Genomic DNA, 56,924 nt, shown 5'->3' with positions numbered 1-56,924 from the left:
ACATCTGTATTTATTTGTTCGCGTAAACTCATGATATATTATCCTTATATGTGGAACTGAAATTGCTAGAATTATACACAAATATAGATATTAAAGAGATTTAATGCAAAAAAAATTAACTATTCCCTTATCTGTTGTAGTGATGGCTTACTTTTTTTCCGGATGTACAGCAAAACTAACAGACCCTGAGATCAATTTTGAACCACCGGCTTATGTTGAGCAGATGCCAGCACGTGAAGAGAAACAGGATTTTGCTTCAACAGGCAGTCTTTTTGGAAAAGGGGATAATCCTCTTTTTTCAGATCATAAAGCAATGCATGTTAATGATATTGTTACCGTTGTTATCTCAGAGACTGCAAAAAGTTCGAACACGGGTACAAAGCAGTTAAGTGAGAGTGATGAGTCAAATCTTGGTGGAGGTATCTTCTCCTCTGCCGGTGCTGCAAACGGAAATGTCAATGATGCCATAACAAAAGTCAATGGCTACAGTGATATCGGTTTTAAAACAAAATCTGACAATACCTATAAAGGGCAGGGTAGTGCTACAAAAGATGCTAGCTTTACGACAACAATTTCTGCTAGAATAGTAAAAGTACTTCAAAATGGAAACTATTTTATATCTGGTACACGTGAGATACTTGTGGATGATCAAAAACAGATCATCCAAATAAGTGGGGTTATCCGTCCGTATGATATCGACCAGTATAATAAAATAAACTCTACACAGATAAGTGATGCGAAGATTCTTTATAAAACTGAGGGAGATATGGACCGTGCAACAAAACAGGGATGGGGAACGAAACTTATTCAATCCGTTTGGCCTTTTTAGCCTTTTTATTTTACTCTGGGCAAATGGTCTCTTTGCCGAGAGTTTTGCTGACTTTAAAAGAGTACAGTCAGCTGCATACACAGAGTATAAAGATGAAAGGGACAATGCTTTTAATGCTTACTTAAAAGCACAGTGGAAAGAGTATAAGGCATACATCACACCTCCGATGTATACAGAGCCAAAACCAAAATCAATAAGGCCGAAAGAGGAACAAAAAGCTCCAGAAGTTGGACCTGCAGTCAAGATTCAGTTGCCAGAAAAAGAAAAGATAAAAAAAGCGACGCAGCCAAAAAAAGAGATAAAAAAAGATATCAATTTTTACTTTTTTGGTTCTGAAGTCGCTTTTAGTTTTGACAAAAACATCAAAAAAGCAAAGTTTTATCCACAAAATCAGGCAGGGATATCGAACTTTTTTAGTATATTGGCCTCTAGTAACTACAATACAACACTTAGCGAGATAGAAAACTACAGAGACACACTGCAACTAAATGACTGGGCCCTGTACCTTTTAATCTCAAAACTTTCACAACATATTTACACAGAACAAAATGAGGCAAAGATTTACAAATGGTTTTTACTTAACAAGCTTTCATATAATGTAAAGATAGCTCTGAGTGAAAGTCAAAGTATATACCTGCTGCACTACTCCAAAGATACAATCTATGCAACACCTCGTTACAGTTTTGATGATAAGTACTATTACATCATCTCAAAGTACAATCAACAAAATATCGAGCGTATCTATACCTATGAACAGGAGTATCCTCAAGCTGACAAACCGATAGATTTTAGGCTCAAAACACTCCCTCTTTTTAAAAAACAAAATGTTTCTAAACGTATCTCTTTTCAAGATTATGGTAAAGTTTACGAAGCATCATATAAGTACAATGAAAACATTTTAGACTTTATGAATACATACCCACAGGTGGATTACAGAGTCTACTTTAATGCACCGATGGAGCATGAAACCTACAGAGATTTGGCAGAAGATATCAAAAAATATACAGATGGTAAAAAGATAAGTGAGGCGATGAACATTGTGCTTCGTTTTGTACAAAAAGCTTTTAAGTATGAGCGAGATAATGAACAGTTTGGACATGAAAAAGTGATGTTTGCAGAGGAGACACTTGTCTATAATGCATCAGATTGTGAAGACAGAGCTATACTTTTTTCTTACTTGATAAGAAAACTTTTTGGTGTGAGAGTTATTGGTGTAAAATATAGCGACCATATGAGTACAGCACTCTATATCCCCTTAGAAGGGGACTCCGTAAGGTATAACAGACGTAGGTATGTATTGGCTGATCCAACGTACGTAAATGCTAATATCGGTCAGGAGATGCCAAAGTATAAAAATATAGAACCGGAGTCTTTTATCAAATTAAGAACCTATAAATAAAAATAAGATATAATATTTATTATTTTATTTTATATTATTAGGATAGATATGGAATTTACTTTAGAGAAAAAAGAGTGGGACTATTATACAGACCAGTTAAGTGGTTTGCCTAACCGTTTTGCACTTTTAGAGTATATCAAACTGCACAGCCGACTTAATATCTTTGTTGTAAATATAGATAACTTTAACAACATAAACAATGCCTACGGATATGTCGTAGGGGATGAGATACTTACTGAACTTGCAAAAAGATTACAGCTTCTAAAACCAAAGAATGCAAAACTTTTCCGTTTCGATGGAGATAATTTGTATTTATTGTCAATGATTTTTTTAACTTTCGTGAGTTAAAAGATTTTTCTGAATCCATCATTTCATTTTTCAATCAAACAGAAATCGAACTTGAACACGATAATATCATCGTAAAAATTTCTGTAACCATCGGTGTTGCGATGGGTAATGGTATCATCACACTCAATCATGCAGCCGCTGCAGTACATGAAGCACGTCTTTATAAAAAAAGCTCTTACAAAATCTTTGAAACCAAATCAGAATATGCAAAGAAACAACAAGAGAACATCTACTGGATCAATAAGATACGCAGTGCGATAGAAGAAGAGAAACTACTTGGTTTTTTTCAACCTATAAAAAATCTACACAGTGGAGAGATAGAAAAATTTGAGTGTTTAGCAAGAATAGATGATGACGGAGGTTTGGTATCGCCTATCCGTTTTATGGAAGCGTGTAAGATGACCGGGACACTCTCTTTGATTACACGGCGAATAGTAACAAATGCTTTTCGTGTTTTTAGTGATACAGACTATGAGTTTTCCATTAACATCACATCAAATGATATCAACTTGGGGTATTTGGAAGAGTTTTTACTCCTTAATGTAAAAAAGTATAATATTGACCCTTCTCGTGTTGTACTGGAGCTACTTGAAGATATTGTGACACTTACAGAGTCTAATATGCTTGAACAGATCAACTCTTTAAGAAAAAAAGGCTTTAAGATCGCACTTGATGATTTTGGAGTTGAAAACTCTAACTTCTCACGTCTGTTAGAACTCAATCCTGATTATTTGAAAATTGATGGGATATTTATTAAAGATATTATTGAAAATGAAAAGAGTGAGCTGATTGTTGAGACAATAGTGCACTTTTGTAAACGAAGAGGCATTAAAATCATTGCTGAGTATATTCATAATGAAGTAGTGCTCAATAAAGTAAAAGAGATGGGTATTGACTATGCCCAAGGCTACTTTATAGGAGAGCCAAAAGAGAGTATAAAGTAAAAGATACTACTTTTTACTCTCAAGGAGGAGTTCTTTGAGCTCTTTTATCTCATTGTGTAACTCTTTTATCTCATCTTTTGCAACTACCTCTACTTGTGCTTCCTGATTCTCACTGAGATGATTCATAGCATCAACAACTACGGCAACAATCAAGTTAATCATGATAAATGTAACTATAAAGATAAATGGAACAAAAAAGAGCCATGCGTGAGGATATATCTCCATAATAGGACGTGCAATACCCATAGACCATGATTCTAATGTCATAATTTGAAAGAGTGTATAGAGTGAGCTTCCAAGAGAGCCAAACCAGTCAGGGAAACGATCTCCAAAGAGTTGTGTCGACATAACAGCTGCAATATAAAAGAGTATGGACATCAGTCCTGCAATAGAGGCCATACCGGGGATAACACTTGCAAGCGCCATAACAATTTTTCGCATTTGGGGAACGATTGTAATAACACGCAAAAGTCTGAAAATTCTTAAGATCCTAAAAATCTCAAAAACAGAATTTGCTGGGAACATTGAAACAAGGACAATACTTAGATCAAAGAGGCTCCAACCGTCCTTAAAAAACGAGACTCTGTGTGCATAGATGCGTAAGCCTATCTCTATGATAAAAATAGTGATGACAACAGTATCAAAAAGATAGAGTTCATCTTTAATATGTTCGTGGATGCTGGGATAGGTTTCTATTCCCATCGTTATACCATTTAAAAGGATAACTAAGAGAATAAAGTTTTTAAATTTTGGTGACTCGACTAAGTTGTATACTTTTTTATGCATGACTCCCTCCTAATAGTTAAATGCAACCTTGTATGTTGGATCATCCTCTTCATAGGTACAGTGTGGTCCTGCTTTTTTCATGATAGCTTTACAATCTCTGCTTAAGTGGCGCAACAGAAGGTTTTTCCCTGTATCTTCATATTTTTTTACAAGGGCATCAATCGCTTCAACGCCTGAAAAGTCTAGAACACGAGCATTTTTAAAATCAATAACCACTTTAGGAGGGTCATTTTTAATGTCAAAATTATCTGAAAATGTTGTAGCGCTTCCAAAAAAGAGCGGACCTTCTAGCTCATAAACCTTTGTTCCGTCTGCTTCTACGTGAGTCTTTGCCCAGATACGTGCATGTCTCCAAGCAAAAACAAGAGCAGAGATGATAACTCCGGCAATCACAGCTACCGCCAAATCTTCAACAACGGTAATGATGGTCACAACTACCATGACAAAAACGTCAGCACGTGGCATATGCTTGAGATGTGAAAAACTCGACCACTCAAATGTCCCGATACTCACCATAAACATGATTCCAACAAGAACACCTACAGGAATGGCATTGAGAACATCTGTAAGTGAGACTACCAAAATGAGAAGACCGACCGCTGCAGTAAATGAAGAGAGACGTCCAAGTCCACCAGAAGTGTAATTGATGATAGATTGTCCAATCATTGCACAACCTGCCATACCACCGAAGAAACCACTTGCGATATTTCCACATCCAAGAGCGATACACTCTTGGTTCCCACTGCCCCGTGTACCGCTCATCTCATCAAGAACAGCCAAAGTAAGCAGGGACTCAATAAGCCCGACAAGCGCCATAATAACAGCATATGGGAGCACCATAATGATAGCATCAAGACTAAAGAGAGTATCTGGAATGATGAGGTGCGGCAGCTGTCCTTTAAACTGACTCAGATCTGCCAAATCACCAACTGTAAGCGTATCAATACCTGCAAAATATACTACAAGGGAGATAAGTACAATGGCAACAAGACCAGATGGTACTGCTTTTGTGAATTTTGGAAGTATATACATGATGAGCATAGTAATAATTACTATGGCATACATTATCCAGCTTTGTCCCTCAAAAAATTTAAACTGTGCCATGGCAATAACAATAGCCAGTCCGTTCACAAAACCATAAAGTGCCGGTTGCGGTACAAGACGAATGAATTTTCCAAGTTTGAAAACTCCAAAAAGTACTTGAATAAGACCTGCAATGATAGTAGCAAGCAGGACATAATTGAGTATATGTATATAGAGTTCATCTCCGGTGTAGCCTTGGCCTTTTAGAAGGTTGTTTGCTTCAATAACAAGACCAATGATAACAACAGCAACACTTCCCGTCGCACCACTAATCATACCCGGTTTTCCACCGATCAGTGCAGTGATAAGACCTAAGATAAAAGCAGTATAAAGCCCGACAATAGGGCTTACTTCTGCGATGAAACTAAAAGCAATAGCTTCTGGTACAAGTGCAACGGCAACGACAAGCCCAGAGAGAATATCATTTTTGATATTTGGTGATGTATATTTTCTTATATCAAACAAATTATGCCTTTAGAGAGCTAAGCTGCTCTAAAACTTTTTCTCTTTTCGCTTGGGCTTCTGCAAGTGCTTCACGATTTTTCTCGAGTACATCTGCAGGAGCATTGGCTACGAAACGCTCATTATTAAGCATGCCATTTAGTTTTCCTATCTCTTTTTGGAGTTTTTCAGCCTGTTTTGTAAGTTTGTTGATGATAGGTGTCAGATCAATTGAGTCAGTAGGGATGAAAGTCTCACATTTGTCTGCGATGTCACTGACCGCATTTTCGATTTTTTCTTCTGTAAACTCCAGGTTTTCTACTTTTGCAAGTTTTGCGATAAACGGTGTCATCATTGCTTTATCTTTGTCAGATATACCATCAATCTTCACAAAAGCTTTCTCGATTTTTTGGTTTGCCATATCAACAAGTACTTTTGCACGGCGGATTGAGACAATAGCATCCATGATAATTTCAAATTTTGCTTCTTCTTTACGCTGTTTTGTTTTATGAGGGAATTTTTGAATCATAATGGACTCACCATCTTCAAGGCTAGTTCCACTGAGTTGATGGTAAAGATGCTCTGTGATAAACGGCATAAAAGGGTGGAGTAGTTTCATTGCTTCTTTAAAGATAGCACCAAGTTCTACTACAGCACCTTTGTCTGCTTTAGAGAGTTCGATTCCCCAGTCACAAAACTCGTTCCATAAAAATCTGTACATCGTAAGGGCTGCATCATTGAATTTATACTCATCAAGATAGGCACGTACCTCTTTTGTTGCTAGGTTCAAGCGGCTCATCATATAGCGACCTAAATCACTCTCAACACAAAATCCTGCCATATCAGGGAAAGTCTCTACATTCATCTGCAGATATTTTGCTGCATTGTAGAGCTTGTTCGTAAAGTTACGGTTGAGTTGGAGTTTCTCCTCGCTCATTCTGATATCACGCCCTTGTGCAGCAGAGATTGCCAGAGTAAAGCGTAAAATATCTGCAGAGTATTTATTAACCATATCAAGTGGATCGATAACGTTACCTTTTGACTTACTCATCTTTTGACCATGCTCATCACGTACAAGTGCGTGCAGATAGATATCTTTAAACGGTAGTTCACCAATGAAGTGCTCACCCATCATCATCATACGTGCTACCCAGAAGAAAAGAATGTCAAAACCGGTAATAAGAAGTGCATTCGGATAGAACTCTTTCATATCTTCTGATTTGAAAAGTTTGTCCATCTCGACATCACCATTCCCCCAACCAAGAGTTGAAAATGGCCAGAGTGCAGAGCTAAACCAAGTATCAAGTACATCAGGGTCCTGATGGAAATTTTTAGAGGCACATTTTGGACAAGCTGCCGGGTGTTCTTCAGTAGAAGCAAACTCATGTCCACAATCATCGCAGTAAAATACAGGAATCTGATGTCCCCACCAAAGTTGGCGTGAGATACACCAGTCACGAAGTTCACCCATCCAAGAGTTGTAAGAGTTTATCCAGTGTGGTGGGAAGAATTTTGCTTCACCTGCATTTGTTTTTTCGATGGACTTATCTGCTACCTCTTTACGTACGAACCACTGTTTTGAGATGTAAGGCTCAACTACGTTTTTACATCTGTAACAGTGTCCTACCTGGTGTTTATGGTCTTCGATTTTTACAATAAAACCTTCTTCTTCAAGGCGTTTTACGATAATATCACGCGCTTCTAAACGCTCTAAACCTTTAAACTCTCCTGCATAATCGTTAAGAATTCCTTTTTCATCAAAAACAGTGATAAACTCAAGGTCATGACGTTTTCCAACTTCGTAGTCATTCTGGTCATGAGCAGGTGTTACTTTTACCACACCTGTTCCGAACTCCATATCTACGTGAGTATCGGCGATGATTTTTACTTTTCTCTCTAAAAGTGGAAGTTTTATCTCTTTTCCGATGATATCAATGTAGCGCTCATCATCAGGATGAACCATAACAGCAGTATCTCCAAAATATGTCTCTGGACGAGTTGTTGCGACTTCAACAAAACCGCTTCCATCAGCAAATGGGTACTTGATGTGGTAAAACTTTCCATCTTCTTCTTCGTGTTCTACCTCGATATCAGAGAGTGCACCATCATGTGTACACCAGTTGACCATGTAGTTTCCACGAACGATCAAACCTTCATTGTAAAGATGAACGAATGCCTCACGCACAGACTTTTGCAGTCCTTCATCCATTGTAAAGCGCTCTCTTTCCCATGCAGGAGATACACCCATTTTACGGAGCTGTTCTGTCATGATACCGGCAGATTCTGCTTTCCATTTCCAAGCACGTTCTAAGAAAGCTTCACGGCCTATCTCCTCTTTTGTTGTTCCTTCTGCTAGGAGCTGTTTTTCAACTACGTTTTGTGTTGCGATTCCGGCATGGTCAGTTCCTGGTTGCCAGAGTGTCTTGAATCCATCCATACGTTTGTAACGAGTGATGATATCTTGGAGTGTAAATGTGAGTGCATGACCGATATGAAGGCGCCCTGTCACATTTGGAGGTGGCATCATAATTGCGAAGTGTTTATCTTCTTCTTGGATGTTTTTGTTGCCATCTACTTCAAAGTATTTGCGCTCTTCCCAAATCTTGTAGTATTTGTATTCTGTCTCTTGTGGATTGTACTTGTTTTCTGACATAATATTATCGCCTTAAAATCTATTAAATTTCGCGATTATATCCAAATATAGGTGAGGATTTGCTTATGTATTCAGAGGTTGTCTATATACCTGTAATTCTACTTTTGATCTTTACTTTATCATTGTACATATTTTTATCTGCATTTTCGATGATTTCTGCTAAGGAGTCGTTTTGCTGAAAGCTTGCTAGACCGAAAGAAAAGCTCAGTGTAAACATCTCTTCATGTGCTTTTAATTTTTTGGCAAGAATACTCTCTCTTGTCTTATGCAGACGTTTTGTTGCAAGATTTTCATGAGTACTTTCTGGAAATAAGATGATAAATTCATCTCCTCCGTAACGAACGATATCTCTTTCAATACTTTTTAAGTGGTTTGCCATAAAGATGAGAACTTTATCACCTATGATATGGCCATAGGTATCATTGATGAGTTTAAAGTAGTTTAGATCTATAATAGCAAGCAGACCGTTTTTTGTAAATCTTTTCTCATCATCTATATAGTTGTCATGAAGCCATTTTCGATTATAAGTATGTGTCAGTTCATCTCGATATACAGACTCTTTAAGTTTTTCTACTTCTTGACGAAGTGCCTCTGTCTCTTTGAGGACATCTTGAAGCAGTGTTTCATTTTTGTCTCGCATAGCAGTGATGGCTTTGGTTGTCGTTTCACTGAGTATGTTGGCATTTTTACTTGTTTGTGATTGTAATTCTGTTAAAAAGGAACACTCTTTTTGTAAAATTTCGCGTGAAATCTCATCTTCATTTTCTAAGGACAGATCATGATCATCTGCATACTTTGAAAATACGGAAGCATAGATACTTGGTGTGACAATATCCATATTTAAGATACTGTCTCTAGTATCATTTGTTACAATCTGCAAGAGATTTTCACTGTTTTGCATTTTCACAAGTACTCCAAATAATATTTGAGGACATTCTAACATCTTTACTATTAAATGGATGTTATATTGGTTGTTAATAAATATAATTAGCACACTTTAATAGTTACAAGGTATAATTCCGCCATGCCATTATCGCGTTTAAATGAAGAGCAGTATGCAGCTGCTACTTCCTCGTCCAATCAAAACCTTATTATCGCTTCTGCCGGAACTGGAAAGACTTCTACCATAGTAGGTAGGATAGCCTATCTTTTAAACTCCGGTATAGCCCCGCAAGAGATACTTCTGCTGACCTTTACCAACAAGGCTGCCGCTGAAATGGTTGCTCGTGTAGCAGAGTATTTTGGTGCAGATGTAGCTAAGAGAATAGATGCGGGAACTTTTCATGCTGTAAGTTACCGATGGCTTAAAAAACGCGATAAACGAGTTGTACTCAAACAGCAACGTGAACTTAAAACGCTCTTTCGTTCTGTATTTGAAAAGCGATCTTTTATGCACATAGATGCAGATGTTCAGCCCTATGGAGGTAACTATCTGTATGATCTTTACTCCTACTATCAAAACACAGAGTTAGAGAAACATTTTGAGTCTTGGCTTGTTGAAAACTATCCTGAGCATGAGCTCTTTGCAATGATATATGCCGATGTGGTCGATGAGTTTGAAGCTTTAAAAAAAGAGTATGGTTTTTTAAACTTCAATGACCTGCTTTTGGAGTTTCGAAAGATGGCCAAAGAGGCAGAACTCGGCTACAAAGAGGTACTTGTTGATGAGTACCAAGATACCAATGCGCTCCAAGGCACACTTATCGATGCGATGAATCCACCATCACTTTTTTGTGTTGGAGATTATGACCAGAGTATCTATGCTTTTAATGGTGCAGATATCACGATCATTGGTTCATTTACGAAAAAATATCCTGATGCAGTTGTTCATACTTTGACAAAGAACTACCGTTCAACGATGCCAATTTTGTCTCTGGCAAATAAGGTTATAGAGATAAATGAGAGAATTTATCCGAAAAAACTAGAAGTTACTAGAAACTATGATGCCGAGCTTCCAAAACTTCTGGCATTCGATGAGCTTTTTGACCAGTATCACGGTGTAGCGGACAAGATCTCACAAACTGCTACACCACGTGAGGAGATAGCTGTTATTTTTCGTAATAACTCCTCTGCGGATGGTATAGAAGTAGGACTGCGTGAGCTTGGTATCAACTGTAAGCGCAAAGGTGGAACGAGCTTTTTTGATTCACGTGAGGTAAAAGCTGTCCTTGATCTGTATACACTGCTTGTCAATGAGTCTGATATGATGGCTTTCATTCATCTTTTTGAATTTGCACGTGGCATTGGGTCTGCGATGGCAAAAGAGCTTTACATCGCTCTGAAATCTTTAGGGCACGGCAGTATGTTTTATGGCTTGTATGCACCTGATGAATCACAGAAAAATCCTTTTGAGAAGCGTAAGCTCAACCATCAGCTCGGTCTCTTTGATGACTTTTTAGAACTCGGTGCAGTAGGGAAGTATGCAAAGCTTGGATTTGAATCAAAATTTATGAAAAATCCAATCCTCAAGCATCCGAAGCTCACAAAAGAGTCAGCAACTTTTTTACATAATTTCTATCTGCTTTTTCGTGATTTAAAGGGCATTAAACAGCCCCGAACAATCGTACGTAAGATTGCAGATTCTGAGCTTTTTAAATACATCAGTGAGTATCTCTCCACAAAAAGAGCAACTCTTAAAGACGGAAGTATTGATGAGAAGCAAAAAGAGGAGTCGATGGTACGTATCTCACGTAAGATGCTTCTACTGCAGGACTTGGCGAAACCTTACTCTGAGCATGACAGGTTTTTAAATGCGATGATACTGGGCTCATCTGACCTCACGCAGGGTGAAGGAGTGAACCTTTTAAGCGTGCATGCAAGTAAAGGTTTGGAGTATAAAGAGGTCTATGTAGTGGATTTAATGGATGGTCGTTTTCCAAATAGGAAGCTGATGCAGCGAGGTGGCAGTCTTGATGAAGAGAGACGTCTCTTTTATGTAGCAGTTACGCGTGCAAAAGATATACTTTATCTAAGCTATGCAAAGTATGACAAAATTAAAAAACAGAACTTTCTACCAAGTCAGTTTCTTTATGAAGCCGGCTTGGTTGCAAAAGATGAAAACTATCGAGCGCTTGTTATGAAGGAAGAGAAAGAGGAGGACTAAGCCTCATTTCTTAACTGTCTCACTGTTATAAAGTAACTGTGTCCGAGATAGATAACATAAAAAACCGAAGCAAAAAATATAACGAACGGGATAAGTGAGAGCAGATAGAGCCCCAAAGTTTTAAGTCTGAGTGTACTTTCATAAAAAAAGCGAATCTTCATGTCTTCCTCTTTTGTACAGATACTAGAACTTACATCATAAGTCATCATCTTATGGAAGAAGTAGTAAAGTGGTAGATTAAAGGCGATAACATTGATGAAGGGAATGAAGTAGAGCGGTATCATCACTAAAAAGAGAATGATCATTACAAAAATCCATTTCATTGCTAAAAAGAGACCCTCAATGGCATTGGAGTGTCCTATCATTTCTACATCCTGATAATGACGCATCTGAATCTCTTTTAAGATCATATGCGTTAAAAATCCGATAACAATCACTGCAACAAAGATGGAGAGATAAAGTGTCATAAAGCCACCAATGGTATAGACTAAAAATGTAGCTATCCATGAGGTAAGTGCAGAGCTCATTAAAAATTTGATAATAGCCGTACCTTCAAGTGTGGCTGTAAAACTATCTGTGTGAGGGATGCCATTTTCAATGGTAGTTTGTGTAGAGTTTACTTCCAATGTTCCAAGTTGCTCAAGCCCGATACCCGCTACTATGAAAAAGAGGATATAAAGTACTATCATACTGATAACAAAAGGGAGTATAGAGTACTGCAACATCTTTGCAGTAAAAAGATCTTGAATACTTTTTTTTAAAATTCCTGTTTCATCATTCATCTATAGGTTTTCCTCAATGAGAGTAAATGCTTTTTGTATATCATCTTCGCTCATTTTACCAGATTTATAAAAAAGGAGTTTTCCGTTTTTATCAAAAATGAGGACATTGGAAGCATCATCACCAAGTTCCCACTCTCCAACTAAGACTTTGTTTTTATCTTTTACATAGATAGTGTCAGGAAACTCTTCTTGTTTACCTTTGAGTATAGACTCGATAACAAAGTTTGGTTTCCATGTTGCAGCTAAGTTGATAATAGCGATACTTCCGTATGCACCTTTTTTTCTATACTCTTTTTTCTTCAACGCCTGCGTGAAATGTTCATTTACATCTTTTTCATCAGGATCAACATAAAACATTACATAGACATTCTCTTTAAGCATAGATGAACTCCAAGCAGCACCATCTTTAACGAGTCCACCATTCTCACCTGAAATGCTTACTTCTTTAGGTTTTTCACCAACCGTAACTGCAAAAAGATTCAGTGTAGCTAAGAGCGCTACTATTCCCATTTTTATTTTCATACTTTACTCCATAGTTTTTGATTGAGTTTTAACTCTTCAACGATTCCAATCACGAGATGCAGTGTTGAAACATACTCCATTGCTATTTTATAGTTTAATAGTGAATGAAAAACAGATGGCTCAAACATATCATCATTATACTCTATGGCCATGTAGATTTTTCCACCTACAAAAGAGACATATATTGGCTGTTTTGTTTTCTTTTTATAATTGAGAAGTTTTTGCATAAGCGTATGCGTGAGGATATATCTGGCTTCTACCTGATCTGTTCCATAGACAACGAACTCTTTTTCAAAATCAACATTGTCCATTTTAATGAGCTCATCGCGTGAGAAGTTATTTGCCTGTAGCCAGCCGCCGATGAGGTCTCCCAAGAGAGACTGTGCACTATCAGGGAGTATAACGGTCTGTCCATGAAATTTTTTATGAAAATCAGAGACGATAAAAAGCCCTTTAAATATTTTCTCCCATGATTCTCTGCCTTTTGAACCTTTATGCTTTTTTTCTGCATGAAAATCTGAAAAAGCGATATCGATGTTGTCGATTTTTCCTCGTACATAATCATTTCCACTCACTCTGTCTGGGCGGCTTGTAAAGAGTTTTGAACGGTTGAAGTTTGAAAGAGGAATATGAAGGTCCGGAAGATAGTCTAAGTTTTCATCTATCTCTTTGATAAGTGGAGCGATGATCTTTTGTTTAAAGTCACTTGCATAATCACTTATAAGAAACTTGTATATCCATGCCCATCCTGCAATATAAAAGATAGCTATATAGACAAAAGCTTCAAACTCCAGATATTTAAAGATAGAAAAGACGATACCAAAAACAATGAGTGTATAAAAGATTCCTATCTTTATCACTTTGCTTTTAACGGCTTCTCTCTCTTTCTCTAGCTCCTCTAAGACAGGGTAGAGTGTTTTATAGTAAAAGTCTGTAAGCTCACTGATAGTTTTCATAAAAATTATTTAGCAAAAAGTTCACTTACATTTACATTTTTTCGTTCATTTTTACTGATAACAAAGACATCTTTTGCTTTGTAGCCCATTATTGAAGCCATAAAATTTGTTGGTATCATCTCCAAAGCATTGTTGTAATCTGTCACAGCCTGATTGTAAGCACGACGAGCTGCAGCGATCTGCTCTTCTACTTCATTTAAAGAGCGTTGCAGATGCATCACGTTTTCATTTGCTTTTAAATCAGGATAGTTCTCTACTGCTATCATTATAGAGCCCAGTGTTTTTGTGGTCTTAGCATCAAGGTCAATTTTTTGTTTATCAGAGAGATTTGGTTTATTTGCTTCACTTCTAAGCTTTGTAACCTCTTCTAAAAGAGATTTTTCATGCTCCATATACTTTGATACCGAAGCAACAAGATTTGGGATGAGGTTATAACGCTTCTTTAACTGTGTATCGACACTTGCAAAAATATTATCTACCTGATTTTTCTTTGCAACTAAAGAGTTGTACATCAAAACAAGGATGATCGCTATTACAATTACTATGATCAAGGATGTTGACATATTGTGCCTTTTATCTGTTTTTATTAGACTTCTAGCATAACTCCTATATGTCTCAACACTTTATAGGAGTTATGCAAGAAGTCTATTATAGCAGAAGCAGATTAGTTTTTTATAATATCCTGTGCAGCCAAATAAGCAGAACTCCAGGCAAAGGCAAAGTTATAGCCTCCACGTCGTCCGACAATGTCTAAAACCTCTCCCGTAAAGTAGAGGTTTTTTTGCTTAAGTGACTCATATGTTTTTGGATTTATCTCACTGACATCTATGCCACCACCGCTTACTTCTGCATGACGAAAGCCGTGGGTATCTTCTACTTCAAAGCGCCAGTTTAGTATGGTGTTTGCTATTTTTTTAGCAAGTTTTGGTGTAAGTTCTGCTCCTTTTATTGCGTGAGAAAGTTGTAAGTAATCAAGCAGATTTGTCACTATTTTTATTGGAAGCAGGCCTGTTAAGATATCTAAGAGCCTAAAAGCAGGATGTTTTTTTGCTACATTTATGATGTGTGCAGAGAGTTTTTGCATAGTAAAGTTTGGCAGGAGGTTTAGTGCTATACTTACATGCGAAAACTCTAAAAGTGCTTCACTCGCACCTTGTGAGATGTCAAGTATGGCAAAACCTGATACGCCGTAGTTTGTAAAAAGAATATCACCACTTGTTGTTAGCTCTTTTTGGTGGTTTATAAAGAGTGTCACTTCACCATCTACTTTTGCTCCTGCCATTTTATGTACTATTTTGGAGTCTATTTCTAACTGAACCAAAGATGGATAGGCCGGAATGATGTTGTGTCCAAACTCTTGAGCGAATGCTTCTCCGTCACTGCACCCTCCAAGGTGACTTGCAGCTCGTGAGCCGGTAGCTACAACTACTGCATCATATTTGTTAAGAAACTCTTTTACAGAGTTGATCTTTGCATTGAGGTGAATGATAACGCCCAGCTCACGAGTACGCTCTTCAAAGATACGTGCTACACTCTTTGCTTCATTACTCAGTGGGTAGACTCTTCCATCAGTTTTGCTATCTAAAAGCAGTCCCATCGATTCTATATATTTTTTAAAATGGTTAAATCCAAAAGAGTTGAGTGCATAATTGACAAAGTCAGGATTTTGTCCAAAGTAGTCTGCAGCTGAGAGATTTTGATTGCTTATATTACAGCGGCCGTTCCCTGAGACTAAAATCTTTTTGGCAAGTTTGTTGTTTTGTTCAAACAGACTTACTTCACATCCTGCTTCTGCACAAAGAATTGCACAAAAAAGACCGCTCGCCCCTCCACCGATTATTGCTACTTTTTGTGCCATCAGAAGAGCCCCCATGGTTTTTGATATTTTTCCTGGAGTATCTCACGCAGATCATTCGTGCAAAATCGTTCTCCCTCACGTGGAGCTACAATATAACTATACTCTTTATTCTCAAAAGTAAAATGCAATCCATAGGCATGTAGATAGCCACGTTCTTCTTTTTTTGCAACAGTAGCATCTGCGTAGCGGATATCTCCTGCAACTGGAGCACCGATACTTTTAAGTGCCACACGAATTTGATGTGTTTTACCTGTATGTGGCTTAATAAGAAAAAGACGTTCATTTGGACGGGTGGAAGTCGAGAGAAACTGTGTTATGGCAGGATTGTTCTTTGTCTGTAACAGTTTATAACTTCCTCTGCGTGAGGGTACCATATCAGCTTTTATCCATCCCTGCTTTTTCTTTGGTTTACGCGTAGAAATGGCAAGATAAAACTTTTCTATCTTTCGCTCTTCAAACATTGTGGCAAATTTGTTGGCAGACTCACTTGATTTAGTAAGTAAAATAAGTCCTGAGGTCATTTTATCTAGTCTATGCACGCTGTAAAGCTCATTTGTGCTCAAAAGTTCTTGGGCTAAAACAACAAAACCTTGCTCACCGTCTTCACAGTGAAAGTTCATACCTGCAGGCTTGTAAAAAAGTACAAAATCTTTTTCATCGGCAATGATATCTGCCTGTGTGAGAACTTTTTGCATCACTAGAGATGTACCACTTTTGCACCAAATCCACCCATATGTTGCGGTGCATCTTCAAAGCTTTTGACGCGAGGATGCTGTTTTAGAAACTCTTTGACAGCATAGGAGAGTTTACCTGTACCTATACCATGATAGATAAGCACTTCATCCCAACCGTTGATAAGTGCATCATTTAAGAACTTATCAAGTGTTTCTGTTGCTTCCTCAGCTCGCATTCCATGCAAGTCGCATTTGAGACCTGCTTTTTTCGTGACATTAAGATTGACATCGGTACGTGGCTTTTGTTTGATGATTTTAGTTGGTTTGAGATGTTTTGTTTGAACACGAACTTTCATACCGTTTACTTCAACGATAGCCTCATTTTTGCCTTTCATAGCGACAATGACACCACTTTGTGAGTGGTATTTTACTTCATCGCCGACTTTAAAGGAAACATCCCGTTTGATGAGTTCTTTTTCCTCTTTTGGAAGCTGTTTTTTTGCTTTGTTCATGGCACGGTGAATGGCTTTTGTATCACCCTCACGTGCTGCTTTTTTCGCTTCATTGATAGCAAGTTCATACTCTTGTTTGAGTTGTGCTTTTTGTTTTTGCAGCTCTTGGTTCAATTGCTCTTTTTGCTCTTTTAAAGATTGCTCTTTTTTACGAAGCTCTTCTAGTTTTTTATCTGCTTCTTGATGTTTATGTTTTAGCTCGCGCTCTAGCTGACTTCCTCGTTCTATAAGCATGGAGAGCTTTTGGGAGTTATCACCATAGACTTTTTTTGCTTCATTGACAAGATTGTTTGCTATTCCATAGCGTGAGGCTGTTTCAAAAGCATAACTCTTACCGATGATACCTTGCATAAACTCATAGGTAGGACGGCGATTTTCTTCATCATAGATGGCCGCCATCAGTTCCACATCGTCACGGTCAGCCATAAGTGCGGCAAGACGTTTGTGGTGGGTTGTAACTACGACTTTGTGTCCCCGTTTTATCAAATCATCCAAGATGACCTTAAAAAGAGCCGCAGCTTCGTCAGAATCAGTCCCGAGTTCTATCTCATCGACACCGATAAGTGCATTTTTATAGCTAAAGAGATGAGCGAACTGCTGCATACGTCCCGCAAATGTAGAGATGTCATTTTTGACATTTTGCGGATCATCGATGATGGCTTCAATCGCTTTGAAGTTTCCGATGTGAGATTTTGCTGCATTGAGTTTCATCGGTATGATGTACTTTGCCATAAATGCAGCTGCTAGAATGGATTTTAGAAGCATTGTCTTACCACCGGCATTGACACCTGTTATCATTAGTATATTTTTTGAAAAATCAACACTGATGGGTTTTGCATGGTGTAGAGCAGGGTGAATGAATTCCTGCAAGAGTATTTTGGAATCTTTTTGACTCTTTAAGAGTTCAAGGTTTTTACTCTTAGCAAACAGTACACGTGCCTGATAGTTGTCAAACTTGGTAAACTCTTTGTCTATAAAATTTATAAAAGGAAGCAACTCTGTAAGTTTTTGTGAGAACTCTTTTGCATAGGTGTAAAATATTGCCTCACGCTCTTGTTCTATGTAGCGGATCTTCTCTTTTGTTTTTAAGATATTATCCGGTGCCACGTAGAAAAAGCCTCCGCTTGAACGCCCAATAACAGCACCTTTGAGTACATGATTAAAACCACCTCGAACAAGCAGACACTCTTCATTGTTGATGTAGTGAATCTGTGTATCGACGAGATAGCCGACAAGTTTGGAGCTGTTCATCATACGTTTGAGTGCTCCACTCATCTCATTTTTGTACTCTTTTATTCGCTGTGAGAGTCCAAAGAGTGTCTCATCAAGATTCTCTTCAAATTTTCCTTCGGTTGTGAAGTACTTCTCTATCTCAAAAAAGCTTGCAGGTACGACAAACTTCTTCATCCACTCACCGATAAGTCCGTCAAGCTCACGTTTTTGAAAGTAGCGAAAATATCTGACAATTTTGACTATCTCAAATATCTGATCAAAGTTCAACACACCATGCTTTTTAAGATGGAGTTTTATCTCTGTAAAGTCAGCAATTTTTGGCGGTGCTTTAAATTCAAGCTTGTCAAGTGCTGTAATGTAGCGAAAGTGAAGTTCTTGATCGCCTTCAATGTAGAGGGTATGTTTGCGTGAGAAAAAACTCTCAAACTCTGCAATGTGGTTTTGCAGGTCAAGCTGATGGATCAACTTTGTTATTTTATTGGACTTTGTATCTACTGACATGTGAAAGCATCAATCATCTCTGCATAGTGCGGAGTATTTTTCTTTCCTATAAAAGTGTAGGTGCCAATGCTAAGAGAGTAAGTTGAGCTGTTTATATCCCTATTGCCGCAATGGATGGTCTTTCCCTGTTCATATTTTACAACGACTTCAAGCATTTTCTCTCGCTGTTTCTTTTTGTAGTTGTTATAAGCAATAGCTGCCATGATTGTCAGAGTAAAAGTAAGTGCCACAGAGAGCTTCTGTCTTGTAGTGAGTTCTGTAAAGTAGTGCATTGCAAGGAAGAATATCCCTACAATGATGAGTCCGTAAATATAGCCCACTTAATTGACACCTCTGATCTGATAGGTTATATCACCCGCACCAAAACCGATGATAAGACCTTTATCAAGCGTTTCAAGCTCTTTTTTGTCTTTTACCACGGTAATAGTATTGTTGGCTCGTTTGATAGAGTCTGCCATTGTTAGATTGTAGTTTTTAAATTTCTTTTCAAAGTCAATCTCACGTGGAGCTTCACTCGCTGCCCAGACAGGGAGGATGATAAGCTCATCAGCACCCTCAAAACATTTGATAAACTCATCAAGATTATCAATCGTACGTGAGTACTTATGCGGCTGCCAGATAGCAGTGATCTTGTCAAAACCTTTAAGCTGTGCATACTCTTTTACTGATTCAAAAGTAGCTTTAATCTCAGTAGGGTGATGTCCGTAATCATCGATGATAACACTCTTGTCTTCTAGTCCCACAATATCAAAACGCTTTTTAATTCCTTTAAATGTAAGGAGTTTTCTGCGAATATCTTCAATATCCATAGAATCTGATGCTGCAAGGATTGCCAAAGCTGCATCTAATGCGATATGCTTTCCAAATCCCCAAACATCAAAGCTTCCAAGGTCACGAAACTTAAAGCGAGTGTGTGGCTCGTTGTTGATGAGTACATACTCAATGTCATAAATATCTTTTGAGGGGTAGAGCCACTTAGCATCCACTTCATCGATGAGTGTTGCTAAGAATGGATCTTCAGCATTGAGCACACGACATTTTGCTGATTTTATAAATGTTTTGTATGAGTCATAAAAACGCTCATAGTTATAGTCATAGTACTCCATATGTTCAGGCTCTGCATTGATGACAATGGCACAGTATGGGTTAGAGTTTAAAAAACTTCCGTCACTCTCATCGGCTTCAAATATCATGACATCTGTTGTATCATCATAATGAACATTGGAGCCAAATGCTTTGGACTCTGCTCCGATGATGGCTGAACCATTCATAATGGAAGCAAGAATTGCTGTTGTTGTACTTTTTCCGTGTGCACCGGCAATAGAATAAACCTTTTGGTCATCTAAGATTTTTAGCAGAGCTTCACGGCGAGCTAAGACTTCGATGCCTTTTTCTTTTGCTGCAACTATTTCAGGATTGTCAGGGCGTATGATGGCAGAGTGAACGACCAGATCCTGGTTTGTTATTGCAGAGCTTGCGTGAGGGATGGTTATATCAATATCAAGTGCACGAAGTTTTTTGGTGATAAGTGTATCTTTAATGTCAGAACCACTTACTTGATGCCCTTTGTGTTGCATATACTGTGCAAGTCCTGAAATACCTATACCACCGATGCCGATAAAATGAATCTTCATACTGTTCATCCCTCTTTGCTTTTGTTATTGTCTAGCAATTCTTGTGCCTTTTTTGTAAAGTAACTGACATAAAATGTTCCGGCTTTTTCAGTTGCCGGTAAGTCAGCTATCTTCTCTAGAAAATCGTCCAAAGAGAGATTCTCTGAAGCCGCTCTCTGATGGAGTTTCATAGCGTTTGAGAATTTTTCATCACGACTAAGTCCGCCAAGTACTTCAAAGAGTGCTGCCGCATCACTTGCTTTTCCTACACTATAGTGCTCCATTGCATACTCATAGAGCGCACGAAGGGTTGCGAAATCCTGAACATCACTCATATCCATCACGCGGTGAGATTCAAGTGTATCTGTCAGCTTTTCCAACGCTAAGTCCAAGATGTTTGCATAGTATCCGTGAAGTGTCTCTTCATCAAAAAGTTCATGCACTTCTTGCTCTAGTATGTACAAAGAGGCGATGTCTGCTGATTTTTGTGCCTCTAAGATTTTCTTTTTCAATGTCTCTTTACTCACCTAAACACTCCTTGATGTGCATTAATGCTTCTTTTGTTTTCTCTGAAGACTCTACAAGAGCGATACGGATGTATCCAACTCCGGGATTTTGACCTTTTGCATCTTCACGTGCCAAAAACTCTCCTGGTAGCACTTTCACATTGTACTTCTCATAGAGCTTTTGTGTAAATGCAAGTGCATCACCGACATCTATCCAGAGATAAAATGTAGCCTCTGGAATCTCTGTTCCCAAAATCTCTTTTGCAATAGCAAAATTTTGACGATAGACCTCACGTGAGCTCTCTACGTGAGACTCTTCATCCCATGCAAGAGCTGCTGCATGTTGCAGAGGCAGAGGTGAAGCACACCCTACGTAAGTACGATACTTCATATACTCTTTTAGTATCTCTTGGTCACCTGCGATGAAGCCCGAACGAAGTCCCGGTGCAGATGAGCGTTTTGAGATGGAGTTGATAACAAGAATGTTTTTAAAGTTTTCATTGCCAACAGCTTTTGCAGCTTCAAGCAGTGAAGGAATAGAGCTTTGTGTATAGATCTCGCTGTAGCACTCATCATTAAGCAGTACAAAATCATGTTTGAGAGCAAGTTTTACCCACGCACCCAACTCTTCGAGTGAGAGTGTTGCAGTTGTAGGATTGTTTGGAAAGTTTAAGATAACAAGGTCACAGCGTGCCAAATCTGCTTCATTGATTTGCGGTTTGAAGTCATTCTCTTGTGTGAGGTTGAGATGAATCACCTCAGAACGTGTTGCAATGGCAGCACCCTCATAGATCTGATAAAAAGGGTTTGTATAGGCCATCACGCTTTTTTCTTTGTCAAAAAGCAGGAATTGAGGGAAGTTGAAAAGTACCTCACGTGTACCGAACGTCGGAATTATCTCAGCATCACTGAGTGTGACATTGAATCTTCTTTTTACAAAGTTACGCATTGCCTCACGCAGCTCTATCTCACCTGTTGTCTTTGGGTATTTTTTTAGAAGTGGAGAGGCTGTTTGTAGCGCTTTTTGGATAAATTCCGGAGTTTCAAACTGTGGTTCACCGATTGTTAAAACAGAGGGTGCATAGTTTTTATTTGGTATAATGTTTTTTAGTAGTTCATTTAGTTTTTCAAATGGATATGGTTCAAAATGCATAGTTTTCTCTTATTTATTTCATGCAATTATATCGAAAAACTATTTATTAACCATTAGGAGTTTTTATGAAAGTTTGGCTGACACTTATAATCGCAGCTCTTTTTGTTTTCAATCTATTCTTAGAGATCGACAAAGAAGCGATGCAGATTTTGGATGCTTCGTTTGAGAGAGCAATGGTAGCTTTTGGTCTGGCAAAAGCACTCAATGCCGTTATCTCCCTGATTCAGGGTACCGAACTCTCTTTGACTCCTGTAGGTATTGGGTTTAATTTCAGTGTGGGAGAGGTGCTTGATCCTTTTAATGATATGGTCGAACGTTTTTCATGGGTGATGCTTTTTTCTTCCATATCTTTGGGAGTGCAAAAACTTCTTTTGACACTGAGTGGAAAAGTTTTTCTACAGTTTGCTTTGGGTGTGAGTGCTCTTGTCAGTATTGGAATTTTATGGATGAAACAGCTGCAAAACAGACTCTTTTTCAGTATAAGCTTAAAGTTTTTCGCACTTTTGATAATACTGCGTTTTAGTGCAATTATCTTCGTTTACAGTTCACAGTTGATGTATGATGCTTTGCTTGATGAGCAGTATCAAGAAGCGACACAGGTCATTACAACGACCAAAGAAGAGCTTGAAGATATTCAGACGAGAAACAAAGCAATTTTGCAAACGGAAAAAGAGAGTGGATTTTTTCATTCACTTGACAACAAATATAACAATATCGTTGATAGTCTCAATATCTCAAAACAACTTGATGCTCTGCAACAAAGCATTGATGATGCAACACATAACATCATTACGCTCATCACTGTTTTTGTATTTCAAACACTGCTTTTTCCTCTTTTTTATCTCTGGATATTGCTATGGCTGATACGATGGATATTTGCTTATGAAAATGATAAACTAAAATTATTGTACAATAACTAAAATCGATAAGGAGAAAAAATGAAAATAATTTTATCTGTAGCAGTAGCACTTTTTTTACTGGGATGTAGTGATAATAAATCAAACACGCAAGAGAGTAAAAGTGTAGCACCTGCACAAACAGAGGTCGTTGAAAAAGTTACTGCTGTTGAAAAAAAAACAGCGCCAACAGAAGAAAAAGTAGTTGTAGCAGAAGAGAAAACAACTCCTACTGAGACACAAGAGAGTGTTGTTGAAGAAGTTGTGTCTACTGCAACAACAGAAGCTCCTAAAGTTGAAACAGCAACTCCGGCAGTAGATGGAGCAAAACTTTTTACAGTATGTTCGAGTTGTCATGGAGCTCACGGTGAGAAAAAAGCACTTGGAAAATCACAGATTATTCAAGGTTGGCAGACTTCTCAGGTTGTTACTGCATTAAAAGGCTACCAGGATGGTACATACGGTGGTGCTATGAAAGGAGTGATGAAAGGTCAGGCTGCAAAACTCAGTGATGCTGAGATCAATGCTTTAGCAGAGTATATCTCAAAGCTCTAAGAGGCTGAGACAACTCTGTACCCAACTCCATAGACACTTTCTATGGAGTCTTGAGGAACTTTTTTACGAAGTTTCGAGACAAGTTTTCTAATGTTTTGAGCGTCAATGTTCTCATTTTGTTGGAGATAATAATTGACAATCTCTTCATTTGAAAATATCTTTCCTACCTGACCTGTTAAAAGATCAAGAAAAATAATCTCATATTTTGTTAAGTAGACATTTTCTCTACTATTCATAAGGAGTTTGTTTTCTCTGTCATAACTAAAGTTAGCATTTAAAGCGATAAGAGTGAGATTATTCTGTATATTTTCTGGCTCTTCTTTGTTTATTATCGATTTTGAAACCTTTAAAAGGGCATCAAGAAGCTCTTGGTAATCAATGGGTTTTTTTATGAACTTTGCGACACTCATATTGATAAGTGGAATAAGATACTTAGACTCATCATGAGCAGATAATATGATGATTTTTTGTGCTGGATTTAGCTCATAAATCTTCTTTGTAAGTTCGATACCATCCATCAGGGGCATTCTTATGTCAGATAAAACGATATCATATTGATTTTTCTGGTAAAGCTCAAGAGCTTCCTTTCCTTCAGATACGGCATCAACATGATGAAAAAAATTATTAAGTATCTCTGTTGTATTTTCTCGCAGCTCTGTATGGTCTTCTGCAAATAAAAGGCTAAGCTCTTTTGTATAGTGGAGTAACTCTTTTGAATGTATCATCTTTAATGTTTCTTTAGTTTTTTGGTAAGTATATCAACTATTGATTATATATTCAAGAAACAGTGATACAATTTTAAAAATTAATCAACAGGTTTTTAAATGAAAGTAATAATCAACGGTGAAACAAGAGAATTTACACAAGATATAACACTCCAAGAGATACTTAAACAGTTGTCTCTGGAGGGTAAAGTTATGGCTGCGGCCGTCAATATGAACATCGTAAAACAGGATGTGTGGGAGAGTTATGTTGTCCAGGAGGGAGATAAGCTAGAACTCCTTGATTTTGTCGGCGGAGGATGAAGATTCGACAGTAACAACAGCAATAGCATACTCTCCATCATGGGTGATAGAGAGTGCAACATCTCTAATATGAAATTTTTCAATAACTTTGCGTGAGAGGGCTATTTTTGGAGCACCTTTTTCATCTTTATAGATTTTAATGTCATGAAAGGAACACTCTTTTCCGATGCCACTTCCAATAGCTTTTGCAAGTGCCTCTTTTGCAGCCCAGTATCCTGCAGCATTTTTAGCATTTTTGACAAGAACTCTCTCATCTTTGGAAAGAAATCTATGGAGACCTTTCTCTCCAAAGCGCTCCATAAGGCTTTGCATTCGAGAGGTTTTGATTATGTCAATTCCTATCATCAAAGCGATTGTTTACTGAATAACAAACTCAGTAAAGTAGATACCTTTTATTCTACCATCTGTAAGCATGGCATTGAGCGTATCCATAATCTGTTCAGAGACTTTCTTCTTTCCTTTTTTTGAAGATATCTCTTCGAGTGTTTTTGAAGATAGTATACGGATAATTCTATCACGGAGAACCGGTGCTTTTGCATCAAGTTCTAAACTCAATTCTTCACCTTCAAGTTCAAGTGACATTGTAGCCTTAAGATATCTTCTTCCAGAATCACTCTTTAGATTTACTGTAAATGTGTCTAATGGATAGAGTATACCTATTTCATCAAGTTTTCTTACCTCGTTAAAACTACTGCTTGAACTTCGTGTCGTAGATTTTGACACTGTTCTCTCTTTTGCCTGTGGTGCAGCAGTCGCATCAACTGCCTCATCATCACCGCTCATTAGTAAAACAGCTACAACAGCTCCGATTATAATGATAAGAATTAACACAACGATGATAATTATCATCAGTAAATTACTTGATTTTTTCTCTTTGGGTGCAGATTCTTCTTCTGTTGTCTCTTCTTCAGCCATATTTCTTCCTTGAATTGTATAGTTTTGTTAGTATATCGAAAATTATGAAAAATAATTTAGGCTAATCTTGTAAAACTAGCTCTTTTAATGGTAAAAACTCATAAGTATCTGCATTATAGTACTCTATTTTACCTGTTTCGATGTCATAGCACCATCCATGAATGTGCAGTGAGCCATCTTCAAAACGTGTTTTTACACTTGGGTAACTTAAAATATTGTCTATCTGATTGATTACCGAGAGCTTTTCTGTTAGACGCAGTAGCGCCTCTTTATCAGCATCAGCTCCAAGACTTAAAATTGCTGATTTTTTTGCATTTTCACCAAGTTCCAGCCATTTTTTTGTATGAATGAGTGATGCATCTTCGATAGGCTCATAAAGGGCTTTGCATGCTCCACAGTGAGTATGCCCGCAGATGATTATCTCTTGAACCTTTAGAACGCTTACTGCATACTCTATTCCTGATGCTGTGGCATGAAAATCTTCATCGGGCTTGTATGGTGGCACAAAATTACCAACATTTCTAAGAACGAAAAGATCTCCCGGATTTGTCTGGAGCATCAGGTCAGGGATAACACGAGAGTCTGAACAGCCGATAAAAAGAGCTTTTGGGGATTGTCCACTCTTTACAAGTTCAAGAAGAGACTCTTTGTTTTTTTTAAAGTATGTTCTAAAGAGTTCGTTTCCTGCTGCATATTTTTGTAGATTCACTTTAGGACCTTTATGAACAACACGTAATATCTAAAGATTTCATGATATCTTCAAAGATATCACCAGCTTCACGACCACAATCATCATGATACTCAATAACTAATACTTCTTTGCCATTAGAGACCTTTGTTGTATACATCTCTTCAGGTTTACGGACATATTTTGCAAGGATAGAGTCAACGTGCTCATTTACACACTCTTTTTCTTCAGCTGTATCATAAGCAATAGACAACCTTGTAAATCTCTCTTCACTTCTAAATTCAGTATCAATCATTTTTTACCTTCAAAAATTTTTATTGCTTCATTATACAACTAATATAGATAAATTCAACTTACTATTGATTAAATTAATACCATTCTAAGAGTTTTGTTACTTCATCGACTATATATGTTTTAATTGTGCTTTTCTCCAGTGGTTTTTTAGCAACTAGTGCCTTTGTGATATTTTGCATTTTAGCCTCTTTGAGTCTTGCATCAAGAGCATAGACCTCACGTACATCACCAACAAGTGAGACTTCTCCGATAAAGACAGTCTCTTTTGAAATTGCACGGTCACGAAAGCTTGAAATGATTGCTGCAAGAATGGCTAGATCTGCCGCTGTTTCAGTGATTTTGATGCCTCCTGTGATGTTGATAAAGACATCATACCCCGAGAGAGGAATCTCTAGTTTTCTCTCTAAAAGGGCTAGGAGCATATTGAGACGATTATTATCAAATCCGGTAGCCTGTCGTTTTGAGTTTGGTGTGTGTGATTCAGAGACAAGGGCTTGGACTTCGAGTATGATAGGGCGGCTTCCCTCCATAATGACAGTAAGAGCTGAGCCACTCTGCTGCGAGTTTCGGTTAAAAAAACGTGATTCAATGTCTGTAGCACTCACAAGTCCCTCTTGTTTCATCTCAAAGACACCTATCTCACTTGTTGCTCCAAAACGGTTCTTAAAGCCTCTAAGAATTCGGAGCTCCTGAGATGAGTCTCCTTCAAAATAAAGAACTGTGTCAACCATATGTTCAAGCACTCTCGGTCCGGCAATCGAACCTTCTTTGGTAATATGTCCGATGATAAAGATGGCTAAATCTTTCTCTTTGGCAATACGCATCAACTCAAAGGTGATTTGGCGTACCTGTGTGACAGAGCCCGGAGCAGAAGTAATGTTCTCTGAGTAGATGGTTTGAATGGAGTCGATGATTAAAAAGTCATATTTTCTATGTTCAAGTTCTACCAAAATCTGCTCAAGACGTATCTCGCTTAAAAGATAGAGTGAGTCATGGTTGGACTTGAGACGATTTGCACGCAGTTTTATCTGAGAAGTGGACTCTTCACCGGTAACATAGAGGACATCTTTACCGCTTAAAGCGATATTTGATCCGACCTTTAGAAGCAGGGTGGACTTTCCAACGCCGGGACTTCCGCCGATAAGTGTCAGACTTCCCGGAACGATACCACCACCCAAAACATTGTCAAGTTCTGCGTCAAGACTGGAGAAGCGAAAAACTTCTTCTTCTATGACTTCATTGATACTTATCGCTTTTGCAGAAGTGGCTGATGTTGATTTGGTCTGTTTGACGACCTCTTGTTGATGTTCATTAAGCTCTATAAAACTGTCCCATGCACCGCAGTTAGTACATTTTCCCATCCATTTAGGAGTAGTGAGCCCGCAGTGTTGACACTCGAAGAGTATTTTTTTCTTTGCCATGATATTTTCTTTTTGTCTATTTTTTTAAATATGTTATAATTTGAGTCAGTTGGGACAGATGAGGAGCGCGAACTCCTCATAAGCTTTTTAATACAACCTTACTTCCAAGAGAAGCAAGATTATAACAATTACGAGGGTAAGTCGCATTGTTACTCCTTTGTGTTAAAGGCTGACCCTGTCCCACCTTTCACCTCACAATACAACTTTTTACCACATAATCGCCAACTGACAGTAACATAGTATAAAATCTTTCATTACTCTTTGTAAAATATTGCATTTTGTCATATTATTTTTCAGTCAATTTTTAAAACTTGAACATATAATAATAGATATTTTTAAGAGGGCTGAGTGATGGCAGATGAGTTCCTAAACAGGAGTTTGGGAATTAGAGAAAAAGTAATTTACTTCTCTTCCTCTACAAAAAGTGCATCCAAAAGTTCGTCAACAAATTCAAACTTATTAAACGGTGTAAGATTTTCCGGTTGTTCTCCTGTTCCCACGTAGAGTATTGGAAGTTCTAAAGCATAGGCGATAGAGAAGATGCTTCCACCTTTTGCTGTGCCGTCGAGTTTTGTGATGATGATACCGTCTATGCCTATCATCTCATTAAAGGCTTTTGCCTGTGTGATAGCAGAGTTTCCTTGAGTACCGTCAATGATGAGTAGTGTTCTGTGCGGTGCGCCTGCGTGCGCTTTATCACAGATACGTTTTATTTTTTTAAGCTCATTTGCAAGGTTTGTCTGCGTATGGAGACGTCCTGCTGTGTCGATGATGACATGTTTAATGCCTTTTGCTTTGGCAGAGTCTATGGCATCATAAGCAACTGCCGAGCTGTCATGTCCCTGTTTTGAAGCAACTATTGGGATGTCAAGCTTATTTGCCCAGAGTGTAAGCTGCTCAATTGCTGCGGCACGGAAGGTGTCTCCCGCACCAAGAAGAACACTTTTACCTTCTTGTTTGTACTTATAAGCGAGTTTTGAGATGGTTGTAGTTTTACCTGCACCGTTAACACCTATGACAAGCTCAACAAAAGGCGGTGTGAACTCCGGCTCTTGATAGTCGGCATAGCGCAGGGTTGCCAAGAGTTTTGAACGTAGTATCTCACGTGTTACCTCTTCTTGGTATATCTCACGCAGGATGATCTCAACAAGCTCGTACTCTACATCAGCCTCAAGCAAAATATCTTCGAGTTCATCTTTTGTAAAGGTGATTTTCTTTTTTGGTGCAACTGTTTTGATAGCCTCAACAGTTTTGCCAAGTGATTTTTTTATAAATCCAAACATTATATTTCCAACGCTCTTTTGATGTCACTCTCGATGAACTCCTCTTCAACAGCCCCCTGATAGTAGTGTACAAGTTTACCATCTTTATAGATAACAAGCAGAGGAATTCCGAAGTTGCTTCCAAGTTGCAGTTTCTCGGCGATCTCATCGACTAAACGTCTATTCTCTGGAGCGTTAACCAATGTATAGTTAGCATCATAATCTCTTTTAAAGCTCTCAAGTTTTGTATTTTGAATGTTGTCTTCGATGGTTACACCAATGATCTTGATCTTATTTTTGTACTTCTTTTGCAGTGAAGTAAGGTGTGATGCCTCAGCCTGACATGGCGGACACCATGTTGCAAAGATGTCTAAGATAAGAATCTTTGCATCTGAGTTGTCAAGTTTGAAGCCTTCATTGACTTTTTTGAGTACATATTGGCTATTGTCTGTTGCTGTAAGAACGATTTCATTTTTAGCCAGTAGAGCATTTGCTTCTGCTGCTTTGTCTTCATCAGACGAACAGGCTTGAAAGAGAAGAGAAAATGCAAGTAAAGATGATAGAAGTGTAATTTTTAACATGAAAATTTAACCTTAATTTGTGTAAAATGTTTGAAATTATATCCATAAAGTTTTAATATGACTCTTACAAAAAGCGAATTTAGAAAAAATTGTCTTAAAAAAATAAAAAATATACCCAGTCACAATAAAATATACAGAGACTACCTTTTAAACAAAAAGTTGCAGAGTATTTTAAAGGATGATAAAAGAGCTGATATTCTTCTCTATTATCCATTGAAAGGTGAAGCAAATATTATAAAAACATTGAAAAAATTAAGAAAAAAACATAATATTTTCATACCGTTTATGGTTGGCAAAAGTTTTAAAATGGTACCATTTAGATTACCGCTTAAGAAAAAAAAGTTTGGTGTTTTTGAAGCGGGAAATACATTAAAAGATATTAAAAAAATTGATATTGCCATAGTGCCTGTTGTTGGGGTGGATGGTAGCATGCAAAGAATTGGTTTTGGAAAAGGAATGTATGACCGTTTCTTTGAAAAATTACAAAAGAGACCTTATACTGTTTTTATACAGCCACAACTTTGCCATACAAAAGAAAAAATTTGTGATGTTTATGATGTCACCGGTGATCTGCTCATTACACCAACAAAGATGATAAAAAACAGGGCTATGCAAAAAAAGAGGAAATAAAAGATGTTAAATGAGATACTACTAGGCGGTGGCATTGCCACTGTCAGTGGAGTAGTAGGCTTTTTCATCTCTAAAAAAATTACGGGTGCTAATTTTGACATTTATGTTGAACAGGCTCAGGCAAAAGCAAAAGCGATCGAGAATGAGGCACAAACGCTACTGGAGCGTGCACATCTGAAGTCTCGTGAGATAGAGCTTGAGGCAAAGAAAGAGTTTGACACTGCAAAAGCCAGAGCAAAAGCGGATCTGCATCAAAGAGAAGATGAGCTGATTCGAAAAGAGCAGAGCTTTTTGCGTTATAAACAAGATGAAGAAAAAAAGATTCAGTTAGAACTCAAAGCTCTAAAAGCCCAAAAAATAAATTTAGAGAGAAATGAAAAGTCCCTTGCTTCACTGAAAAAAAAATATGAACAAAAGATAGACGAAGCACTCCATGCAGTAGAGCATTGTGCAGGAATGACGCAAGATGAAGCAAAAAAGATGCTGCTTGATACGATAGAAGAGAAATCACGTGCGGAGATAGCACATATCGTACGACGTTATGAAAATGAGGCAAAAGAGCAGGCTGAGAGAAAAGCAAACTACATATTAGCTCAGGCAACAAGCCGTTATGCAGGAGAGTTTGCAGCAGAGAGACTGACAAACTTAGTGCACCTTGACAATGATGAGTTAAAAGGTCGTATCATCGGTAAAGAGGGGCGCAATATCAAAGCGCTTGAGACACTTTTAGGTGTTGATATTATCATCGATGATACGCCAAATGCAATTCTTGTGAGTAGTTTTAATCTCTATCGTCGTGCAATAGCGACAAAAACACTGCAACTGCTTATAGAAGATGGAAGAATTCAGCCGGCCCGTATTGAGGAGATATTTAAGAAGGTCTCAGATGAGTTTGAGTCAAAGATTCTCTCAGAGGGTGAAGAGCTAGTTGCAGAGCTAAATATCGGAGTGATGCATCCAGAACTTATGAAGCTCATTGGTCGTCTGCGTTATCGTGCTTCTTATGGACAAAACGCACTGGCACATACACTTGAAGTGGCTCACTTGGCTGGTATTATGGCTGCTGAAATGGGCGGTGATCCGATTTTGGCAAAACGTGCGGGACTTCTGCATGATATTGGTAAGGCACTTACCCATGATGTCGATGGAAATCATGTAGATTTGGGTGCAGAGATATGCCGTCGCTACAATGAAGATGAAGTCGTCATTAATGCAATCTATGCGCACCATGGACAGCAAGAGATTCACTCAGTTGAGTGTGGTGCAGTGTGTGCAGCAGATGCTCTCTCTGCGGCACGTCCGGGAGCACGCCGTGAGGTGCTAGAGAGCTTCTTAAAACGTGTTACAGAAATTGAAGATATCGCTTCTGCACATGTCGGTGTTCGTCAGGCCTATGCCATCAATGCAGGACGTGAGGTACGCGTCTTTGTCAATGCAACACTTGTCAATGATGATGAGTCGGTTTTAATGGCTAAAGAGATAGCAAAAGAGATAGAACAAAAAGTTCAATACCCGGGTGAAATTAAAGTAAATGTAATTCGGGAGAGCAGAGCAGTAGAGTTTGCAAAATAAACGAGGAGTTCTCCTCGTTTGGCTTATTTTTTAATAGTGACTACAACAGCCCCACGCAGGTCACCCATTTTATAGTGTGTTGCTTTGTCCATTGGGTAACGCTCTTCAATCGCACGTTTTAATGCAACATTTTGAATATCACCATGACATTTCAGACATACTTTTTTATTGATAACCAAAGGTTTGTAGTATTTGTATGTATCTGCACTTACTTTTTGGACTACCTGTTTAGGCAGAATGACATTGGCATTTTTTAATTTTGCAAGTGCTTCTAAAACAGCTGCTTCATCTGCTTCAGGTTTGTTTGCAGGATTTCTGTACTTCATACTGATACGTTTTACTGTAACACCTTTTGGAAGCTCTTTGTTTACTTTCTCTGTCAGGTTGTAAGCTTCTTGTGAACAAAAATCCAAAGCTTTCATTGGACCGCCGGCTTTCATATTTTTTTTCATATTGGACCCAAGTGTCTTTAACAGAAGCTTTGAACTTTGCTTTCCTGTGTTTACTACACTCTGTAGCGCTTCATCTTTTTTCTTACCTTGCCCTTGGGCAATAAGCAGTGATGCCGTTAAACTCACTAGTGCAATAGATTTTATTAGTTTCATACTCTTTCTCCAATTTCTGATTTTTATTACTAATTATAGCAAGACTTATAATATTTTAATGCAACTTTGAATATAATTCCGTAATTTTTAAAGACAAGGGAGCAAGCCTATGGGTGAAATGTTTACTTTTTTCGGACTGATTTCAGAAAATCATGATTTTCTTTTTCTGACACATATGGTTCTAGCAGCATTAATTGCAATCGTATTAGCAAGAGTTGCTATGTCAAACTTACAACTTGTACCAAAAGGTACACAAAACCTTATGGAAGCATACATTGGTGGTGTTTTACAAATGGGTACAGATGTAATGGGTAAACTACATGCTCGTAAATACCTTGCATTAGTTGCAACAATCGGGCTTTTTGTTGGTTTTGCAAACTTAATCGGTATCGTTCCAGGTTTTGAAGCACCGTCTTCAAACTTAAATATGACACTTACTTTAGCACTTTCTGTATTTGTTTATTATAACTTTGTTGGTATCAAAACACACGGTATTATCAACTATTTAAAACACTTTACAGGGCCTGTATGGTGGTTAGCATGGTTAATGTTCCCTGTTGAAATCGTTTCACACTTTTCACGTATTATCTCTCTTAGCTTCCGTCTTTTTGGTAATATCAAAGGTGATGATATGTTCTTGGCAGTAATCTTAATGCTTGTTCCATGGGTGATGCCGTTAATCCCATTTGCTCTTTTAACATTTGGTGCATTCTTACAGGCATTTATCTTTATGATGCTTACTTATGTTTATCTTGCTGGTGCAATCATCGTAGAAGAGCACTAAACCTCCCTTTATGCAAAAAGATATATATGAGAGAATCATAAGCTTTTTGCTTGGAGCATCATGGGCGATAGTGCTCTTTGGTGCTCTTATCACTTTCAAATTTTTTATCATGCTAGGCACTGTTTTGGCAATTTTTGTAACACTACTTTATATTATCCTAGCACTCTTTTTGATTCTTACACTCGATGCTTTTATGGTCAATAAAGAACGACTTAAAGAGGCAAAAAAGCAGACAGAGCTTTTAGAAAAAATCTACGCAAAACATACAAAATAGCCTTAGCTCAATTTAAAATCTAAAATTGAGACTCATTTGCACATTTGTGTACTTATCATTAAGTGTATACTCTTGAACCGGCTTTTCAAAGCTAAAGAGTGTACTTACATATGAGAGTATAAATTGGAATCCGCTACTGTTTTTTGGTGTAATAGCCAGAGAAATGGCAGGAATAGATCTGTTGTATGCATCAACATTATAAATATCAAATTTATAATTATCTGCCGAAAATAACGATGTAGATAAAAACAGAAGCAAAATTGCTGAGATTAGAGTTTTCATAATTTTCTCCATAACAATCAAATAAGCAAATATTTGATTACAGTGAAATTATGATAGATATAGAAAAAATGTAGAATATAAATACATTTGGCAGTCTGGCGATCTTTTGGATAAAAGACCCATAACTTTCCGTGCTTACTTCACAGTAAGGTTGGCTTTTTCTTATATTTATCAATGTGATAATTATATCACAAAAGGAAGTTTTTTCCAAGCTTAAAGCTTCTTGCCGAAAATAACGTATTTTAAAGCATTTATTGGATAAAATAGATAAATTTAATTTATTTCATCTAAGGAAAACTATGTTTGAAGTCGTAATAGGGCTTGAGGTCCATGTTCAACTCAATACAAAAACAAAACTTTTTTGCTCGTGTCCTACGAGTTTTAATCATAAACAAAATACAAATACCTGTCCTACATGCTTAGCACTACCAGGTGCACTTCCGGTACTTAATAAAGAAGTTGTACATAAATCTATTATGCTTGGAACGGCTTTGGATGCTACGATCAACAGAGTTTCATACTTTGACAGAAAGTCGTACTTCTATCCGGATTCTCCATCTGCATATCAGATAACACAGCTCTATACACCAATAGTAGAGCATGGAAAACTTCAAATTGATTTCGAAGATGGCTCAAACAAGACTATTCGTGTAAATCGTGCACATATTGAAGCCGATGCTGGTAAAAACATTCATGACGGTGATATCTCAAAGGTTGACTTAAATCGTGCAGGAACACCACTTTTAGAGATCGTAAGTGAGCCAGATTTGAGAAGTGCAGAAGAAGCAATTCTTTATCTGAAAAAGCTACACTCTATCATCCGTTATATTGACATTGGTGATGCAAATATGCAAGAAGGAAGTTTCCGTGTTGATGTAAACGTCTCAATTCGTCCAAAAGGTGATGAGAAGCTCTATACTCGCGTTGAGATTAAAAACATCAACTCCTTTAAGTTCATCCAAAAAGCGATAGAAGTAGAAGTGTCTCGTCAAGTTGAAGCATGGGAAGATGGTACCTATGATGAAGAGATAGTCCAAGAGACGCGTCTTTTTGATCAGGTAAAACAAGAGACTCGTTCTATGCGTGGAAAAGAGGAAGCTGCTGATTATAGATACTTCCCAGAACCTGACCTTCTTAAATGTGAAGTTACTGATGAAATGATGGAAAAATATACAAAAATCCCAGAGCTTCCAGATGCGAAAAAAGAGCGTTTTGTATCTGAGTACGGTATGAATCAGTACAACGCTTCTGTTATCACATCTTCTGTAGAGATGGCAAACTTTTTTGAGACAATGATGGCTGAAGATGGTGTAAGTGCAAAAACTGCTACTACATGGCTTACAGTTGAGCTGCAAGCTCGTCTCAAGGGTGATGTTAATATAATGAACTCTCCGGTAGATGCGAAAAAACTTGGCTTTTTGGTAAAACGTATCGATGATAAGACAATATCTGGAAAAGCTGCCAAAGAGGTTCTTGATCATCTAATGGAAAATGAAGCAGTTAGTGTTGATGATGCTATTGATACACTGGGATTGAAACAAGTTACAGATACTGGTGCTATTGAAGCGATGTGTGATGAGATAATAAACGCAAATCAAGACAAAGTAGAGCAGTATAAAGCTGGAAAAGAGAAACTCTTTGGATTCTTTGTTGGGCAGGTTATGAAAGCTTCAAAAGGAAGTGCAAATCCGCAAGCTGTAAACGAGATACTCAAAGCTAAGCTAGGTTAAGAACAATGCTAAAACGCTGGATACTTGATTTTGCCTACTATTTAGATACATCAAAATCGTATCAGAAGCGTAAGCGTTTTTTTTATAATATTTTAGAAGATGATAAAAACAGGTATAAAAAATATATAGATATTTTTATGATTACACTTATCTTTATCAGTGTAGGTGTCCTTATACGTGAGGTAAAGTTCCATGTGAATGACTACCTTATGTTCTTTAGCAACTATATCATCTCTTTTATATTTTTTGTTGAATATATGTTACGGCTTTGGGTGAGTAGCAGTGTCAGTAAGATTATTGTAGCCCGTGCCGAACATGATACTTTTTTACATCGAGAGATCAATCTTGCAAAGGCTTTCAAACAGATCTTAAAAGTAAAACTGAACTATATGGCATCGCCAAAAGCAATTATCGACTTGTTTGCGATACTACCTTTCTTCCATGAGTTGCGACTCCTTCGAATTTTCATCCTCTTTCGTGTTTTTAAACTCTTTCGATATGCAAAAAGTTTTCAGACACTCTCTTCTGTTCTTGCTACGAAAAAGTTTGAGTTTTTAACACTTGGAATTTTTGCTTCGGTTGTAATTTTTGTCTCTTCGGTACTTATCTATGTGATGGAGGGAAATAACCCTGAATCTCCTATAAATACCCTTTTTCAAGCTCTTTACTGGTCGATCGTTACCATCTCAACTGTTGGATATGGAGATATTGTCCCTATTACGACAGAAGGCAGATTTGTTGCCACTTTGGTCATTATGGCAGGTATAGCGGTTTTGGCATTTACAACATCACTCTTTGTCTCTGCATTTACAGAAAAACTTGATGAGATTCGAGAGATAAAGACCATTGAAGATGTCTCAAAGCTCAAGAAATTCTATCTTATCTGTGGATATGAACAGGTCTCACGTGAGGTTGCAAGAAAACTCTCTGCAAGAGGTAGTTCAATCATCATTATGGATGATGATCAAAGTCGTGTTGCAATGGCAAAAAAAGATGGCTATACGGCACTCCATTACAATCCAGGAAGAGTGGACAGCTATGAAAAGCTCAATATCAATATGGACAAACAGATCAAAGCAGTTTTGTGTCTGCGTGAGGATGATATCGAAAATGTATATGCCGCACTTACAATCCGCTCTATTAACAAAGATGTCTTTATTCTCTCTTTACTTATGAGCGATGCAAATCGTAAGAAACTTGACTTTGCAGGGATAGATAAAATCGTCTATCCTCAGGAGCTTGTAGGACTTATTACAAAAGAGCTTGTCGGTAAACCTGTCGCCTTTGAGGTGATTCATGAACTGCGTAGTGAAAATGCCGATGTGAAGATTGACGAGCTTGGTATTACGCAGCGTATTGTCGATAATTTTCCAACAGTCGGTGACCTTGGAAACAAAGAGTTTCGGGTTGTTCTTTTAGGAATCTATAAATATGATCATGACCGATTCTTTTTCAATCCTATTGATGATACACTGCTTGAAGTAGGGGATTATCTTTTGGTTGTCGGGTATGAGATTTTTATTTTAGAATTTGAAAAATATCTGCATACAAAGGTTAGAAATGGCTAAGACAACAGCACTGATTTTTGGATATAACAAGTATGCGCATGAGATTATGGCAAATGTTGTCGATAAGTATAAACATGTGAAGATATACTCTTTACATGAAGAGGATGTAGAAAAAAGTGATGGTCGTGTTGAGATTTTTGATCTGAGTGATGAGTGGCTTGAGATTCGTAAGGATGTAGATATAGAGAACTCTATGGCGTTTTGTCTGCTTGAAGAGAATGCCCAAAATATCTTTTTAACCATCTCCTTACGTGCAAATTTTGAAAATCTGACAATTATCGCAGTAGCTTCAAATAATGAGAGTGCCAATAAGCTCAAAATGGCAGGTGCCAACAAGGTGATTCCTATTGTAGAAACAACATCGGATATCATTACAAATATGCTTGAAAAGCCAATATCGAGTAAAATTTTACATAGTATCTTGTATGAAGAGAGTGAGTTGAAAATAGCACAGATCAAGATCGATAAAGAGAGCCATTTCAAAGATGAACAATTAACAAGTATCGATTGGACACGTTATAATGGTATCATAGTACTATCGGTTATGCATAAAGATATGAAAAGTGAGTTTATCTACTCTTCAAAGGCCAAACATCATATTATCCAAGAGGGAGATATATTGGTTGTTGTGGGATATGAAGCCGATATCGCTGAATTTGAAAAGAAAATAGGGAGTAAACGATATGTCAATTGGAGTCATTGGAGCTGGTAAATGGGGAAGTGCACTTGCATTTGCACTCTCACAGAAGAATGATGTTCTTATTAATTCTCGAACACCAAGAGATATAAAGAACTTTGTCTCATTAGAAGAGATTCTCAAGTGTGACTATCTTATCATCACAGTACCTGCACAGCAAGTTGCATCTTGGTTGGAGGAAAACTTTGTTTTTAGCAATCAAAAAATCCTTGTTGCATCCAAAGGAATAGAAGCAAAAACTGGCAGATTTTTAAATGAGATCTACAGCCAATATGTTCCAGATGAAAATATCGCTTTTCTCTCAGGACCATCATTTGCAGCAGAAGTGATACAATCACTCCCTACGGCTTTAGTTGTAAGTTCTGTCAATGAGAAGCTTGCAGAAGAGTTTGCAAAGCTTTTTCCTTTATTTATCAAAACATATACATCCAATGATGTTGTTGGTGCAGAGATCTCAGGGGCTTATAAAAATGTCATTGCCATTGCTGCTGGAATTTGTTCAGGGCTTGAGCTTGGAAACAACGCTGCGGCTGCACTTATCTCACGGGGGCTTGTAGAGATGGAGCGTTTTGGTGCTGTCTATGGAGCAAAAAAAGATACTTTTTTAGGACTCAGTGGTGCAGGAGACCTTTTTCTCACAGCATCATCAACAATGAGTAGAAACTTTCGGGTAGGACTGGGACTTGCCCGTGGACTCTCTCAGGAAGATATTCTGCGTGAGCTTGGTGAAGTGGCTGAGGGTATCGGTACTGCATACGCACTTCGAGAAATTGCGCAAAAAAACAGTCTCTACCTGCCTATTGCCACAGAGGTGTATGCAACACTTGAAGGAAAGTCTCCACAGGAATCTCTACGAGATCTACTGACGAACTAAGGGAAAATGATGACCGAGTATAAATCAGAGTTTTTTAAAATTTTAACAGCGCTTTTTATAGGTGTTGTCATCTATTTTCTCGGTTTGACAATTTTCAATGAAACACAGAGCAGACTCTTAGGTGTTATAGCATTTTTGGTTACTTTGTGGACAAATGAAGCCCTGCATCTGGGTGTGATATCACTGCTTCCTATCATTTTATTTCCGGCGTTGGGAATTATTACGACAAAAATGACGACGGTAAATTATGCACATCCTATAATTTATCTGTTTTTAGGTGGATTTTTACTTGCTATTGCAGTAGAGAAGACGAAACTGCATATTTTTATAGCTGATAAAATTTTAGGATTTTTCCCTGAAACACCAAGGGGTATGATATTCTCTTTAGCACTTACGTCTGCGTTGCTAAGCTCAATTCTTTCAAATACAACAACAACATTGCTGCTTATTACAATAGCGATATTTATTACTGAAAATGCAAGACTGAAGATGCGTTTTGCATTGGCTATTGCCTATGGTGCAAGTGTTGGAGGTATACTCACACCTATTGGAACGCCGCCAAACCTTATACTCTTGGGTATCATGCAAGAACACAATATGGCGCTTATTCCATTTTTTCAATGGATGTGGATGGTTGCTCCCCTGGTCTTTATGATGCTTGTGAGTGTGAGTCTGCTTTTAAGTATCGGTGTTGGTGATATTGAAATAAATAGAGAGGTAAAGCCTAAAATTCTTGATGCAAATCAGAAAAAAGTACTTCTTTTACTCGGTTCGCTGATAGTTCTTTTACTTGTTAATGCACCGATGAAACCATTTTGGCATGGATTAGGCTTGAGTGAGAGTGGGATACTGCTTGGGTTTGGACTACTGTTGTTCTTACCTCCGTTTAAGATTCTAGAGTGGAGCAATGACAGTAAAAAAGTCCCTTATGCGATTATGTTTTTATTTGGTGCGGGTTTCTCCATTGCAAAGGCATTTTCACAAACAGGACTTGCAGATGAGTTGGCATCCTATCTGTTAGATATGACGACACTCACTCCGATACTGCTTCTTTTAACTATAGCGCTACTGATAACCTTTACCACAGAGATAACTTCCAATACGGCACTGATTTCCATTATGCTACCGGTTATCTACTCTGTTGCAGAGCAATCAGGCATCAATACAACACTCTTTATGATGGTCGCGGCTATCTGTGCGTCATATGCCTTTATGTTGCCAATCGCAACCCCGCCAAATGCGATTGCGATGAGTAGTGGGGTTGTAAATGTACGGGATATGATAAAGTATGGGATAGTTCTTAATATTTTAGGTGTATTCTTTATTGTAATGATTGCAAAATTTTTCTGGAGCGGTATACTCTCTTAAGAGGATGTATCGTCTTGATGCTCTTGTTTCTCTTTGGTTCGTTTATAAAAGGTATAAAAATCTTTGAGTATTAAAAAGAGAGAGTAGAGCCAAAGAACATCAAGAATATAATTCTCTTTATATCCGTTTAGACGCAGGTAGATATAACCTAAAAAGATAGGCCATTTTAGAAAATAAAAAAATAAAATGCCAACACCGTATAATTCTTTCATGCCTCTATATTATCCAAGTATAATGAAAAACTTGGTAAAATTTTGAAATTTTTTTAAGGTTGTGTGATGGTAGTACATATTGTAATGTTTCAGTTCAAAGAGGAAAACAAAGCAAGAAATATTGCGAAAGTTCAAGATAAACTTGAGCAGTTAGAAGAGAAGATAGATGTTTTAAAAACGATGGAGGTCGGTATCAACTTTAATGAGTCCGAGAGAGCAATGGACCTTTCTCTCTATTCGACTTTTGAGACTAAAGAAGACCTGCAGGCCTATGCCGTGCATCCAGAACACCTCAAAGTAGTAGAACTTATCAAAGAGGTGACCTTAGAGTCGAAAGTGGTAGATTATTATCTTGATTATCCAGTAGAGTAGGTATTTACCTACTTCTACACTTGCACTTTTAGAAAATGACGATAAAATAAAATAAAAAATAGACTTAAATCGTCAGATTACTTTTGATTCATTCTCTTTTCTTACAGGCTGTTGTGCTATTATCGTATAAAATTTTATAATTAAAGGATTATTATGGAACCAACATTAGAAAGTATTAGTGATTATGATACACTAAAAGGTGAAAAAAAGAAGATTGTATGGACAGTCATTATAGTTGGTCTTTTAATTGGTGTAGGCTACACGATTGCAGCAAAAGTTTATAATGCAAAAGATGAAACGATCCCGGTAAAAGAGAAGTTTGAAACAGCACCGTTTGGTGCACATACAATGCCGGTCAAATAAAAAGGTAGATAGATGTTAATGACAATTGTAGGTATATATACTCTTTATGTCGCTATTTCGATATATACGAGTGTGATGCAAATCGGTTATATCAATATAGCAAAAAGAAAAACTCCGGTTCTCTTAGGAGCAAGTGAATTTTTAAAAGCAGGTAATTATGCTGTTGCAAAAGAGAAACTTGCAATTGTCAATACTTTTATAGATTATCTTGTCTTTATTGCATGGATGGGTGTTGGTATCAAAGCCTTAGAGCATCAGTTTTTTATGTTGGAAAATGAAGCGATGAAGAATATCGTAATTGTGATGGGTTTTGTTGTTATCAACTACATTATATCACTGCCGTTTTCTTACTATGAAAAGTTTGTTATTGATACAGAGTACGACTTTAACAAATCGACACTCGGACAATGGATAAAAGATACCGTGATATCTTTTGTCACAATGATTCTCTTTGGCTCTTTGGTTGTATGGGGTATCTATGCGATTATGACAAATGTTGAACTTTGGTGGCTCTGGAGCTTTCTTTTTATATTTGCAGTAGTTATCGCTATAAATATGCTCTATCCGACATTTCGTGCAATGTTCTTTGATAAGGTCAAACCGCTTGAAGATGAAGAGCTTGACAGTGAGATAAAGCGTCTAATGGATGCAACAGGTTTTGTAAGCTCGGGTGTGTTTGTCAGTGATGCAAGTAAGCGTGATGCACGTCTGAATGCTTATTTTGGCGGATTTGGTAAAACAAAAAGAGTAGTTCTTTTTGATACACTTTTAGAGAAGCTCTCAACAAAAGAGCTTTTAGCAGTACTTGGACATGAACTTGGACACTTTGCTCACGGAGATATTTATAAAAATATAGCTCTAGTTGGTGGAATGCTCTTTGCAATGTTTGCAATTTTTGGAAATCTACCTGACTCACTTTATATGGAGATGGGACTCTCAAGAGAGCCGTATGTTGTTATGATACTTTTAATACTTTTTATGCCGGTTCTTGGCTTTATCATGATGCCGATTATGGGAGTGGTCAGCAGACATAATGAGTATGAAGCAGATAGAATGGGCAGTGAGCTTGGTGGAGCTTCTGGAGCGATTGAGCTTGCAAATGCTTTGCAGAAACTCGTTACAGAAAACAGAAGTTTTCCACTCTCACATCCGCTCTATATCTTTTTTCACTATACGCATCCTCCGGTAATTGAGCGTCTTAAAGAGCTTGGTGTGGATATTGGATATATAGATGAGAGTGGACTTGCGGGTAAATGCGACGCAAATATATAGTTGAAGCGTTATTGCGTGAGATAACGCAGACGCTTCAAGTCTCTCGGATTCCAAGAGCCGCACGTGAGGCACAACTGCTCTTGATGGCTTATTTTGATAAAGATGAGCTATGGCTGCTTACAAATCAAAAGAGTGAGATAGAGCTTGATGATACTTTTTTTGACTGGATTACACGCAGAAGCAGGAATGAGCCTTTTGAGTATATCGTCAATCGTGTCAGTTTTTATTCGCAGCAGTTTTATATAGACGAGGGTGCTCTTATTCCACGTCCTGAAACTGAGCTTTTAATCGATGAGGTTTTAAAAAATATCGAGGACAAAGAGGCAGCAATCAGACTTGTTGAGGTAGGGGTTGGTAGTGGCATCATCTCTATAATGCTTGCGCAACATCTTCCAAATGCAAAGATAATCGCCGTTGATATCTCTCCAAAAGCACTTGCAGTTGCTCAGAAAAATATTGAAAACTTTGGTCTGCAAAATCAAATAGAGTTGCGTGAGGGCTCACTTCTAGAATCAGTGGATGAACAAATTGATTATCTGGTATCAAATCCTCCTTACATTGCAGAGGATGAAGAGCTTGAATCAAACCTCTCTTACGAGCCTCAAAATGCTCTTTTTGGTGGTCAAATCGGTGACGAAATCATTCAAAAGCTTCTTGATGAAGTCTTAAGGCAAAAGATTAAGTTTTTTAGCTGTGAGATGGGTTATGACCAACAAGATAGAATACGTTCTTATTTACAGAACACAAAAATTAAAAGCCTCGAATTTTATCAGGACTACTCTTCATTTGACAGAGGCTTTACACTAAAGGTATAGCATATGTTAAAAAGAAATATTTATTTGGATTTTAGTTATCTACTTGTCATTGCTGCAAGTTTTGGTGCTGTTTTGGTACTTGGTGCCATTGTAGCGCCTGTTGTGTTTCACAGTGATAAAATTTTAGTAGGCATGCTGATAGACCATTATAATATGGGTATCATTATGGGTGAGATATTTCACAATTTTTCTTACTGGGTCTATTTTCTAGCAGGATATATCGCCTTTTATGAGGTCTATATGTATAAACGTGGACAGCGTGATGCCATTTTATTTGGAGCGGCTGTTACTGCTCTTTTTTCATCATTGATGTTTGCTGCTGTCTATGTACCTAAGATTTTAGCGATGCAGTCTATGGGGAAAGAAGCAACACAGAGTGATACATTTGCAAATATTCATATTGCCAGTGAGATAGACTTCAAATTTTTGGCTGTTGCGCTTCTTGTTCTTTTCATACGCAGATTGATGCTTCTACGCATTGATTAGTGCCTCCTTAACACTTTTTTAACTCTTTTTCGATATTATCTTAAGGGCACATCTAAAAGCCCTAACAATCCTCAGCATAAGAAAAAATTTCATAATCAAGGCAATCTTTTGAAGACCTAGCTGTAGCTAAGTTAAAAAAGATTAACGAAGAGTATGGACTTTTCTCTTATGCCCGTAGGGAGGGTAAAACAGAGCGAACTTGCAAAGAATTTTTCATCGCCGTAGCTTAGGCTATGGCTCAAAAAAAGTTCTTCACAACTTCATCTCTGTTTTATCTCTCTGAGGGTTGTTAGGGCTTTTAGATGTGCCCTAAATCATAGTAAGGTCGCATAATGTCGCTCTCTAAACTTCTGTTTCTCTTTTTTATTCTTATTACCAATCTTTTTGCGTATCCAAATTATTCAGATGCACTGAAATCTAAAAAGATATATCCAATGGGTAAAAAAATATTTCAAAAGAAATGTTCAAAGCTTAATGTAAATGCATTTAAAAGTTATGAGGCTCTCTTAGACTCTATAAAAGAGACAAAAGAGTGTGGAAATTTAAAAAGCAGTTATCAAGAAGCTTTGGCTCTTTACTTATGGGATGTACAAAGAGAAGCAAAAGTAGAGAGAAAATACCCTGATTTAAATGTTTCACAGAAAGAGAAATGCCCGATATGTGGTATGTTTTTATATAAGTATCCACGATGGGTCTCTATGATAGAGTATCAAGATGGTAAAAAACTCTACTTTGATGGTATGAAAGATCTCTTTACATACTACTTCAAGCATAAAGAGGGTATCAAAAACATTTATACACGAGCTTACTATACACAAGAGACCATTGATGCAGAAGATGCTTACTATGTCATAGGAAGTGATGTATATGGACCCATGGGGCATGAGTTGATAGGATTTAAAAATGAAAAAAGTGCAAAACAGTTTTTGTTCGATCATCGGGGCAAAACAATCGTTCGCTTTGATAATGTAACAGCTGCAATGGTGCATAAACTCGATGAATAAAATAAACTTCTATCTTTTAGAATACGCCTACAGTTATATTTTACGGCATAAAAACAAAAATATCTTTATTGTCACTGTATTTACGCTTTTAGTTGCACTGCTTGCCACGCTTTTTTTTGTGACAAGTTCTCTGCGTTATGAGCTAAAAGAGCGTATAGCAAATCAAAGTGATATCATCATACAAAACTACAAAGCCGGAATGCCTGCAGCTATAGATGTAAGTGTACTTGATAAGCTTTTAGAGATAGAGGGTGTTACAGCAGGAAAACTAGAAGTACAAGGAAAGTATTATTTCAGGCCCAAAGAGAGTACATTTTATCTGCTGGGCGTTGATGCTTTTGAGATGCAGGATGATCCTGTGGTCGCAAAGCTTTTAGAACAGTATGAGCTGAGTGACTCAGAAATGCTTGTGAGTAAAAATGTTCAAGATATCATGAACCAAGCCTATTATAAAGAGTACTTTAATTTTATAAAGCCTGATGGAAGCTTACATAAGGTCAGTATAAAAGCCAGTTTTGATGTAGGTGAGAGAGTGGAGTTAAAAAATCTCATCATAATGAGCAAAGATACGCTGCGAGAGATTTTTGGATATAGTGCAGATGAGGGAAGTGATATTGCTCTAAGTGTTGCAAATAAAAATGAGTTGGAGTTTATAAGCTCAAAGATTCGTCTGCTGCTACCAAATGCAAAAGTAACGTCCAAAGATGATCTACTGCTAGAGTATGAAAAGCTTTTTGACTATGACAGTGGTGTTTTTCTCTCACTCTTTGTTATAGCACTTTTTACATTTTTCATCATCATTTATGACAAAGCAAATGGACTCAGCAGTGAAGAAAAGCGTGAGATAGGGATATTAAAAGCGATAGGGTGGTGCGTAGAAGATGTACTGCACGCAAAATTCTATGAAGCTACACTGCTTTCATTTTTCTCTTTTACTCTAGGATTAGGTATCGCATTTGTTTATGTTTTTGTATTCAAAGCGCCACTGCTTGGTGCAATATTTACCCATGAAAATATGCTTGAGATTCATAACTTTCAATTAAATATACATATTGAATTATCATATATTCTACTTATATTTCTACTCTCTGTACCTGTTTATATCGCAGCAACACTGATTCCTTCATGGAGAGTTGCAACACTCGATGCTGATGAGGTCATGCGATGATAAAGTTAAAAAATGTTTCAAAAATCTATGGCAAAAATATCAAAGCACTGCAAGATATCTCATTGGAGTTTGGTGAGGGTGAGCTTATTGTCTTAAAAGGGGTAAGTGGAAGTGGAAAGAGTACCATTTTATCTTTGATTGCTGGGCTCTCAAAACCAACAATGGGTGAAGTGATCGTTGATGGTAAGAAGATATCAAAACTACCGGACCATTTTGCAGCTTCATACAGACGGGACAATATCGGTATCGTATTTCAAAAGTATAATCTTATTCCTGAATTAAGTGTAGAAGAGAATGTACTTTTGCCACTTTTTCCTCTCAATTTACCACGTGAGCTTATGCGTCAAAAAGCAAAGAGAGTGTTAGAGATGTTTTCTATAGCACATAAATCATCTTTGATGGTTAGAAATCTCTCAGGCGGAGAACAGCAACGTGTTGCAATTGCCAGAGCAAACATTAATGACCCAAAAATCATTTTAGCAGATGAACCAACAGCTAATCTTGATGAAAAACTCTCCTGTGAGTTTATAGAGATACTGCGTGAGCTAAAGTCAAAAAATCGAACAATTGTCGTTGCAACACATGATCCGCTCTTTTTTGAGCTTGATTTTGTTGACAGAGTCATTAATCTTGAACATGGAAAGTTACTCTGATGTTTTTAACACCTGAGATAATTACGTTGAGTGTTTTAAATCTTCTTTTTGTCATTTTTGCGACAATAGCGTTCATTAACTCTCTAAAAATTGTTTTGAAGTATGATGCAAATGCAACAACTTCCTATCAGTACGCTTTGGAAAAAAAGAGCTATCTCTCTGCAACTATCATCAAGTTTATATTTTATGTAAAGATTCCGCTTTTTATCTTTTTTGTCTATACCCTGGATGATATCTCAAATATCCTTCCTGGAGCAATGTGTGCTGCCGGTGTTGTCAGTGCTACAAGCTATGGAACACCGCTACTGTTTTTAAAGATACTCAACCTTTATGTTTTTGCCTTTTGGATAGTACTCAATGATGAGGATATAAAGTATGAACATCAACCTTATCTCAAGCAGAAGTTTTTGCTTTTTTGTGTTGCCTATTTTCTTCTTATATCTGAGATAGTTTTAGAGAGTTTTATGTTCAATGCTATGGACATAAGCAGTGTAGTGGATTGTTGTGGGGCAATTTTCTCCACCACTTCGGCAACATACTTAGCAGAGATACTGAGTGCATCACCGAGAGTTTTACTGACAGTTTTTTATGGACTCTTTGCCCTTTTAGTACTTTTGTATTTACTGAAAAACAGATATATCTATGCTGTTGTAAATATTTTGTTCTTACTTATTGCATTGATAACACTTATTGCATTTTTTGGTACATACATTTATGAACAACCGACACACCACTGTCCATTTTGTATTTTACAGAGTGATTACAACTATATAGGATATTTTTTATACATAGTGCTTTTTGTTGGAACATTTTTTGGTTTTGTCATTGGTATCATAGATTTTAAAGCTGAAGAGTTACGAAAGCATTTTAATATTTCACTTTTTTACAATACAGTTTATGTAATGACTGTTAGCTATTATCCACTGGCATATTATTTGAAAAATGGGGTATGGCTGTAGAAATAATACAATTCAGTTCTTTTTAATATATATATATATAATTTTTTCTAAATTTTAATTAGGAGTATGAAAATATGTTAAGAAAAGGGATTGTTACAGTTTCATTAGTAGCATTAATGAGTATGGGATTTAGTGGATGTAGTGCTATGCATACAGCAATCAAAAAAAGAAATTTAGATGTTCAAACAAAAATGTCGGATACAATATTTTTAGAACCTGTGAGTCCAGATAAAAAAATTATTTATTTTAATATCAGAAACACATCAGATAAAGAAGTACATGTTAAGGATGCAATTGTAAATGAGCTTAAAGCAAAAGGGTATAAAATAACGAATGATCCTGCAAAAGCTACATATATGCTTCAAGGTAATATTTTAAAGGTTAGTAAGACTGATAAAAGGGAAGCTCAGGGACTTATGGGATCTGGTTATGGGGCAGCTGTTACTGGTGCTTTAGCTGGTGGTACAGCAGCGTATGCAATGAATGCAGGTGGTAGAGGAACTGCTGGAGTAGCACTTGCAGGTGCAGCACTTGGCTTTTTAGGAGATGCCCTTGTTGATGACACTTTTTATGTAATGGTAACAGATTTGCAAATTCGTGAAAGACCATTAGAGGGAGAGATTGTTACACAAACACAACAAGCTTCTTTAGCTCAAGGAAGCTCAACAAAGGTACAACAAGATATCAAAGGCGGTAAAGTTAAATGGAAAACATACCGAACTCGTATTATTTCTACAGCAGAAAAGGTGAATTTAGATTTTTCAGAGGCTGAACCAGTGCTTGAAAAAGCATTAGCACGTTCAATCGCAGGAACATTTTAATTATTTAATATTACAAAGAGTTTTAAGATACTCTTTGTAATTTTTTTCTTCATTTATTAAATCATATTTTTTTTATTACCAAATCTGTCTTTCATCCAATCTGAGGGTGACTGGTATTTTGCTTTTATACTCTCTTCATCAAAAGGGTATTCATAGTGGCTTGTGTACTCAAGGATGGTTTTGTAGGCTTCATTGATTTTAACACTCATCTTTGTAGCTTTTTCAATATTATCCTTATGCTTATCAGGATGCCATTTTTTCATAAGGTTTTTGTATTTGTTTTTAATCTCTTTAAGGGAGGATTTCTCACGCAGGCCAAGGAGTGATTTGGCCTTCATGATCTTTTCAAAAGAAGCAGACAAGGTTAATCTTGTTGTTGTCTCATATATGCAGGAATGTCAAGATAGTCACTATCTAAGTCACCACCAACTACAAGGCGAGGACGGATTTTTTCAACTTTTGGAGCTGGGTTTTCTGCTACAAAATCTTCATTGTTTGCCAGATCTTTTTCAAAACCTGTCGCAACAATTGTGATTTTTACGTAATTCTCATTCAGTGTAGCATCAGTAGATGTTCCCCAGATAACTTCAGCATCATCATGTGCACTCTCATGAACTACTTCCATAGCTTCTGCGAGTTCCATCATGGGAAAGTCAGGGTGCATACTAAAGTGTACAAGTACACCCATTGCGCCATTGATGGACATATTGTCAAGGAGTGGTGATTCAATAGCCGCTTTGATTGCTTCATAAGCAGCATTTTCACCCTCATGCTCACCAACGCCCATAAGTGCCATACCTTTATGGCTCATTACAGTTTGCAGGTCGGCAAAGTCAAGGTTGATGTCATTTTCACCGCTTGAGAGAATTACACCGGAAGTTCCACTTACTGCTTGCGCTAAAACAGAGTCAACGATTTTAAAGCTCTCTTTGAGTCCCAGTTTTCTGTCAATAATTGAAAGGAGTTTGTCATTTGGAATAACAACAATAGAATCACTCTCTTTTTTAAGCTCCTCTAAACCGCTCTCAGCAAGTTTAAGACGTTTACGCCCTTCAAACATAAAAGGTTTTGTAACGATGGAGATTGTAAGCGCACCAACCTCTTTGGCAATTTGAGCAACAACAGGAGCAGCCCCTGTTCCAGTTCCACCACCAAGACCGGCAGAGATAAAGACAATATCAGCACCTTCAAGAGCTGAGCGAATATCATCATAGTTTTCCAATGCAGAATCTTTACCAATGTTTGGTTTCATTCCAGCACCTAGCCCTTTTGTAAGCTTTGCACCGATTTGTATCTTTGTTGCAGCATTTGTTTCGCTTAACACCTGTGCATCAGTATTGATAAGCATCATCTCAATGCCACTGACACCTTCGTTAATCATATGTCCAATCATATTACCACCGCCGCCACCGACGCCTACAGCTATGATTCGTGCTCCACTTGGGTTATGTGTCTCTTCAATTACAAACGGTTCCATATTTCACTCCTTTAAAATAACTGGGTTGCCCAATTCCAAAATTTGCTTAAGCTTCCTGCTTCATCACTTTTTTTACTCTGTGCTTCTTCAAGATTGATCATTTTTGCTTCTTTCTCCTCTTTTACGAGAGGAGTAGTAAGGTTTTCTGTTGTGTCAGAAAGATCTACAGTTGTACTTTGTGTCGGTGTTTCATTTGTATGACGTACACGTTTGTTTACATCAATCTCATATGGTGTATACGGATATGCAGCATACATAATCAAACCAATTGCACTTGCATATTCAGGTTCTCTGAGTGTATCAAAGAGTCCATCCATCTCACGCGGCTTTGCAAGACGTACTGGCATAGATCCAAAGGTCGCAATTGCCAAGTCACGGATGCCTTCCATTTTTGAAAAGCCACCGGTGAGAACAACTCCTGCACCAATTTGATCTTTTAAACCACTCTTTTCAATAAACTGTGCAAGTATCATCAATGTCTCTTCCACTCTTGCAAAGATAACATTATGAACAACTTCCAAAGAGACTTCGTGTGTTGTCTCTTCATCACCGATTACAGGCAGTTCAATCAAGTCATTACTTGGAGTAAGGAGTGAGCCGTATGTCAGTTTTACTTTATCCGCAACATTGAGTGGTGTATGCAGTGCCATTGAAAGGTCACTTGTGACATGGTTGGAACCAACACCAAGATACTCATTGTATCTAATGGAGTTTCCAGAGTATATTGCAATATTGCTAGTATTACCACCCATGTCAATAACCGCAGCACCAAGTTCGCGTTCATCTTCATTAAGTGTTGCAATAGCTGATGCATACGAGTTAAGCACTATGTTTTCTACTTCTACTCCTGCACCTTTGACAGCTTTTTTGAGATTGTTAAGATTTGATTTTTGTGTTGTAATGATATGTGTTTCAACTTCTAAACGAGAAGCATTCATTCCAAGTGGGTCTTCGATATAGTCCTGATCATCTACTTTGAAGTTAAATGGCAGAGCATGAAGTACTTCATACTCATTTGGAATATTTGCATTATAAAGAGATGTATGCATAACACGTTTGATCTCTTCAAAAGATATCTCTTTTGATTGGATATTTACAATGCCGTTAGAGTTTAGACTTTTTGTATAGGCTCCCGAAATTGATACGATTGCACTCGTAACATTTGCACCGGAAACTCTTTTTGCATCTTCAACAGCTGTTTTAATACTGCGAGAGGCAAGTTCAATATTTGTGATACTTCCTTTTTTGAGGCCTTGTGCTTTTGTTGTTCCAGCTCCTGTAATGGAGATAGTGTTATCGTTAGCAATCTCAGCGATAACAGCACAAATTTTTGTTGAGCCAATGTCAATGGCTAAAACAGTTCTACTCAATTTAGAGTCCTTGGATAAATATCTCAGTTTGGTACTTGTTTTGGAGGGTTTTTAGAAGACCTTCACTAAACATTGTACTTTTTAATCGAGTGATAACATCACTTTGATTACTATTTTTGTTATTAAGCAGTTTTTGTTCCAAAATGTTGTATAAAACAACTTTTTCATCTTTTAATGTTATAAAAGCTCTTTTTTTATCAGAAGTAAAAAGCTTCTGAAGAAACTCTGCTGTCTCTGCTTTTGAAAGACCATTCATCGCATCTAATGAACTAACAGTGATAAAATCGGTAGTTTTTCCTTTAAATGTAGCTAATGAGTTGTTTGCTAACTCAAAGAGCTTCTCTTTTCTTTTTTGTTTTAGATAGAGTGGTAAAACTTCCGTACGTGCAGCTTCAAAAGATTTTGGCATTGCAGGGTTTGTTTTAACTAACTCGATTATATAATAAGTATCGTTAACAAGAACAGGTTTTGCATACGGTTTTGTAGCAGAAAGAGACTTTATCTTCTCAAGTACCTCTGTTCCTAGAGGGTTATTGGATGCTGAAACTGTCAGTGTCTCTTTCTGTATCGATGAATCAAGCTTTCCTTTTTTGAAAGCGATGTATGTTCTGAGCGCTGTATCTTTAGATGCTTTTGTATTTAACTCTTTTATTACTGCCTCTTTTGCTTCTTTGAGTGGAAGTATCTTACCTTCGCTGTCTTTAAAGTGTGTTCTGTTGGCTTGGTAGTATTTTGTAATGGCAGCTTCATCGTACTCTTTTACTACAGGAGACTGTTTGACAAAGTTGATCTCATAACTTACATCTGTCATAAAGTTGTTTTTCATACTCTCCCAGAATGCTTTGAGTTTTGCATCTGATGTATCAACACTGATCATTGATTCTGAAAGTATTTTATATTCAATCTTATCTGCAATGTTCAACAGTGTATCTAAGATTTTTGCTTCATTTTTTGAAGTTTTTACAGGAAGAAGGGCAAGAGTTTTTTGTAAAAGCAGTTCTCTTCTAAGTCCTGTTTCATACTCTTTTGGAGTCATTCTGTTTTGTGAAAGAACCTGTTTGTATGTATCTTTGTCAAAAGCACCGTTTTTATAAAAAACCTTTTGCGATTTTATAACTTTGAAAAGTTCCAGGTCACTGACCATTAGGTCATACGACTGCGCAAGATTAAGAAGATACGCTTGTTGGATGAGTTGTTGTAAAGCCTGTTTCTGTAAGCCAAACTGTTTCGCTTTTTCTTCATCAAAATTACCTTGCATCATCTGGTTATATTGCTGATAGAGACGAGAGTAGGTTTTTTGCAGTTCGCTCATAGATATCTCAACATCACCGACTTTTGCAACAGCACTTGCTTTGTCTCCATATTTATATTGTCCCCAACCGACAAAACCAGCACCGATAAAAGCGATAGTTGAAATCCAAATGGTTATAATAAGCCATTTCTTATGTCTTTGCATCCATGTAATCATAATAGTAAAAAACCTTCTTCATCAAATTTATGTAATTCTATGTAAATTCGCCTTTAAACTTGATAAAGAGGAGAGAGAAAGATATAATTTTGTTATGAAAAATGAAGAATTAAAAAACAGAGACTTGGATGTCCTTTGGCACCCCTGTACACAGATGAAAGATCATGAGAGATTGCCGCTAATACCGATAAAGAAAGCCCATGGAGTCTATCTGGAAGATTTTGAAGGAAATCGTTATATTGATGCTATAAGCTCATGGTGGGTAAATATGTTTGGACATACTAACAGTTATATAAACGAAAAGATAAAAAAGCAGTTAGATACATTAGAACATGTTATACTCGCAGGGTTTACTCATGAACAGGTTGTGAGGCTTTCTGAGCGTCTTGTAAAACTAACACCTAATGGTTTAGATAAATGTTTTTACTCAGATAACGGCTCATCTGCAGTTGAAGTTGCACTTAAGATGAGTTATCACGCTCATTTGAACTCAGGAGAGAAAAAACCACTCTTTGTTTCACTAACGAATTCATATCACGGAGAGACAATAGGAGCTCTCAGTGTCGGTGATGTAGAACTTTACAAAGATACCTATGAACCACTTCTTATGAAGACTGTTCAAACTCCCGTACCACAAGATATGAGCAAAGAAAGTGCTATAACAGCAGCCCAGGAGTTTGAGCTACTTTGTCAACAAAGAGCCGATGAGATAAGTGCTATTATTGTTGAGCCTTTGATCCAAGGGGCAGGGTATATGCATATGTATCATCCTCACTTTTTAGTTTTACTGCGTGAGATATGTGACAGATTCAATGTACATCTTATCGCGGATGAGGTAATGGTTGGTTTTGGTCGTACCGGAGAGCTTTTTGCTTGTCAAAAGGCTGGAATCTCACCTGACTTTTTAGTTCTTTCAAAAGGACTTACCGGCGGATATCTCCCACTCTCTGTAGTGCTTACTTCTAACGATGTTTATGCAAAGTTCTATTGTGACTATAATGAGCATAAAGCGTTTTTACACTCACACTCTTATACCGGTAATGCTTTGGCATGTTCTGCTGCAAATGCAACTTTGGATATCTTTGAAAATGAAAATATTATTGAGAAAAACAGAGAAAAAGCAGCTTTGATGGCAAAAGAGCTTGAAAGATTTAAAAGCTTGCAAAATGTGGCAGAAGTACGTCAAACCGGTATGGTTTGTGCAGTTGAGCTCAAAGGGTACACAGCAGAAGAACGCATAGGGCTAAAAGTGTACGAGTATGGGCTTAATAATGGAGTACTTTTACGTCCGCTTGGACATATCGTCTATTTTATGCCGCCGTATATTATTAGTGAAGAAGAGATAAAGAAGATGATGGATGTGGCTTATAAAGCGATTGAAGCACTTTAAAAATTAGTCGAACTCACAATTGGCTGCATCATTGTCAAGCATTAAAAGTCTGCAGCTTTTCTCCAAGATGGCTAACTGTTTGGCCATCTCATGCATATCTCTGCTGTAGGCATAAACACCGTATCCGCGAATTACCATGATGTTTGTTTTATTTGTCTGAAAATAGTAGGCTATCTCACTCTGTGCTCTCTCATACCAATCTTCAAACTGTTTTGGGTCAAAAATTTCAATGGAGCCAATCTCTTTATGCCCAAAATAATCCTTAGGAACGATGATGTTGTGGTTAAGTGAATAAGCAGTTGTAAATTGCGGCATAGAGAAGCAGACAAATTTTGCTTCTGATATCTGTGAGTAGATAGAGTGGTGGATACTTGCATCGATACTTGCTTGCTTCCATCTATAATCTTTTTTAAAGTAGAGTTCAATCAGTGAATTGTTATCAATTGCATCAAAGACAGCTTCTTTTGTGTTGATAAGAAAACGGCTTGACTCAGTTTTTGCTGAGAGCGAACCGTGATATATTCCAAAAAAGTCTTTTCGAAACATAGAAAGAGCTAATGATGATAGCTTGTCTTTAAGATGCTGTTTATTCATAATATTTTATTTAAACCAACTTTTCATTTTATCTATAGCAGAGTCAAGCAGACTCTCATGCGGTTTTGACTCAATACCGAAGGACTCTTGGAGTTGATTTAGCAACTCTAATTGCTCATCACTCAGTTTTTTAGGATACTGGATGTTGATGATAGCAATTAAGTCACCTTTTCCATGTCCATGAACATTATCGATACCTTCACCTCTAAAAGTATAGCGTTGTTTGTCTTTTGTTCCAATATCAAGCTTTAATTCAAGCTCACCTGTAAGTGACGGAATTGTTAAAGTATCGCCCTTTACAGCCTGTGTAAAGAATACCGGAATTTCAATATAGACATCATTGTCGTTTCTTATAAAGTGTTTGTCCGGTTTGACCTCAAATGTGATGTAGAGATCACCTCTATTACCGTTTTTACCAATGTTACCTTTACCAGAGACTCTAAGACGATTTCCAGAATCAATCCCTTTTGGAACGGTGATAGTGATCTTCTCACGTACCTCTTCATAACCACTACCGCGACATACTTTACACTTCTGGGCTGCAGAGGAACCTGTTCCGTGACATACTGGACATGTTTGAGAGAAGGTCATAAAGCCTTGCTTCATATAAACCTGACCTTGTCCTTTACATTGTGGACAGGTAGAGAGCTTACCATCTTTGGCACCTGTACCTTTACAAGCTTCACATGCTTTTTTATATGTGTACTCTATCTCTTTTTCACAACCAAAGATAGCCTCTTGGAAGCTGATGTACATATCGACGTTCATATCAAGTGGATATTTGTCCATATCTGCCGGATTTTGACGTCTTCTGCCACCGCCTCCAAAACCACTGAACATCTCTTCAAAGATAGCTCCTAAGTCATCAAATCCTGCGTGAGAAGCACCATGGCCTCCACCCATACCTTGGAGACCTTCTTTACCATATCTGTCATAGATACTTCTTTGCTGGTCATCACTAAGGCACTGATAGGCCTCATTACAGAGCTTGAATTTATGTTCAGCTTCTTTGTCTCCCGGATTTTTATCGGGATGGTATTTTTTTGCCATTTTTCTATAAGCTTTTTTGATTGTTGCCTTATCTGCGTCACGTGATACTTCTAAAATCTCATAATAGCTTAACTCTTCCATTTATAATCCTATATTTGTTTAAAATTTTTGTGAAATTATACCCATTTTGTAATTTAAAATAAATACTTTGATGATATAATCTCACTCATGAAAATAGTAATCATCACTTTATTCTTTTTTCTCTTTTTTGTATCCTGCTCAAAAGAGCCAAAAGTGCATCTTAAAGAGCTGTCAAATACAGAATTGCGAAAAACGACGTTTGAATCTCTACCTGATTTTCATAAAGAGAATTTTGATGAGGTGCTACAGCTGTTTGTAAAAAATTGTCAAACTAAAAAAGTTTTTGATATCTATACAGATTTATGTAATAAAGCACAAGAAACACAAAACGCTCAAGAATTCATTACAGCAAACTTCCAACCTTTTCTTATTTTAAATAACAAAGAAGATAATCAAGGAACACTTACAGGCTACTATGAAGCCGAAATTCACGCCTCTTATGAACAAACAGAACGTTACAGATACCCAGTATATGCGACACCGAAAGATTTAGTTACTATTGATTTGGCAAGAATATATCCTGAACTTAAACACTACAGACTGCGTGGTCGTTTGGTAGGGAATAAACTTGTGCCTTACTACGCTCGAGGAGAGGTGGCTTATAATGATTTGAATGCATCAGTAATCTGTTATTGCGATTCTTTGATAGATAAGTTTTTTTTAGAAGTACAGGGATCAGGAATCGCAAAATTTGATGATAACAGTTCTATCTATTTAGGATACGATAATCAAAATGGGCATAGATACCGATCTATCGGTAAATATCTTGTAAAAAGAGGTAATCTGACACTCGAAGAAGTTTCACTTCAAAGCATAAAAAAATGGTTACAAGAACATCCGCAAGAACTTGATGAAGTACTCAATTACAACAACTCAATGGTCTTTTTTTCAAAAAGAGAGCAGGGTGCTACAGGAGCTTTAGGTGTAGAATTGACACCGATGCGCTCTATTGCAGTGGATAAAAGGTATATTTTGTTAGGAAATATGTTATACTTGAGCGCAAATTTACAAGAGAAGAAAATCAACAGAATTGTATTCGCACAAGATACGGGTGGTGCAATCAAAGGAAGCGTAAGAGCTGATTTGTTTGTAGGAAGTGGTGATGAAGCACTCCAACTTGCAGGCAGGCTCAATGCACCCTTAAAGCTTTGGTTGCTCGTTCCTAAAGAGAAAGCAGTAGATAGAGATGAATAATTCATTAGAAAAATTCAACAGGCTTGTTGATGCATTGCAAGAGTTACCTACGATTGGTAAAAAATCTGCTACAAGACTTGCCTATTTTATGATTATGAACAATACATATGTCGGTTTGAAAATATCTCACGCAATAGAGGATGCGATAGGGAGTTTGAAAAAGTGTCGTATGTGCGGTGGTATGAGTGAAGATGAACTCTGTCATATATGCTCTGACGAGACACGTGATACTACACTTTTATGTATTGTTGAAAATGC

At 37.4% G+C, this 56,924-nt stretch carries 63 protein-coding genes and 1 riboswitch (2 of these 64 running past the window's edge); of the genes, 30 read left to right on the top strand and 33 right to left on the bottom strand.

Annotation, left to right across the window (positions count from 1 at the left end; genetic code table 11):
* Positions 1-32: the beginning of a GatB/YqeY domain-containing protein gene (locus ES948_RS05230; RefSeq protein WP_152183890.1), read on the bottom strand. The gene continues 412 nt to the left of window position 1, outside the view; the window shows 32 of its 444 coding nt (coding positions 1-32); its start codon is at positions 30-32; the stop codon falls past the left edge of the window.
* Positions 33-103: 71 nt separating this feature from the next.
* On the opposite strand from ES948_RS05230, the gene flgH reads away from it, so the two are divergent.
* The 4 genes from flgH (at position 104) to ES948_RS05210 (ending at position 3,520) form a co-directional block, all read left to right on the top strand.
* On the top strand, positions 104-829 hold the full coding sequence (flgH, locus tag ES948_RS05225) for a flagellar basal body L-ring protein FlgH (protein ID WP_152183889.1): 726 nt from the start codon (positions 104-106) through the stop codon (positions 827-829).
* On the top strand, positions 774-2,228 hold the full coding sequence (locus ES948_RS05220) for a hypothetical protein (protein ID WP_188109455.1): 1,455 nt from the start codon (positions 774-776) through the stop codon (positions 2,226-2,228). The genes flgH and ES948_RS05220 overlap by 56 nt, the downstream gene beginning before the upstream one ends.
* Before the next feature lie 48 nt (positions 2,229-2,276).
* Positions 2,277-2,576, top strand: a complete 300-nt coding sequence (locus tag ES948_RS05215; RefSeq protein ID WP_152183888.1) for a diguanylate cyclase domain-containing protein — start codon at positions 2,277-2,279, stop codon at positions 2,574-2,576.
* Positions 2,577-2,677: 101 nt separating this feature from the next.
* Positions 2,678-3,520: an EAL domain-containing protein gene (locus tag ES948_RS05210; RefSeq protein ID WP_152183887.1), complete on the top strand. Its 843-nt coding sequence runs from the start codon at positions 2,678-2,680 to the stop codon at positions 3,518-3,520.
* A 6-nt stretch (positions 3,521-3,526) separates the two neighbouring features.
* On the opposite strand, the gene ES948_RS05205 is transcribed toward ES948_RS05210, so the two are convergent.
* From ES948_RS05205 to ES948_RS05190, 4 genes are all read right to left on the bottom strand, one after another.
* Positions 3,527-4,306, bottom strand: coding sequence for an ion transporter (locus ES948_RS05205; RefSeq protein WP_152183886.1), 780 nt, complete (start codon positions 4,304-4,306; stop codon positions 3,527-3,529).
* Between the two features lie 9 nt (positions 4,307-4,315).
* A complete protein-coding gene (locus ES948_RS05200) occupies positions 4,316-5,854 on the bottom strand; it encodes a SulP family inorganic anion transporter (protein WP_152183885.1) in 1,539 nt (512 codons plus the stop codon).
* 1 nt (position 5,855) lies between these two features.
* Complete coding sequence (locus ES948_RS05195; protein WP_152183884.1) at positions 5,856-8,483, bottom strand: valine--tRNA ligase; 2,628 nt, start codon at positions 8,481-8,483, stop codon at positions 5,856-5,858.
* 82 nt (positions 8,484-8,565) lie between these two features.
* On the bottom strand, positions 8,566-9,384 hold the full coding sequence (locus ES948_RS05190; protein ID WP_152183883.1) for a GGDEF domain-containing protein: 819 nt from the start codon (positions 9,382-9,384) through the stop codon (positions 8,566-8,568).
* 123 nt (positions 9,385-9,507) lie between these two features.
* Between ES948_RS05190 and ES948_RS05185 the strand changes: the two genes are divergently transcribed.
* A complete protein-coding gene (locus tag ES948_RS05185) occupies positions 9,508-11,586 on the top strand; it encodes an ATP-dependent helicase (protein WP_152183882.1) in 2,079 nt (692 codons plus the stop codon).
* On the opposite strand, the gene ES948_RS05180 is transcribed toward ES948_RS05185, so the two are convergent.
* From ES948_RS05180 to ES948_RS05130, 11 genes are all read right to left on the bottom strand, one after another.
* A complete protein-coding gene (locus ES948_RS05180; RefSeq protein WP_152183881.1) occupies positions 11,583-12,368 on the bottom strand; it encodes an EI24 domain-containing protein in 786 nt (261 codons plus the stop codon). The two genes, ES948_RS05185 and ES948_RS05180, sit on opposite strands and share 4 nt — an antisense overlap.
* A complete protein-coding gene (locus tag ES948_RS05175; RefSeq protein ID WP_152183880.1) occupies positions 12,369-12,890 on the bottom strand; it encodes a YtfJ family protein in 522 nt (173 codons plus the stop codon).
* Positions 12,887-13,846 carry a DUF3137 domain-containing protein gene (locus tag ES948_RS05170; RefSeq protein ID WP_152183879.1) on the bottom strand — a complete coding sequence of 320 codons (960 nt, stop codon included), beginning with the start codon at positions 13,844-13,846 and terminating at the stop codon, positions 12,887-12,889. Before ES948_RS05170 ends, ES948_RS05175 begins: the two co-directional genes overlap by 4 nt.
* A 5-nt stretch (positions 13,847-13,851) precedes the next feature.
* Positions 13,852-14,409: a LemA family protein gene (locus ES948_RS05165; RefSeq protein WP_152183878.1), complete on the bottom strand. Its 558-nt coding sequence runs from the start codon at positions 14,407-14,409 to the stop codon at positions 13,852-13,854.
* 101 nt (positions 14,410-14,510) lie between these two features.
* On the bottom strand, positions 14,511-15,704 hold the full coding sequence (locus tag ES948_RS05160) for a BaiN/RdsA family NAD(P)/FAD-dependent oxidoreductase (protein ID WP_188109454.1): 1,194 nt from the start codon (positions 15,702-15,704) through the stop codon (positions 14,511-14,513).
* Positions 15,704-16,399: a TIGR01621 family pseudouridine synthase gene (locus tag ES948_RS05155; protein WP_152183877.1), complete on the bottom strand. Its 696-nt coding sequence runs from the start codon at positions 16,397-16,399 to the stop codon at positions 15,704-15,706. The genes ES948_RS05160 and ES948_RS05155 overlap by 1 nt, the downstream gene beginning before the upstream one ends.
* Positions 16,400-16,401: 2 nt before the next feature.
* Positions 16,402-18,624 (bottom strand): endonuclease MutS2, encoded by a 2,223-nt coding sequence (locus ES948_RS05150; RefSeq protein WP_152183876.1) that lies wholly within the window; start codon positions 18,622-18,624, stop codon positions 16,402-16,404.
* Positions 18,615-18,944, bottom strand: coding sequence for a hypothetical protein (locus tag ES948_RS05145; RefSeq protein WP_152183875.1), 330 nt, complete (start codon positions 18,942-18,944; stop codon positions 18,615-18,617). Before ES948_RS05145 ends, ES948_RS05150 begins: the two co-directional genes overlap by 10 nt.
* Positions 18,945-20,258 (bottom strand): UDP-N-acetylmuramate--L-alanine ligase, encoded by a 1,314-nt coding sequence (gene murC, locus ES948_RS05140; protein ID WP_152183874.1) that lies wholly within the window; start codon positions 20,256-20,258, stop codon positions 18,945-18,947.
* A 5-nt stretch (positions 20,259-20,263) separates the two neighbouring features.
* Entirely contained in the window at positions 20,264-20,764 is a 501-nt protein-coding gene (locus tag ES948_RS05135) for a hypothetical protein (protein WP_152183873.1), read from the bottom strand.
* Positions 20,757-21,896 carry a succinyldiaminopimelate transaminase gene (locus ES948_RS05130; protein ID WP_152183872.1) on the bottom strand — a complete coding sequence of 380 codons (1,140 nt, stop codon included), beginning with the start codon at positions 21,894-21,896 and terminating at the stop codon, positions 20,757-20,759. The genes ES948_RS05135 and ES948_RS05130 overlap by 8 nt, the downstream gene beginning before the upstream one ends.
* Before the next feature lie 65 nt (positions 21,897-21,961).
* Between ES948_RS05130 and ES948_RS05125 the strand changes: the two genes are divergently transcribed.
* The gene (locus ES948_RS05125) at positions 21,962-22,816 is read left to right on the top strand and encodes a hypothetical protein (protein WP_152183871.1); all 855 of its coding nucleotides are present in this window, start codon (positions 21,962-21,964) and stop codon (positions 22,814-22,816) included.
* An 18-nt stretch (positions 22,817-22,834) separates the two neighbouring features.
* Positions 22,835-23,347 carry a c-type cytochrome gene (locus tag ES948_RS05120; protein ID WP_152183870.1) on the top strand — a complete coding sequence of 171 codons (513 nt, stop codon included), beginning with the start codon at positions 22,835-22,837 and terminating at the stop codon, positions 23,345-23,347.
* On the opposite strand, the gene ES948_RS05115 is transcribed toward ES948_RS05120, so the two are convergent.
* The gene (locus tag ES948_RS05115) at positions 23,344-24,072 is read right to left on the bottom strand and encodes a response regulator transcription factor (RefSeq protein ID WP_152183869.1); all 729 of its coding nucleotides are present in this window, start codon (positions 24,070-24,072) and stop codon (positions 23,344-23,346) included. The two genes, ES948_RS05120 and ES948_RS05115, sit on opposite strands and share 4 nt — an antisense overlap.
* 99 nt (positions 24,073-24,171) lie before the next feature.
* Here ES948_RS05115 and thiS point away from each other — a divergent pair, with 99 nt between their 5' ends.
* Entirely contained in the window at positions 24,172-24,372 is a 201-nt protein-coding gene (thiS, locus tag ES948_RS05110) for a sulfur carrier protein ThiS (protein WP_152183868.1), read from the top strand.
* Here thiS and acpS read toward each other — a convergent pair.
* From acpS to ES948_RS05075, 7 genes are all read right to left on the bottom strand, one after another.
* Positions 24,340-24,717, bottom strand: coding sequence for a holo-ACP synthase (gene acpS / locus ES948_RS05105; RefSeq protein WP_152183867.1), 378 nt, complete (start codon positions 24,715-24,717; stop codon positions 24,340-24,342). The two genes, thiS and acpS, sit on opposite strands and share 33 nt — an antisense overlap.
* A 12-nt stretch (positions 24,718-24,729) precedes the next feature.
* Positions 24,730-25,287, bottom strand: a complete 558-nt coding sequence (gene fliL, locus ES948_RS05100; protein WP_152183866.1) for a flagellar basal body-associated protein FliL — start codon at positions 25,285-25,287, stop codon at positions 24,730-24,732.
* Positions 25,288-25,348: 61 nt separating this feature from the next.
* Positions 25,349-25,996 carry a carbonic anhydrase gene (locus ES948_RS05095; RefSeq protein WP_152183865.1) on the bottom strand — a complete coding sequence of 216 codons (648 nt, stop codon included), beginning with the start codon at positions 25,994-25,996 and terminating at the stop codon, positions 25,349-25,351.
* 10 nt (positions 25,997-26,006) lie between these two features.
* Positions 26,007-26,270, bottom strand: coding sequence for a hypothetical protein (locus ES948_RS05090; RefSeq protein ID WP_152183864.1), 264 nt, complete (start codon positions 26,268-26,270; stop codon positions 26,007-26,009).
* 73 nt (positions 26,271-26,343) lie between these two features.
* Positions 26,344-27,690: a DNA repair protein RadA gene (gene radA / locus ES948_RS05085; protein ID WP_152183863.1), complete on the bottom strand. Its 1,347-nt coding sequence runs from the start codon at positions 27,688-27,690 to the stop codon at positions 26,344-26,346.
* A gap of 401 nt (positions 27,691-28,091) precedes the next feature.
* A complete protein-coding gene (gene ftsY, locus ES948_RS05080; RefSeq protein ID WP_152183862.1) occupies positions 28,092-28,973 on the bottom strand; it encodes a signal recognition particle-docking protein FtsY in 882 nt (293 codons plus the stop codon).
* Complete coding sequence (locus tag ES948_RS05075; RefSeq protein ID WP_152183861.1) at positions 28,973-29,533, bottom strand: TlpA family protein disulfide reductase; 561 nt, start codon at positions 29,531-29,533, stop codon at positions 28,973-28,975. The genes ftsY and ES948_RS05075 overlap by 1 nt, the downstream gene beginning before the upstream one ends.
* Positions 29,534-29,590: 57 nt before the next feature.
* Here ES948_RS05075 and ES948_RS05070 point away from each other — a divergent pair, with 57 nt between their 5' ends.
* Together ES948_RS05070 and rny are read left to right on the top strand one after the other, a co-directional pair.
* On the top strand, positions 29,591-30,163 hold the full coding sequence (locus tag ES948_RS05070; protein ID WP_152183860.1) for a 5-formyltetrahydrofolate cyclo-ligase: 573 nt from the start codon (positions 29,591-29,593) through the stop codon (positions 30,161-30,163).
* A 3-nt stretch (positions 30,164-30,166) separates the two neighbouring features.
* Positions 30,167-31,735, top strand: coding sequence for a ribonuclease Y (rny, locus tag ES948_RS05065; protein WP_152183859.1), 1,569 nt, complete (start codon positions 30,167-30,169; stop codon positions 31,733-31,735).
* 23 nt (positions 31,736-31,758) lie between these two features.
* On the opposite strand, the gene ES948_RS05060 is transcribed toward rny, so the two are convergent.
* Positions 31,759-32,340: a Tll0287-like domain-containing protein gene (locus tag ES948_RS05060; RefSeq protein ID WP_152183858.1), complete on the bottom strand. Its 582-nt coding sequence runs from the start codon at positions 32,338-32,340 to the stop codon at positions 31,759-31,761.
* Between the two features lie 109 nt (positions 32,341-32,449).
* Between ES948_RS05060 and ES948_RS05055 the strand changes: the two genes are divergently transcribed.
* Positions 32,450-33,124 (top strand): F0F1 ATP synthase subunit A, encoded by a 675-nt coding sequence (locus tag ES948_RS05055; protein ID WP_152183857.1) that lies wholly within the window; start codon positions 32,450-32,452, stop codon positions 33,122-33,124.
* 10 nt (positions 33,125-33,134) lie between these two features.
* Positions 33,135-33,398, top strand: coding sequence for a hypothetical protein (locus tag ES948_RS05050; protein WP_152183856.1), 264 nt, complete (start codon positions 33,135-33,137; stop codon positions 33,396-33,398).
* A 12-nt stretch (positions 33,399-33,410) separates the two neighbouring features.
* Here the strand turns inward: ES948_RS05050 and ES948_RS05045 are convergent, their stop codons facing one another.
* Positions 33,411-33,680, bottom strand: coding sequence for a hypothetical protein (locus ES948_RS05045; protein ID WP_152183855.1), 270 nt, complete (start codon positions 33,678-33,680; stop codon positions 33,411-33,413).
* Between the two features lie 86 nt (positions 33,681-33,766).
* Positions 33,767-33,846: riboswitch (cyclic di-GMP riboswitch) on the bottom strand.
* 133 nt (positions 33,847-33,979) lie between these two features.
* Here ES948_RS05045 and gatB point away from each other — a divergent pair.
* From gatB to ES948_RS05020, 5 genes are read left to right on the top strand one after another with little or no spacing between them, the layout of a single operon-like run.
* Positions 33,980-35,410: an Asp-tRNA(Asn)/Glu-tRNA(Gln) amidotransferase subunit GatB gene (gene gatB, locus ES948_RS05040; RefSeq protein WP_152183854.1), complete on the top strand. Its 1,431-nt coding sequence runs from the start codon at positions 33,980-33,982 to the stop codon at positions 35,408-35,410.
* A 5-nt stretch (positions 35,411-35,415) separates the two neighbouring features.
* Positions 35,416-36,978, top strand: coding sequence for an ion transporter (locus tag ES948_RS05035; RefSeq protein ID WP_152183853.1), 1,563 nt, complete (start codon positions 35,416-35,418; stop codon positions 36,976-36,978).
* The gene (locus ES948_RS05030; RefSeq protein ID WP_152183852.1) at positions 36,971-37,690 is read left to right on the top strand and encodes an NAD-binding protein; all 720 of its coding nucleotides are present in this window, start codon (positions 36,971-36,973) and stop codon (positions 37,688-37,690) included. The genes ES948_RS05035 and ES948_RS05030 overlap by 8 nt, the downstream gene beginning before the upstream one ends.
* Entirely contained in the window at positions 37,662-38,549 is an 888-nt protein-coding gene (locus tag ES948_RS05025; RefSeq protein ID WP_152183851.1) for an NAD(P)H-dependent glycerol-3-phosphate dehydrogenase, read from the top strand. Before ES948_RS05030 ends, ES948_RS05025 begins: the two co-directional genes overlap by 29 nt.
* A gap of 9 nt (positions 38,550-38,558) precedes the next feature.
* The gene (locus tag ES948_RS05020) at positions 38,559-39,917 is read left to right on the top strand and encodes an SLC13 family permease (RefSeq protein ID WP_152183850.1); all 1,359 of its coding nucleotides are present in this window, start codon (positions 38,559-38,561) and stop codon (positions 39,915-39,917) included.
* Here the strand turns inward: ES948_RS05020 and ES948_RS05015 are convergent.
* Positions 39,914-40,129 (bottom strand): hypothetical protein, encoded by a 216-nt coding sequence (locus ES948_RS05015; RefSeq protein ID WP_152183849.1) that lies wholly within the window; start codon positions 40,127-40,129, stop codon positions 39,914-39,916. The genes ES948_RS05020 and ES948_RS05015 overlap by 4 nt on opposite strands.
* A 66-nt stretch (positions 40,130-40,195) precedes the next feature.
* Between ES948_RS05015 and ES948_RS05010 the strand changes: the two genes are divergently transcribed.
* The 10 genes from ES948_RS05010 to ES948_RS04965 all read left to right on the top strand — a co-directional run bounded on the left by ES948_RS05010 (position 40,196) and on the right by ES948_RS04965 (position 48,042).
* Positions 40,196-40,501: a Dabb family protein gene (locus tag ES948_RS05010; RefSeq protein WP_152183848.1), complete on the top strand. Its 306-nt coding sequence runs from the start codon at positions 40,196-40,198 to the stop codon at positions 40,499-40,501.
* Between the two features lie 153 nt (positions 40,502-40,654).
* Positions 40,655-40,864, top strand: a complete 210-nt coding sequence (locus tag ES948_RS05005) for a hypothetical protein (RefSeq protein WP_152183847.1) — start codon at positions 40,655-40,657, stop codon at positions 40,862-40,864.
* A 12-nt stretch (positions 40,865-40,876) separates the two neighbouring features.
* The gene (locus ES948_RS05000; protein ID WP_152183846.1) at positions 40,877-42,136 is read left to right on the top strand and encodes a M48 family metallopeptidase; all 1,260 of its coding nucleotides are present in this window, start codon (positions 40,877-40,879) and stop codon (positions 42,134-42,136) included.
* Positions 42,118-42,951 (top strand): peptide chain release factor N(5)-glutamine methyltransferase, encoded by an 834-nt coding sequence (prmC, locus tag ES948_RS04995; RefSeq protein WP_152183845.1) that lies wholly within the window; start codon positions 42,118-42,120, stop codon positions 42,949-42,951. The genes ES948_RS05000 and prmC overlap by 19 nt, the downstream gene beginning before the upstream one ends.
* Positions 42,952-42,954: 3 nt before the next feature.
* Positions 42,955-43,437 carry a DUF4149 domain-containing protein gene (locus tag ES948_RS04990; RefSeq protein WP_152183844.1) on the top strand — a complete coding sequence of 161 codons (483 nt, stop codon included), beginning with the start codon at positions 42,955-42,957 and terminating at the stop codon, positions 43,435-43,437.
* Between the two features lie 332 nt (positions 43,438-43,769).
* Positions 43,770-44,441 (top strand): nitrous oxide reductase accessory protein NosL, encoded by a 672-nt coding sequence (locus ES948_RS04985; protein WP_152183843.1) that lies wholly within the window; start codon positions 43,770-43,772, stop codon positions 44,439-44,441.
* A complete protein-coding gene (locus ES948_RS04980; protein WP_152183842.1) occupies positions 44,434-45,609 on the top strand; it encodes an ABC transporter permease in 1,176 nt (391 codons plus the stop codon). The genes ES948_RS04985 and ES948_RS04980 overlap by 8 nt, the downstream gene beginning before the upstream one ends.
* Entirely contained in the window at positions 45,606-46,262 is a 657-nt protein-coding gene (locus ES948_RS04975; RefSeq protein ID WP_152183841.1) for an ABC transporter ATP-binding protein, read from the top strand. The genes ES948_RS04980 and ES948_RS04975 overlap by 4 nt, the downstream gene beginning before the upstream one ends.
* Positions 46,262-47,221: a hypothetical protein gene (locus ES948_RS04970; protein WP_152183840.1), complete on the top strand. Its 960-nt coding sequence runs from the start codon at positions 46,262-46,264 to the stop codon at positions 47,219-47,221. Before ES948_RS04975 ends, ES948_RS04970 begins: the two co-directional genes overlap by 1 nt.
* A 74-nt stretch (positions 47,222-47,295) precedes the next feature.
* Complete coding sequence (locus tag ES948_RS04965; RefSeq protein WP_152183839.1) at positions 47,296-48,042, top strand: complement resistance protein TraT; 747 nt, start codon at positions 47,296-47,298, stop codon at positions 48,040-48,042.
* 56 nt (positions 48,043-48,098) lie between these two features.
* Here ES948_RS04965 and ES948_RS04960 read toward each other — a convergent pair whose 3' ends face one another.
* Genes ES948_RS04960 through ES948_RS04945 form a run of 4 tightly spaced genes read right to left on the bottom strand, consistent with a single transcriptional unit; the run spans position 48,099 to position 52,357 of the window.
* Positions 48,099-48,404: a J domain-containing protein gene (locus tag ES948_RS04960; RefSeq protein WP_246153821.1), complete on the bottom strand. Its 306-nt coding sequence runs from the start codon at positions 48,402-48,404 to the stop codon at positions 48,099-48,101.
* A gap of 2 nt (positions 48,405-48,406) precedes the next feature.
* Positions 48,407-49,519, bottom strand: coding sequence for a cell division protein FtsZ (gene ftsZ, locus ES948_RS04955; protein WP_152183838.1), 1,113 nt, complete (start codon positions 49,517-49,519; stop codon positions 48,407-48,409).
* A gap of 11 nt (positions 49,520-49,530) precedes the next feature.
* Positions 49,531-50,889 (bottom strand): cell division protein FtsA, encoded by a 1,359-nt coding sequence (ftsA, locus tag ES948_RS04950; RefSeq protein WP_152183837.1) that lies wholly within the window; start codon positions 50,887-50,889, stop codon positions 49,531-49,533.
* Position 50,890: 1 nt separating this feature from the next.
* Positions 50,891-52,357 carry a peptidylprolyl isomerase gene (locus ES948_RS04945; RefSeq protein WP_152183836.1) on the bottom strand — a complete coding sequence of 489 codons (1,467 nt, stop codon included), beginning with the start codon at positions 52,355-52,357 and terminating at the stop codon, positions 50,891-50,893.
* Positions 52,358-52,451: 94 nt separating this feature from the next.
* Between ES948_RS04945 and ES948_RS04940 the strand changes: the two genes are divergently transcribed.
* Complete coding sequence (locus ES948_RS04940) at positions 52,452-53,747, top strand: adenosylmethionine--8-amino-7-oxononanoate transaminase (protein WP_152183835.1); 1,296 nt, start codon at positions 52,452-52,454, stop codon at positions 53,745-53,747.
* A gap of 3 nt (positions 53,748-53,750) precedes the next feature.
* Here ES948_RS04940 and ES948_RS04935 read toward each other — a convergent pair whose 3' ends face one another.
* Both ES948_RS04935 and dnaJ read right to left on the bottom strand, forming a co-directional pair.
* On the bottom strand, positions 53,751-54,341 hold the full coding sequence (locus ES948_RS04935; protein ID WP_152183834.1) for a class II aldolase and adducin N-terminal domain-containing protein: 591 nt from the start codon (positions 54,339-54,341) through the stop codon (positions 53,751-53,753).
* A gap of 6 nt (positions 54,342-54,347) precedes the next feature.
* Positions 54,348-55,472 carry a molecular chaperone DnaJ gene (gene dnaJ / locus ES948_RS04930; protein WP_152183833.1) on the bottom strand — a complete coding sequence of 375 codons (1,125 nt, stop codon included), beginning with the start codon at positions 55,470-55,472 and terminating at the stop codon, positions 54,348-54,350.
* Between the two features lie 87 nt (positions 55,473-55,559).
* Here dnaJ and mltA point away from each other — a divergent pair, with 87 nt between their 5' ends.
* Complete coding sequence (mltA, locus tag ES948_RS04925) at positions 55,560-56,666, top strand: murein transglycosylase A (protein ID WP_152183832.1); 1,107 nt, start codon at positions 55,560-55,562, stop codon at positions 56,664-56,666.
* Positions 56,659-56,924, top strand: the 5' portion of a protein-coding gene (gene recR / locus ES948_RS04920) for a recombination mediator RecR (protein ID WP_152183831.1). Its footprint extends 304 nt past the window's final position; only the first 266 of its 570 coding nucleotides appear in the window; the start codon lies at positions 56,659-56,661; the stop codon falls past the right edge of the window. The genes mltA and recR overlap by 8 nt, the downstream gene beginning before the upstream one ends.

It is taken from the genome of Sulfurimonas indica (assembly GCF_009192995.1).
Lineage (GTDB): Bacteria > Campylobacterota > Campylobacteria > Campylobacterales > Sulfurimonadaceae > Sulfurimonas > Sulfurimonas indica.
The sequence above is the reverse complement of the archived record's forward strand: the minus strand, read 5'-3'. Positions and strand labels throughout refer to the sequence as shown.

Excerpts from the sequence above, each read along its gene's own strand:
- ES948_RS05215 (WP_152183888.1), top strand. The coding sequence starts at position 2,277 with ATGGAATTTACTTTAGAGAAAAAAGAGTGGGACTATTATACAGACCAG.
- ES948_RS05190 (WP_152183883.1), bottom strand. The coding sequence starts at position 9,384 with ATGCAAAACAGTGAAAATCTCTTGCAGATTGTAACAAATGATACTAGA.
- ES948_RS05050 (WP_152183856.1), top strand. The coding sequence starts at position 33,135 with ATGCAAAAAGATATATATGAGAGAATCATAAGCTTTTTGCTTGGAGCA.
- ES948_RS05005 (WP_152183847.1), top strand. The coding sequence starts at position 40,655 with ATGGAACCAACATTAGAAAGTATTAGTGATTATGATACACTAAAAGGT.
- ES948_RS05045 (WP_152183855.1), bottom strand. The coding sequence starts at position 33,680 with ATGAAAACTCTAATCTCAGCAATTTTGCTTCTGTTTTTATCTACATCG.
- ES948_RS05010 (WP_152183848.1), top strand. The coding sequence starts at position 40,196 with ATGGTAGTACATATTGTAATGTTTCAGTTCAAAGAGGAAAACAAAGCA.
- ES948_RS05165 (WP_152183878.1), bottom strand. The coding sequence starts at position 14,409 with ATGTCAACATCCTTGATCATAGTAATTGTAATAGCGATCATCCTTGTT.
- ES948_RS05210 (WP_152183887.1), top strand. The coding sequence starts at position 2,678 with ATGGGTAATGGTATCATCACACTCAATCATGCAGCCGCTGCAGTACAT.
- ES948_RS05020 (WP_152183850.1), top strand. The coding sequence starts at position 38,559 with ATGACCGAGTATAAATCAGAGTTTTTTAAAATTTTAACAGCGCTTTTT.
- ES948_RS04990 (WP_152183844.1), top strand. The coding sequence starts at position 42,955 with ATGTTAAAAAGAAATATTTATTTGGATTTTAGTTATCTACTTGTCATT.
- ES948_RS05115 (WP_152183869.1), bottom strand. The coding sequence starts at position 24,072 with ATGATACATTCAAAAGAGTTACTCCACTATACAAAAGAGCTTAGCCTT.
- ES948_RS05030 (WP_152183852.1), top strand. The coding sequence starts at position 36,971 with ATGGCTAAGACAACAGCACTGATTTTTGGATATAACAAGTATGCGCAT.
- ES948_RS05125 (WP_152183871.1), top strand. The coding sequence starts at position 21,962 with ATGAAAGTTTGGCTGACACTTATAATCGCAGCTCTTTTTGTTTTCAAT.
- prmC (WP_152183845.1), top strand. The coding sequence starts at position 42,118 with ATGCGACGCAAATATATAGTTGAAGCGTTATTGCGTGAGATAACGCAG.
- ES948_RS05075 (WP_152183861.1), bottom strand. The coding sequence starts at position 29,533 with ATGTTAAAAATTACACTTCTATCATCTTTACTTGCATTTTCTCTTCTC.
- ES948_RS05120 (WP_152183870.1), top strand. The coding sequence starts at position 22,835 with ATGAAAATAATTTTATCTGTAGCAGTAGCACTTTTTTTACTGGGATGT.
- ES948_RS05055 (WP_152183857.1), top strand. The coding sequence starts at position 32,450 with ATGGGTGAAATGTTTACTTTTTTCGGACTGATTTCAGAAAATCATGAT.
- flgH (WP_152183889.1), top strand. The coding sequence starts at position 104 with ATGCAAAAAAAATTAACTATTCCCTTATCTGTTGTAGTGATGGCTTAC.
- ftsY (WP_152183862.1), bottom strand. The coding sequence starts at position 28,973 with ATGTTTGGATTTATAAAAAAATCACTTGGCAAAACTGTTGAGGCTATC.
- radA (WP_152183863.1), bottom strand. The coding sequence starts at position 27,690 with ATGGCAAAGAAAAAAATACTCTTCGAGTGTCAACACTGCGGGCTCACT.
- ftsZ (WP_152183838.1), bottom strand. The coding sequence starts at position 49,519 with ATGGAACCGTTTGTAATTGAAGAGACACATAACCCAAGTGGAGCACGA.
- ES948_RS04940 (WP_152183835.1), top strand. The coding sequence starts at position 52,452 with ATGAAAAATGAAGAATTAAAAAACAGAGACTTGGATGTCCTTTGGCAC.
- ES948_RS04945 (WP_152183836.1), bottom strand. The coding sequence starts at position 52,357 with ATGATTACATGGATGCAAAGACATAAGAAATGGCTTATTATAACCATT.
- thiS (WP_152183868.1), top strand. The coding sequence starts at position 24,172 with ATGAAAGTAATAATCAACGGTGAAACAAGAGAATTTACACAAGATATA.
- ES948_RS05000 (WP_152183846.1), top strand. The coding sequence starts at position 40,877 with ATGTTAATGACAATTGTAGGTATATATACTCTTTATGTCGCTATTTCG.
- ES948_RS05175 (WP_152183880.1), bottom strand. The coding sequence starts at position 12,890 with ATGAAAATAAAAATGGGAATAGTAGCGCTCTTAGCTACACTGAATCTT.
- ES948_RS04985 (WP_152183843.1), top strand. The coding sequence starts at position 43,770 with ATGTCGCTCTCTAAACTTCTGTTTCTCTTTTTTATTCTTATTACCAAT.
- ES948_RS04975 (WP_152183841.1), top strand. The coding sequence starts at position 45,606 with ATGATAAAGTTAAAAAATGTTTCAAAAATCTATGGCAAAAATATCAAA.
- ES948_RS05160 (WP_188109454.1), bottom strand. The coding sequence starts at position 15,704 with ATGGCACAAAAAGTAGCAATAATCGGTGGAGGGGCGAGCGGTCTTTTT.
- ES948_RS05130 (WP_152183872.1), bottom strand. The coding sequence starts at position 21,896 with ATGCATTTTGAACCATATCCATTTGAAAAACTAAATGAACTACTAAAA.
- ES948_RS05155 (WP_152183877.1), bottom strand. The coding sequence starts at position 16,399 with ATGCAAAAAGTTCTCACACAGGCAGATATCATTGCCGATGAAAAAGAT.
- ES948_RS05090 (WP_152183864.1), bottom strand. The coding sequence starts at position 26,270 with ATGATTGATACTGAATTTAGAAGTGAAGAGAGATTTACAAGGTTGTCT.
- dnaJ (WP_152183833.1), bottom strand. The coding sequence starts at position 55,472 with ATGGAAGAGTTAAGCTATTATGAGATTTTAGAAGTATCACGTGACGCA.
- murC (WP_152183874.1), bottom strand. The coding sequence starts at position 20,258 with ATGAAGATTCATTTTATCGGCATCGGTGGTATAGGTATTTCAGGACTT.
- ES948_RS05180 (WP_152183881.1), bottom strand. The coding sequence starts at position 12,368 with ATGAATGATGAAACAGGAATTTTAAAAAAAAGTATTCAAGATCTTTTT.
- rny (WP_152183859.1), top strand. The coding sequence starts at position 30,167 with ATGTTAAATGAGATACTACTAGGCGGTGGCATTGCCACTGTCAGTGGA.
- fliL (WP_152183866.1), bottom strand. The coding sequence starts at position 25,287 with ATGGCTGAAGAAGAGACAACAGAAGAAGAATCTGCACCCAAAGAGAAA.
- ES948_RS04935 (WP_152183834.1), bottom strand. The coding sequence starts at position 54,341 with ATGAATAAACAGCATCTTAAAGACAAGCTATCATCATTAGCTCTTTCT.
- ES948_RS05205 (WP_152183886.1), bottom strand. The coding sequence starts at position 4,306 with ATGCATAAAAAAGTATACAACTTAGTCGAGTCACCAAAATTTAAAAAC.
- ES948_RS05035 (WP_152183853.1), top strand. The coding sequence starts at position 35,416 with ATGCTAAAACGCTGGATACTTGATTTTGCCTACTATTTAGATACATCA.
- ES948_RS04980 (WP_152183842.1), top strand. The coding sequence starts at position 44,434 with ATGAATAAAATAAACTTCTATCTTTTAGAATACGCCTACAGTTATATT.
- ES948_RS04965 (WP_152183839.1), top strand. The coding sequence starts at position 47,296 with ATGTTAAGAAAAGGGATTGTTACAGTTTCATTAGTAGCATTAATGAGT.
- ES948_RS05170 (WP_152183879.1), bottom strand. The coding sequence starts at position 13,846 with ATGAAAACTATCAGTGAGCTTACAGACTTTTACTATAAAACACTCTAC.
- ES948_RS05195 (WP_152183884.1), bottom strand. The coding sequence starts at position 8,483 with ATGTCAGAAAACAAGTACAATCCACAAGAGACAGAATACAAATACTAC.
- ES948_RS05070 (WP_152183860.1), top strand. The coding sequence starts at position 29,591 with ATGACTCTTACAAAAAGCGAATTTAGAAAAAATTGTCTTAAAAAAATA.
- acpS (WP_152183867.1), bottom strand. The coding sequence starts at position 24,717 with ATGATAGGAATTGACATAATCAAAACCTCTCGAATGCAAAGCCTTATG.
- ES948_RS05150 (WP_152183876.1), bottom strand. The coding sequence starts at position 18,624 with ATGTCAGTAGATACAAAGTCCAATAAAATAACAAAGTTGATCCATCAG.
- ES948_RS05025 (WP_152183851.1), top strand. The coding sequence starts at position 37,662 with ATGTCAATTGGAGTCATTGGAGCTGGTAAATGGGGAAGTGCACTTGCA.
- mltA (WP_152183832.1), top strand. The coding sequence starts at position 55,560 with ATGAAAATAGTAATCATCACTTTATTCTTTTTTCTCTTTTTTGTATCC.
- ES948_RS05185 (WP_152183882.1), top strand. The coding sequence starts at position 9,508 with ATGCCATTATCGCGTTTAAATGAAGAGCAGTATGCAGCTGCTACTTCC.
- ES948_RS04970 (WP_152183840.1), top strand. The coding sequence starts at position 46,262 with ATGTTTTTAACACCTGAGATAATTACGTTGAGTGTTTTAAATCTTCTT.
- ES948_RS05015 (WP_152183849.1), bottom strand. The coding sequence starts at position 40,129 with ATGAAAGAATTATACGGTGTTGGCATTTTATTTTTTTATTTTCTAAAA.
- gatB (WP_152183854.1), top strand. The coding sequence starts at position 33,980 with ATGTTTGAAGTCGTAATAGGGCTTGAGGTCCATGTTCAACTCAATACA.
- ES948_RS05060 (WP_152183858.1), bottom strand. The coding sequence starts at position 32,340 with ATGAAACTAATAAAATCTATTGCACTAGTGAGTTTAACGGCATCACTG.